The organism is Pseudomonas sp. 05L36 (genome assembly GCF_056398125.1).
Window position 1 is genome coordinate 115,344 of sequence record NZ_JBFTOU010000008.1, and the last position, 55,866, is coordinate 171,209.

Consider the following 55,866-nt stretch of genomic DNA (forward strand, 5'->3'; position numbering starts at 1 on the left):
CGCTCAAGGACCGATGCCGGAGGAATAGGCATGACACCCGGAGGAATCGCCATGGCTGGCACAGGGAACGACGCCCAGAATGCGCCACCTCACCCGTCAGCGCTTTTGCGAGGTTCACCATGTACACCGCCATCGGATACGCCGCCCAGTCGGCCACCACTCCCCTCGCCCCTGTGAAATTCGAACGCCGCAGCCCACGGGCCGACGACGTTGCCATCGAGATTCTCTACTGCGGCGTCTGCCATTCAGACATCCATCAGGCCCGCAACGAGTGGGGCATTGCCGTTTACCCGCTGATGCCTGGTCACGAAATCGTCGGCAAAGTGACCGCCGTTGGCGCGAACGTGACCCGACACAAGGTCGGCGATCTGGTCGGTGTCGGCTGCATGGTCGATTCATGCCGCCATTGCGAAGCTTGCCAGGCCAACCTGGAGCAATACTGCCTCGAAGGCCCGACCATGACCTACGCCACCCCGGACCGGGTCGATGGCAGCAACACCATGGGCGGTTACTCCGACAGCATCGTGGTCAGCGAGCACTTTGTGGTGCGTATCCCGGAAAAACTGGCCCTGGCCAGCGCCGCGCCAATCCTGTGTGCCGGCATCACCACCTACTCGCCGCTCAAGCACTACGGCGTGAAGGCCGGCGACAAGGTCGGGATTCTCGGCATGGGTGGCCTGGGCCACATGGGCATCAAGTTCGCCAAGGCCATGGGCGCCGAAGTGACGCTGTTCACCCGTTCGGCAAGCAAGGCCGAAGAGGCTCGCCGTCAGGGTGCGGACCATGTGATCGTGTCCACCGATGACGCGCAGATGCAGGCCGCCGCCGGTCACTTCGACTTCCTGCTCGACACCATTCCGGTGCAGCACGACCTCAACCCCTACCTCGATACGCTACGTTTCGACGGCGTGCATATTCTGGTGGGTCTGATCGAACCGGTGGAGCCGCCGGTGCATGCGGCCAAACTGGTATTGGGACGTCGCGTGCTGGCGGGTTCGCTGATCGGCGGCATCGCCGAAACCCAGGAAGTGCTGGATTTCTGCGCCGAGCACAACATCACCTGCGACATCGAAATGCTCGACATCCGCCAGATCAACGAGGCTTACGCCCGCATGATCGCCGGTGACGTCAAGTACCGCTTCGTCATCGACATGGCGACCCTCAAGGTTTAAACCTTAAGACCCAGCTCCGCCGACAGCCGGGCCGTGACCCCTTTGATCAGGGGAATCAGCTCGGCCATTTTTTCCAGCGGCATGTACGGCACAGTACTGGCGATGCTGATGCCGGCGACGATGCGTTTGCTGGCATCACGAATCGGCGCGGCTACGCAGCGGATCGATGGTTCGTTGTCTTCCAGATCGAAGGCATAACCGCCGGCCACATACTCGACCATGCGCTGCTCGAACTGCTCCCAGGATTGCTCCGGGTGCTGCGGCCAGAACTGGTTTTTCCCACCCACCGGCAGGCTGACTTCGTACAGGCGCTGCCACTCTTGCGGTGAGTCATCGAGCATCAGCGCCTTGCCGATCCCGGTGCGCGCCAACGGCATGCGATGGCCGACCCGCGAACGCATTTCCGGGCCATTGCGCCCTGGATTCTTGTGCAGGTACAGCACTTCGTCGCCTTCACGAATCGCCAGGTGAATGGTGTCGCCGGTCAACGCCGACAACTCGTCCAGATACGGCCCGGCCAGGGTCACCAACGGCAACTCTTCACGGGCCTGAAAGCCCAACTCGATCAGTTTCGGCCCCAGCAGATAACCGACTTGCGGCACCACCCGCAGATAACGCTCGTCCACCAGGCAACTGGCCAGGCGATGGGTGGTGCTGCGCGTGGTGCCGATCAGCCGGGCGATTTCCTTGAGATCGCGGGCGCCACTGGCCACGGCCTGAACCACACCCAACCCGCGAAGCAGGGTCTGGGTGCCGGTCGGTGCGGCGTCCTTGGCGATTTTTGGGGCGTCTTCCTGCATATCCAGCCTTTACCGTTGAGCGAGTGAACGGGCGGCATTATGGTCGCCCGCGTGCCACGACTACAACTTGATACGCTCGACCTTGCCCACCAGCAGGATGTAGGACAGAGCACCGATCAACGCCAGCACCGAGATGTAGGTGATCGCCGGGGCAAAAGAATCTCCCGTCGCGAGGAAACCGATCACGATAGGCGTGGCAATCGCCGACAGGTTGCCGATGAAGTTGAACACCCCGCCGGTCAGCCCGAGCAAGCGTGCCGGAGCCAAGGTCGACACCAACGACCAGGTGATCGAAGCCAGGCCATTACCGAAGAATGCCAGCGCGAGGAAGGCAATCACCAACGGCGTCGACTCGACAAAGTTGGCGCCGATGATCGAAGTGGAAATCAGCAGGCCGCTGATGATCGGCAATTTGCGGGCGAAACCAACCGTGTAACCGCGACGGATCAAAAAGTCCGAGAAGAAACCGGAACACAGCACACCGATAAACGCGGCGAGAAACGGCAGCGATGCCAACAGGCCGGACTTGATGAAGTCCATGCCGCGATATTTCACCAGGTAGGTCGGGAACCAGGTGAGGAAAAACCACAGCGTCGAGTTGAGGCAGAACTGCCCGAGGTAGATGCCCCAGAGCTTGCGTTTGGTCAGGACGATGCCCAGGTCGGTCCAGCTGAATTTGGCTTTGACCTTGGCTTGTTCGGCCTGGATATCCACCAGCCCGCCGCCCTCGCGGATCAGATCAATCTCTGCGTCATTGGCGCCTTTGAAATCCCGCGGCTCGCGATACATCGCGTACCAGATCACCGCCCACACAATGCCCACCGCGCCGGTGGCGACGAACACCATGTGCCAACCGAATTCGTGCTGCAGCCAGGCCAGCACCGGTGTCAGGAAGGCCAGGCCGACGAATTGCCCGGAAGTGTAGAAACCGATGGCCGTGGCGCGCTCGCGCTCGGGGAACCAGGTGGTGACCACGCGGCTGTTGATCGGGTACGCCGGTGCTTCCAGCGCACCGACCGCCATGCGCAACACGAACAGCGCGATGAAGCTGGCGGCGAAGCCGAGCATCACCGTGGCCACCGACCACAGCAGCAAGGCGACGCTGTACAGAATCCGTGGCGGCACGCGATCCACCAGCCAGCCACCGGGAATCTGCATGGCGGCGTAGGTCCAGCCGAACGCGGAGAAGATCAGGCCGACGTGGATCGGGTCGATGCCCAGGTCACTGGTCAATGCCGGGGCGGCAATCGACAGGTTGCTACGGTCCAGGTAGTTGATCACCACGGTGATGAACAACAGCACCATGATGAAAAAACGCTTGCGGCTGGGCGTCACCAACGACGCCTGCCCGGTGAGGGTTTGCGGTTGCATGGGGGGTGCCTCTTCTTATGGTTATTGAGGTCGAAATCAGGGTTAACGCAGATCTCACTGCTAATGGAGATCAAACTGTGGGAGCCAGCCTGCTGGCGATAGCGGTGGGTCAGTCACCATAAATGCTGGAGGTGCGGACCAAATCGCCAGCAGGCTGGCTCCCACAGGGATTTGCGGTGGGTCAGGGAGAACTCACCACTCGGCAAAACTGCCATCGGCATGGCGCCAGATCGGGTTGCGCCAGCGGTGGCCGATGGCCGCGCGTTCGATCACGTATTCCTCGTTGATCTCGATACCCAGGCCCGGGCCGTTCGGGATCTTCACGAAGCCCTGGTCGTAGTCGAACACCCGTGGGTCTTTGACGTAGTCGAGCAGGTCGTTGCTCTCGTTGTAATGGATGCCCAGGCTCTGTTCCTGGATGAACGCGTTGTAGCAGGCCGCGTCCAGTTGCAGGCACGCCGCCAGCGCAATCGGGCCCAGCGGGCAATGCAGCGCCAGCGCCACGTCGTAGGCTTCGGCCATGTTGGCGATCTTGCGGGTTTCGGTGATGCCACCGGCGTGGGACGCATCCGGCTGGATGATGTCGACGTAGCCTTCGCTGAGCACACGCTTGAAATCCCAGCGCGAGAACAGCCGTTCACCCAAAGCGATCGGCGTGCTGGTCAGCGGCGCCAGCTCTTTCAGCGCTTCGTAGTTTTCGCTGAGCACCGGCTCTTCGATGAACATCAGCTTGTACGGGTCAAGCTCCTTCATCAGCACCTTGGCCATGGGCTTGTGCACCCGGCCATGGAAGTCCACGCCGATGCCGACGTTCGGGCCGACGGCATCGCGCACGGCAGCGACGTTGGCCAGGGCCTGGTCGACCTTGTCGAACGTATCGAGGAATTGCAGTTCTTCGGTGCCGTTCATTTTCACCGCGGTAAAACCACGCTCGACCGCTTCCTTCGCCGCACGCGCGGTATCCGCCGGACGGTCGCCGCCGATCCACGAATACACACGAATCTTGTCCCGCACCTGACCACCCAGCAGGTCGCTGACCGACACGCCCAGCGCCTTGCCCTTGATGTCCCACAAGGCCTGGTCGATACCGGCCAGGGCGCTCATGTGGATTGCGCCGCCGCGGTAGAAACCGCCGCGATAGAGCACGGTCCAGATGTCTTCGATGTTGCGCGGGTCTTTGCCGATCAGGTAGTCGGACAATTCTTCAACGGCAGCGGCGACGGTGTGGGCGCGGCCTTCGACCACGGGCTCACCCCAACCGGTGACGCCCTCGTCGGTTTCGACCTTGAGGAAGCACCAGCGCGGCGGAACGATGAAGGTGGTCAGTTTGGTGATTTTCATCTTTTGGCTCTCTTATTAGATGCAGCGCGCTCGGCGCTCAAAGAAGTCTTAGCGAAGGGCTTTCCAGGCAGCGACGTACGCCTTGGCATTGGCCGCCACTTGTTCCGCCGTCATGCCCGGTTTGAACAGACCGGAGCCGAGGCCGAAACCTTTGACGCCAGCGTCGATAAACACCTGCATGTTGTCCGGCGTGATGCCGCCGACCGGCGCCAGAATCGTTCCCGCCGGCAGCACTGCCAGCCAGGCTTTGACGACCGCCGGCCCCATCTGCTCGGCCGGGAACATCTTCAGCACATCCGCTCCTTCAGCCAGTGCCGCGAAGGCTTCGGTCGGCGTGGCGACACCCGGCGACAGGTAAAGCCCCGCCGCTTTCGCCGCGCGCAAGACCTTCGGATCGCTATGGGGCATGACGATCACCTGGCCGCCCGCGGCTTTCACTTGCTCCACCTGCTCCGGCGTCAACACCGTGCCGGCACCGATCAGGCAATCGGCGGGCAAGGTACTGCGCAGGATGCGGATACTTTCGTACGGCTCAGGGGAATTGAGCGGCACTTCGATGACGCGAAATCCGGCGGCGTACAGGACTTCGCCGATGGCCGCCGCTTCCTGCGGGCGCAGGCCACGCAGGATCGCGATCAGGCCGTTTTGCGCCAGGGCTTGTTTGAGCATGTCAGGACTCCAGTCAGGTTTAACGGGATGCGGTGCACGTGACCAGGCCGGCAGCCAGCGCCAGTTGCCACAATCCGCGTTCGGTGGCCTGTTCGGCCAGGGTCACCCGGGCAAAACCGCAGGCGTCGAGCGCGCGGCTGTAGCGGGCACAGAGTTGGGTGTTGCCGATGAGGATGATCGAAGGCAGGTGCACGCTGTTGCGCCGGCGCCGCTGGACGTTGGCCAGGGCTGCCAACTCGTGGCCGATCAACAGGCCGGACAGGTAGTCCGCCTGGGCGGTGGCGCTCAATTCGCCGGTCAGCCCGAGACTGCGGGCGCTGAACATCGTCGACAGCGGACCGGTTTCACCGCCCGCCGACAACGCGACCTGCACGCCGCGATCAAACGCATCGCCATCGAAGGACCCGCCACGCTGCTGGGTGCGTCCGAGAATGCTGTGCTCGCTGAGCACGGCGAAGACTTCGCCGGTCATGAACGTATCGAAATGCACGATGCAGCCGTCGGCCACTTCCACCCATTTCGAATGGCTGCCCGGCAGGCCGATCAGCAGATCAGCACCCGCCTCGCTCGTCAGGTTTTGCAGCACGCCGAGCACCTGGGTTTCTTCGCCGCGCATCACGTTCGGCAGAGGCGAACGCTCGATGACGCCTGGCACGATGTGCACATCGATGCCGCGCAGGCTGCGCACGGTTTGCAGGGAAGTACCGAGCGTGGCGACGTTCGCCGGCGTGTCGCGGTAGGCCGCTTCGCACCAGCCCTGGGCGCTGCCGACCATGCCGCAGGCAATCACCGGCAAATCCGGCTGGGCATCGAGCCAGTCACCGCAAGCCTCATCGAATGCCAGTTCAAAACCATCGGCGCATTCCCGGCCGCCAATGATTCGCGGCGCTTTCGGCAGCTGCATGATCCCCGACGACAGCGAACGCTGTTCGAGGACCAAGCCACCTTCAGCCAGTTTGTAAGCACGTAATGAGGTTGTCCCCCAGTCGAGCGCGATCAATTGCGCCTGCATCGCTTCACCTGTTTTGGTTTTTGGCAGTGAGTGAGCGGGACTATAAACCCTGGCGTTGCAAAATCTCAATATATAAATATCAATCCCATATTGTGAGACGGCACAAAAAAAGATCGCAGCCTTCGGCAGCTCCTACAGGGAAACGCGAATTCCTGCGTAGGAGCTGCCGAAGGCTGCGATCTTTTAAGAAGTTTCAGTTACCGGATGCGAAATCCCGCAACACCGCTCCATCCATCCGATACCGAACCCACTCCTCCTGCGGCTGCGCGCCCAGGGATTTGTAGAATTCGATGGCCGGGGTATTCCACTCCAGCACGCTCCACTCGAAACGACCGCAGTCGTTGGCGCAGGCGATTTTTGCCAGATGTCGCAGCAGGGTCTTGCCCGCACCACCGCCGCGCTGTTGCGGGGTGATGTAGAGGTCTTCGAGGTACAGGCAATTGCTGCCCAGCCAGGTGGAATAGCTGAAGAAGAACACCGCGAAACCGATGGGTGCACCGTCGCGCAGGCAGATCAGGCCATGGGCGGTGGCGCCTTCGCTGAACAGGCTGCGCTCGATATCGGCAACGCTGGCGATGACTTCATGGCGGGCACGTTCGTAGTCGGCCAGTTCAGTGATGAACGCGAGGATTTGCGGTGCGTCACTGGGGGTCGCCGGGCGGATTTCGATCGTCATGGACGTGCCTTGTCAAAAGTGGAAAACGCCATACTAAGTCGGCGCGGTACTTGTGGCGAGGGAGCAAGCTCCCTCGCCACAAAAGCTGAATCACCACAACAGTGCAGATGCTTTACTCCGGCCAACACTAACCTTGGAATCGATAACCTCGGACCTAACATTCGGGCACTGCGTGGTTAGATAGATGCGCTGCTCATTTAGCCGGTCAAGGAACCGCGTCATGTCTACCGCAACCCCCCCTGTCTCAAGCAAGTTGTTCGGCCTGTTTTGCCTCGCCAGTTACCTGTTGTCGTTGTCCTACGGTTCGACGTTTTTGCTGTCGTTGCTGATCGGCTCTCGCGGCGGTAACGAACACGACGCCGGCAGTGTGATTTCGGCGGCGATGCTCAGCACCTTTGCGGCGGTGATTGTTTCCGGTCATTTGTCCGACTTGCTCGGTGCCGCCCGATCGGTGGCGCTGTTCGGTGTATTGCTGATAGCGGCCAGCCTGGGCTTCGCCCTGACCCCGGGCTTCGGTCATCTGCTGTTGTTTTTCGGGCTGCTGCTGGGCCTGGGCTGGGGCGTGTTCTACACCCTCGGGCCGATCATCGTGGCGAGTCTGGTGACACCCGCGCAGCGCGCCAGATACTTCGCCCTGCTGTCGGGCAGCATGATGACCGGGATCGGTAGCGGCCCATTGCTCGGTCGCGCGGCGAGTGCACTCGGTTATCCGGTGACGGCGGCGTTTTACCTGGCGGCGCTGGCCAGCCTGATCGGCGTATTGCTGTTCTGGCGCCTGGATCGACAACTGAAACCGGCGCCCGCGCAATCTGGCAGCGTGTCGCGGATTTCCTGGCGCGCAGCGGCTCAGGTGCTGTCGTCCAGGGCCGTGTTCCCGATCATCATGGTCGGTCTCGGCGGCTGCGTGTTCGGTGGTCTGTCGAGCTTTCAAACCAGTTATGCCGCGGCGCGCTCGCTCGACTATTCGTTGTTCTTCCTCGGCTTCATGAGCGCGGCGATCAGCGGCCGCATGCTGGTTGCCGGTTTCGTGGTCAAGCGCGATCCATTCCGTGCATCGTGCGTGCTTTCGGGGTTGATGCTGGCATCGATCGTGATGTTCGGTTTTGTCGTCGACAGCAGCTTCAGCTACGTGCTCGCGGCGGCGATGCTCGGGATCGGTTACGGCCTGACCTACTCGGTGATCAACGGTCTGGCCGCCAATGAAGCGCCGAACGGCACCACTGCGCAATCCTTGCTGCTGTTCAGCCTGTCGTACTTCATCGGCGTGTTCGGCTTTCCCTTGCTGGCAGGGAAAATCATCGTCGAGCAAGGCATGGCCACGCTATTGCTCACGGTGCTGGCGGTGGCTGCGCTCAACTGGATGATCACCGTGGGCCGCTTGATCTGGCGTAGAGCCACAGCGGTCGGGGCATTGGAGCAGGCCTGAGCCGTTCGTCGCTAACAATGCACCCATCCGGATCGAAGGCGGACTAATCAGGTAAGGACTCTACCCGTTGGAGACAACACCATGATCCTGTCCAGGTTGAATGCCCTCGCCCTCGCCGCCCTGCTGTCTTCTGCCGCGTTCGCCGGGACCATCGGCTCGAGCACCGGCCCGACCAACCCGGTTGAAAAGCCCAGGGCACCGGCGATCCAGAGTGCTCCAGGCATGAACACCGATGGCACGACGATCGACCACAACCTCCCGCCTGCCACCGGCACCGACCCGCGAACCCAGGGCAATGACATGGATCGTCAGGGCGGGACTAATCTGCCGGACAAAAAAAAGCCCGGCAGTGGTGGCCTCGGTTCAAGCACCACCGAGGACGAGGAAAGCAATATGAGCCAGTAATGAAGCCAGGAGAAATCCCATGCCTCGTGGAAGTAAAACCAAATACACGGCCGAGCAAAAACGCAAGGCGCAACACATCGAAGACAGTTACGAAAGCAAAGGCCTTTCAAAGAACGAAGCCGAAGCCCGCGCTTGGGCGACAGTGAATAAACAGTCCGGCGGCGGCGAACGGGCCGGTGGGTCGGGGCGCAAGAAACCGGCCAGTGCAAAGTCGGCAGATCGCAAGGAGTCGGCGCGTCGAGCGGTGGCCACTCGTGAGGGGCACTCACGCGATAGCGCTGTATCCAGAGAGGCCCAGACGGTCGATAGTTTGAGGAAGGAAGCACGAGCGAAGGACATTCCCGGGCGGTCCTCGATGCGCAAGCAAGAGCTGATCGAAGCGTTGCGCAAGGCGGGTTAAGACCAACTGTTTTGTGTCGAAGCGGATGCCCTCATCGCGGGCAAGCCCGCTCCCACAGGGGACCGCGTTCGTCTGAACAACCCGGTCAACTGTGGGAGCGAACTTGCTCCCACAGGTGTAATGGGCGTCAGCGTTGTTTCAGGCGGTCAATGACGACAGCCAACAGCAGAATCGAACCCCGAATCACATACTGATAAAACGTATCGATGTTCTTCAGGTTCATCGCATTCTCGATGATCGCCAGAATCAGCACCCCGGCGATCACGTGCCGGATCATGCCGATCCCGCCACTCAACGACACCCCGCCCAGCACGCAGGCCGAGATCACCGTCAGCTCGAAACCCTGACCGATCATCGGTTGTCCGGAGGTCATGCGCGATGCCAGGATTACCCCGGCCAACGCACCGATCACGCCATGCACGGCAAAGATGATGATCTTGGTCCGGTCGACATTCACACCGGCCAGCAACGCCGCTTCCTGGTTGCCGCCAATGGCCATGGTGTTGCGCCCGTAGGTGGTGTAGTTCAGCAGCCAGCCGAAGAACAGGAAGCAGATGATGGTGATCAGGATTGGCACCGGCACGCCGAACAACTGGCCGTTACCGAACACAAAGAACGATTCCTGGGACACCCCCACCGCTTTACCGTTGGCGAAGATGTAGGCCAGGCCGCGTACGATTTGCATGGTCGCCAGCGTGGTGATCAGCGCGTTGACTCGCAGCTTGGCAATCACGATGCCGTTGATCAGCCCGACGACCAGGCCCATCACCAGCGCCGCACAGACTCCGAGAAACACGCTGTCGGTGTCGCGCATCACCACCGCCGCGACTACTCCGGCGCAGGCAATCACAGAGCCCACCGACAAGTCGAAATGCCCGGACGCCAGGCAATACAACATGGTGCACGCCGCGATCCCGGTGGTGGAAATCGCCAGGCCCAGGCCACGCATGTTCAGCGGCGAAAGGAAGTTGTCGATCATCAGGGTACAGAGCACGAAGATTCCGACGGCGGCCAGCAGCATTACCCAGTCATCGAGAAAACGCCGCATATCCAGGGGTTTGCGCGTGGTCGGCAGGGTGTTGTCTTGGGTTGTCATCATAGTCACCTCTCAGTTCGCCACGCCGTCGTCGCGTTGGCGCGGCAAAGCCAGTTGCAGCAGGTTGGATTCGTTGGCCTGTTCGCGGCTCAGCTCGCCACGCAGGGCGCCTTCGCACAGCACCAGGATGCGGTCGGAAATGCCCATGACTTCCATCAAGTCGCTGGACACCACAATCACCGCGATCCCCTCGGCCGCCAGGTTATGGATGATCTGGTAGATCTCGGCCTTGGCACCGATGTCGATGCCGCGGGTGGGTTCGTCGAGCAGCAGCACTTTCATCGGCATCGACAGCCAGCGGCCGAGAATGGCCTTCTGCTGATTACCGCCGGAAAGAAACCTGATCTGCTGCCCGGCGTGGGGCGTTTTCACCTTGAGCGCCTTGATCTGCTGGTCGGCGTTGTCCTTCTCCCACAGCCCGCGCAACAGGCAACCGAAGGTGGAGTTGGCGCCGCGGGCGCTGATGTTGATGTTCTCGGCGACGCTGGCCAGCGGCAGGATGCCTTCCTTCTTGCGGTCCTCGGGGCACAACAGGACCCCGGCGGCAATCGCGTCCCGGGGTGAACGCAGCTTCAGTTCATGGCCACGAAGTTTCAGCTGTCCGGCGCTGTGGCGCGCCAGGCCGCTGAGCAAGCGCAACAGCTCGGTGCGACCGGCACCGACCAGCCCGAACAGCCCGAGGATTTCGCCCTTGTGCACCTCGAAACTCACCGGCTCACGCAACCCCGGCCCAAGCAAACCGTCGACCTTGAGCGCCACGGCGCCGCGCTGACGGGGGCGGTAATCGTAGATGTCCTGAATGTCACGACCGACCATGCAGGTGACCAGTTGATCGTGGGTCAACTGGCCCATGTCCTCGAACGTGCGCACGTATCGCCCGTCCTTGAACACCGTCACAGCATCACAAATGCGAAACACCTCTTCCATGCGATGGGACACGTAGAGCACCACTTTGCCCTCGTCCCGCAGCCGGCCGATGATCGCCATCAAACGCTCGATCTCCCGCGCCGAAAGGCTGCTGGTGGGTTCGTCGAAGGCAATCACATGGGCGCCACGGGACAAGGCCTTGGCGATTTCCACCAATTGCCGCTGGCCGAGGGACAGGCGCCCGACTTTCTCTTGCGGGTCGATTTCATCGGCCAGGCCTTTGAGACAGGCCAGTGCCTGCTGGCGCAGGGCACCGCGGTTGATCAAGCCGAAACTGGCCGGCAGATGCCCGAGAAACAGGTTCTCCGCCACGGTCATTTCCGGCACCAGATGCAGCTCCTGATGGATCACCGCGACGCCACTGCCGATGCTGTCGGCGGTGGACTTGAAGTCCATCGCCCGCTCGCCGATCTGCAAGGCACCGCTGCTGGGCGTATAGGCCCCGCCGAGGATTTTCAGCAGCGTCGACTTGCCGGCACCGTTCTCGCCCATCAAGGCATGAACCTGCCCCGGATGGGCGACGAAGCTGATGTTGTCCAGCGCCTTCACACCGGGAAAGGTCTTGCCGATCCCGTTGAAGCGCAAGCTGCCGCTGTGTTGTTGTGTATTTGTTTGCGCGTGCATAACCCACCTCTTCAAACCGGTCAGGCAGCCCCGTCGCCGAGACCGCCGCTGAAATCAAACGGTCGTCAGTTCCACAGGCCGATCTTTTCCAGTTCCTGCTTGAAGTTGTCGCGGGTGATCAGCGTCACGTCGTCCATGGCGGTGAATTTCGCCGGTTCAGTGCCGGTGGTGACCCACTCGTACATCATGCTCGCGGTGTTGTAGCCCTCGATGTGCGGGCTTGGCAGCATCGAGCCGTAGAAGCCGCTGTCGGGTTTCTTCAGCTCGCCGATGGCGTCGGTACCGTTGATACCGATGCCGATCACGTTGGCCGCAGCGAAACCGGCGCTCTCGGTGGCGCGCACGCCGCCGAGGACGGTGTTGTCGTTCATGCCACCAATGATCAGGTTCTTCGCCGCACCCGGCAGTTTCACCAGGGCGGAGTTGGTGGCGTCCATGCTGCCTGGTACGTCGAGGGTCTTGAGGGCCGCGAACAGGATGTGGTCTTTCGGCATGCCGGCGTCTTCGAGTGCCTTGACCGAGCCGTCGGTGCGCTTCTTGCCAGTGTCGAGTTCGTTGTAGGTGTTGATCACCGCATAGGTGTCTTTCCAGTCCCAGCCGCGCTTCTTCGCCTCGGTGGCCATGGCATTGCCCTGCTTCTGGCCGACTTCGAACGCGGCCATGCCGAGGTACGGCACATCCTCCATGAACTTGCCGCTGGCATCGACGAAACGGTCATCGACGGCAATCACCTTCAGCCCGTTGAGTTTGGCCTTGGCCATGATCGCAGGTCCCAGGGACACGTCCGGCGGGCAGATCACGAAGCCTTTGGCGCCGTTGGCCGCGAGGCTGTCGATGGCAGAAAGGGTTTTCTCACCGTCCGGCACGGCGATCTTGATCAGGGTGAAGCCCTTCTCTTTCCCGGCCTTTTCGGCAAAGGCCCATTCGGTCTGGAACCAGGGTTCTTCCGCTTGCTTGACCAGAAAACCGATTTTCACTTGCTCGGCCGCCAGCAGCGTGCTGCTCAGGCTGACCGCCGAGACCGCCAACGCGGCACAGCAAAGGGAACGGATAGCATGACGACGATTCATAAGCTGACTCCTTGTTATTGTTCTTGAGCGTTCTTTGAAAGCGTTCTTTGTAAACAAAGGACGGTAAAACCGTACTGCCAATAGTCATATCGTATGATGATTGTATTTCAGACGTAGTAATGCGCCTGAAAGCCCGATGACTCAGTCGTGGTACATCACCGAGCGCCCGCCATCGATAGTGATGCACGAGGCATTGATGAACGGCGCTTCATCGCTGGCCAGGAACACGGCGGTCATTGCCACTTCGATCGGCTGACCGATCCGACGCGGCGGGTGCAGGTCAAACGCGCGCTGGCGTTCGGCGTGGGGGTCGGCGAAACCGTTCCAGTAATCGATGTTGATCTGGGTTTCGATATAGCCCGGCGCGATGGCATTGACGCGGATGCCCTTGGCCGCATATTCGATGCCCAGCGCGCGGGTCAGGCCGAGCAGGCCATGCTTGGCCACCGGGTACGGGAAGCAGCCCGGAATGATGTGGGAGGAATGGGTGGAGGCAATGTTGATGATGCTGCCGATGCCCTGCTCGATCATCTGTGGCAGCACCGCCTTGCAACCGTACCAGGCGCCATCGAGGTCGATGGCAAAGCAGCGATGCCAGTCTTCTTCGGTCATTTCCAGCGGGTCACGGAATACGTTGACCCCGGCGCAGTTGACCAGCACGTCGATCCGGCCATGCAGGTCAATCGCCAGCCGGGCCATGGCGTGCAGATCCTGTTGACGCGACACGTCGGCCTTGGTCGCCACCACATCGGCGCCTTTGTCTCGCCAATGTGCTGCGACTTTCTCGACTTTCTCGGCCTGAATGTCACTGATGATCAGCCTGGCCTGCTGGGACGCGAAGGTCGCCACAATCGCTTCGCCGATACCCTGGGCGGCACCGGTCAGCAACACGACCTTGTTTTTCAGGCGTTCGCCCTTGGGCGGTTCGGGCACCGGTGGCAATGACAGTGGTTCAGCCATGGATCAAGACTCCTGTTCGAAGACACGACGAAAACCGGGCATCTGTCGATGTCCGGTCAAAAGGCGCTGGGTAGGAAACAGGTGAATGCGAAAACGTTTCAGCTCGGAAACGCTCTGAGGCACAGGCTCCGCAAGGGAGCACGGGGGAACTTCGCTGCATCACTTCACCTGTTTTGTTTTTTTGAGTGTGAGTGCATGTAACCGGTGAGGCCGACTATAAACCCGGCCCGCGACAAATCTCAATATATATATTTGCATCCCATACTATGGGATTTACCCAGCAAAACGCGTGCATTGCTTTCCAGGCACATCCACCGGAATCGACAACACGGCCCCATCCAACGGATGGCCCAGTGGACTAGCTGCGCTGGTGATGTACAGGGTTTTCAGGTCTGCACCACCAAACACGCAACTGGTGGGACGACTGATCGGCAATTCGATGATCCGATCGACTTTGCCGCCAGGGCTCAACCTGAGCAGGCAGCTGCCGTCCCAACGGGCATTCCAGATAAAACCTTCGGCATCCATCGCCGAACCGTCCGGGCCGCCACGTTCGTGCGGACCAAACCAGAGCTGCGGCGCATCGAGGGCTCCGTCGGTACGGATGAAATGTCGATACAAGGTGCCGTCGAGGCTGTCGCCGAAATACACGGTGGTGGCGTCATCGCTCCACAACAGCGTGTTGGGAATGCCCAGGTTACGCAGCAGCGGCGCGACCCGCCCGGCGCGATCGATGCGCAACAGTCCACCGGAACGGCGGACGATGGGCAGGTCTTCACCGTGTTCTCCGATGTTGTTTTGCATGGTGCCGAGCCAGAGCTGGCCCTGGGCGTCGCAGCGGGCTTCGTTGGGGCGGTTGCCCGGTTGCGGATCGGCCACGCAGAACAATGTCAGGCGCGGTTCCAGGCCAGGAGAGTCGAGATCGAGCCGATAAACCCCACTGCTCAATGTCACCAGCGCATCGCCGCTTTCGCAGGGAATGAAGGACGACACATGCTCCGGCATCTGCCAGATCTGCACATTGGAGCCGATCAACCGCAACGCCTGTTTACCCGCGATATCCACCCAATACAGCGTCTGGGTCGGCGCATCCCAGAACGGGCCTTCACCCAGTTTCGCCCGATGCCCGGTAACCGCCGTCAACGTCATGAAACCTCCTGCAGGGTTCTTGTTTTCATGTGGGGATTTTCGTTGTCAGCTGGCCTTTTTATCGGCCATGACTTGCGGGTAGTAGCGTTTGATCGCCAGGTCCGCGTTATCGATCAGGGTCATGCAGGCCCAGACACCCCGGGCGGTATCACGGGCCGCGATAGCCTCGGCCAGGTCCCGGTGAATCGGCAAGGTGCGGCGCAGTTCATCCGGGTCGGCGGCGGACACTTCAAAGGCCACCGCCAGCAACGCGCCGAGGGCGGGAACCATTTGCTCGATGAATTGATTGTGGCTGGCAGCGAGGATGCACTCGTGGAAGAGCTGGTCGGCACGGTTGTAATCGATGCCGCTGTCCACAGCCTGTTCCAGCGCGTTGCAGGCCAGCAGGATCGCGTTCACCTGTTCGCCGGTTGCACGCTCGCAGGCCCAGCGCACGGCCATCGGTTCGATGGTACGGCGCAGGTCGAGCAGATCGTCGACGAAGTTTTCCGGCAAGCCGCTGCGCGACAACCAGCCGACGACTTGTGGATCGAAGAGGTTCCAGCGCCGCACCGGCAACACCCGCGTGCCGACCTTCGGGCCGACTTCGAGCATGCCTTTGGCAACCAGGGTCTTGATCGCTTCACGGATGACCGTGCGGCTTACACCAAGTTGTTCGCCGAGGTCGGCTTCGACCTTGAGTGACTCACCCGGCTTGACCTGCCCCGTGGCGAGCCAGCATCCCAGCCAATCAACGGTCGAAGCATGAAAGCTGCTGGACATGGACACCTCAAAGCCGTATGTGATGGAAGCTCACGCTAATCATCATACGATTGGATGTCAAATAAAAAAGATCGCAGCCTGCGGCAGCTCCTACAGGGAAATGTGGACTCCTGTAGGAGCTGCCGCAGGCTGCGATCTTTTCAAGGCTCAAGACCGATGGGGAAGAACTCGCCGCCACTCCAGACACCGAGCCAGCGCTGGCCGTCGATCTCGCGGCTCACCGCCAGCTCCACCAATTGATAGAACACGTTGCGATGGATCAAGGCTTCAATATTGCTGCGCACATGCACATAAGGGGCCGGTTCCTGCGTTACCGGATCGATGACCACGCGCATCGGATGCTCGGCACCGGCCTCGGTGGTTTCATCGACGTTGGTGGTAAAGCGCAACACCTGCGCCTCGCCCTCGCCTTCCACGTCCACCGCAATCGCCACGAACGGCGCATCGTCGACCTTGATGCCGACCTTTTCGACCGGCGTGATCAGGAAATAATCATCGCCGTCGCGGCGAATGACGGTGGAGAACAGCTTGACCATCGGCTTGCGCCCGATCGGCGTGCCCAGGTAATACCAGGTGCCGTCGCGGGCGATGCGCATGTCGATGTCGCCGCAGAAATCGGGATTCCACAGGTGCACCGGCGGCAAGCCTTTGGTCTTGGGGATTTGCCCCAGCAGGTCGTTGGCTTTTTGCGGGCCACTCATGGTGTTCTCCTTGAAATTACTGGTCGCTGAGCCCCAGCAGGCTGCGCGCATATTGTTCCAGCGGCGGGCCCATCAGGTCTTCGGGTTTTTTATCGTGGAACGTCAGTAAACCGCCACGACTCTTGATGGTCGCAGTATCAATCAAATACTGGGTGCTGGTCTCGATCAACATGATCTGAATCATACCGCTGTCGATGCCGAGACGATCCAGGGCTTCCTGATCCAGCCACTCGTCCGAGTTGCCGATACGGTCGTCAGACTTGGCAAATCGGGTGTAGAGCAGATAGTGCGCACCGGCGGCACGGGCTTCGCCCATGGCATGGTCGAGGCCTTGGGGCGTACGGGCACGGCGGACCATCGGGAAGTATTCGACGAAGCCATCGAACGCGACTTCGGCAATCACGTTGGGCCGTGGGTAAACGGAGCTGCCCGCAGGCATGAAAGCGCCTTGGGCGATGTAGACGAACGAGTCCGGCTGAATGCGCAGATTGTTTACGCGACGACTGTCGCTGTGATCGAGTAACCCCGCATCGCTCATATGGTAACGAGTCCCTTCGGCCATATCGCTGACGTTCATGCAGCCACCAAGTGCCAAAACGGCCAGCAGCAAAACCAGGCTACGCATCCTATCCTCCCAGAGGCCGGTGTCGGAAAACCGGCGAATGGCCGTAGGATGCAGCTTTTGCGCCAGCTCATGAGCATTGTTGACTTATCTATAGCCATCGCGAGCAAGCTCGCTCCTACAAGGATTTACGCAAAACCTTGTGGGAGCGTGGCTTGCCCGCGATGAGGCCGGTTCAACCGCCGATAATCTTCATGACAGTCGCGCCACCAGAGAACGCCACTTCCTGCTTGTCGCCCAAGGCCTTCACCAGAAGCCTCTGCAAGGCCGGCAGCGCCTGGTGGCGCGGCTTGTCCAGCAGGTCGCCGATGTAATGGCGATTACTCGACGACAGGCAGCCATGCAGCCACCCGGTGGACGACAAGCGCAGTCGCGAGCAGGTACGGCAGAACGGCACACTTTCGTTGGCGATCACGCCGAAATAGCCTTGCCCCGGAATTTCATAGCGCACCGCTGTCGCATCGACGGGCGCATCCGCCTGCAGATACTCGTAGCGCTCGCCGATCAGGCTCAGCAATTGCTGGAGGCTGACGAACTGTTGCAGAAAAGCATTGGAATCGTTGGCCAGGTGGCCCATGCGCATCAGCTCGATGAAGCGCAGTTCATAACCGCGCTCCAGGCAGTAGTCGAGCAGCGGCATCACCTGATCAAGGTTCTGCCCGCGCAGCGGTACCATGTTGACCTTGATCTTCATGCCGGCCGCACTGGCCTCGTTCATGCCGTCGAGCACGGTGGCCAGGTCGCCGCCCCGGGCAATGGTGCGGAACGCACTGGCGTCGAGAGTATCGAGGGAAACGTTGAGGCGCCGAATGCCGGCGTTCACCAGCAGTGGCAGTTTCTTCGCCAGCAACTGGCCATTGGTAGTCAGGCTGATATCTTCCAGGCCCATCTGCCCGACCGCCGTCATGAACGCTTCGAGTTTCGGGCTGACCAGCGGCTCGCCGCCGGTAATGCGCAGACGCTCGATCCCCGCCGCTTCAATCAGATAAGCCACACCGCGCGCCATGGCTTCGGCCGACAACTCATCCTGCGCAGCCACCAGCCGCTTGCCGTTGGGCACACAGTAGGTACAGGCGTAATTGCAGGCTGAGGTCAGACTGATTCGCAAGTTGCGAAAACGCCTGCCTTGACGGTCAACGATCATGGTCACTCCGGCGGAAGAATATCGGGCCGCTAAAACTTGACCCAGAAATCAAGTTTTAGCAAGTCCTCTACCTGAGTATATTCCTGCGGCACTGCGCCAAGTAGCGAAATCATGGCGCAATAAGGCAACTGAATGGCTCAGCTGCCGGGCGTGTCGGTGTCGCGCTTGCGCTTGTTACCCATGCGCACGCCGATGTCCATCAGGAACTGGAAGAAACCTTCCTGATCTTCCAGCACATTGCTCCAGAACGGCGAGTGATACAGCGCGACAGCACCGTGCACCAACGCCCAGGCCGCGCAGTAATGGAAGTAAGGCGGTACATCTTCCAGCTTGCCTTCGCTGATCCGGCCTTTGATCAGCAGGGTCAGGCGTTCGAAGTTCGAGGCACGGATCTTGTGCAGTTCCTCGATCATCTCCGGCACCTGGTTGCCCTTGACCACTTTCTCTTCGAGGCGGTCGAACAGGCGATAGCGTTGTGGATCGCGCATGCGGAATTCGAAGTACGCCCGGGACAGGGCTTCCTTGTCCTTGTCGACATCGGCCGAATGCAGCAGTGTGTTCAAATCGCGCTCGTAGTCGAGCATCAGGCGCAGATAGATTTCCGCCTTGGACTTGAAGTGCTTGTAGATCGTGCCTTTGCCGATACCGACGGCATCAGCAATCATCTCGACGGTGACACTGTCTTCACCTTGTTCGAGGAACAGCTTGAGCGCGGTATCGAGAATTTCCTGCTCGCGGCGACGAAATTCACGGACCTTACGAGGTTCTTTATGCATAAGAAAAGGTCTGTCGGGGTCAAAATTCGAAGCCGCGTATTATGCCTAACTTGCGCCAAAATGCACGGATCATCCGACCATATCTGCGCTTTCTGGTCATTCTGCGCACGTTTACAGGGTGATGAGAACTCTTCCGAAGCGCACGTATTCCAAATTTGTTTAAAAACCCGGGCCGCCAAACTGGACGAGGCGCAATCCTGATCAATACTTGAACTGTCGGCGGGGCATCTCCCCCAAGTGTCACGCCGATATTGGTACCAACGGACCGCGTGCCATTGTTTTACTCCTAATGGTCTTAACCCGGATTCACCCCCCAGAACCCGGGTTTTTTTTGCCTGCGATTTAACCTTGTGGGAGCGAGCCTGTTCGCGAAAGCGGCTTCGAACCCTAAACTGATTTCACATGCGCCAACGGAAACAACCGCTTGAAGTTCTCAGTGGTCTGCTCGGCAAACCGCTCGTAGGGCTCACCACGCAACATTGCCAGAAATTCCGCAACTTCACGCACGTACTGCGGCAGGTTTGGCTTGCCGCGATGGGGAATCGGCGCCAGGTACGGCGAGTCGGTTTCCACCAGCAATCGGTCGGCCGGCACCTTGCTGGCCACATCACGCAACGCATCGGCATTGCGGAAAGTGACAATCCCGGACAGGGAAATGTAATAGCCCATGTCCAGTGCAGCCTTCGCCATTTCCCAGTCTTCGGTAAAGCAATGCAATACGCCTGCCTGGGGCAAGGCCGCTTCACGCAACAAGTCCAGGGTATCGGTGCGGGCCCCACGGGTGTGGATGATCACCGGCTTGCCGGTCTGCTGCGCCGCTTGCAGGTGCAGGCGAAAGGATTCCTGCTGCAACTGCGCCGCTTCCGGCTCGTAGTGGTAATCCAGGCCGGTTTCGCCGATGGCGACCACCCGCGGGTGATTGAGCTCCTGCAACAGCCAGTCCAGCGCCGGCGCGGCCCCCGGCTGCACATCCAGAGGGTGCACGCCCACCGAGCAGTCGACGTCGTCATAACGTTCGGCCAGGGCTTTGACGTCGGCCGCGTTGTCCGCGCTGACACCGATACACAGAAAGTGCCCGACCCCGCACTGTCGGGCAGCCTCCAGGGCGGCATCCAGGGAGCCGCCGTGGGCGGCTAGGTCGAGGCGATCAAGGTGACAATGGGAATCTACGAGCATAAAAGGGCTGCAACTTGTATCGAATGGGTGGGACGGGCGGATGTTCTGATACTCGGAGTCTAGGCGCGGACAGTCATCTTTGGCCAGGCAACGACGCCCATTGCACCAGCAATGCCTCCAGTAGCAAGGCCGGATTGAGGTTGGCCTTGCTCAAGACTTTCTGTCGCTGGGCGAGAATCCAGTCCTGAATATCGAGGACTTTGCCCTGGGCGCTTTTCTGCGCCAGGTATTGCACGACCTTGCGCATGTCGGCAAGGCCCAGGCCAGCTTCGTCCTGGGTCAACTGATAGCGCAGGATCAGGCTCGACCAATCGCAGAACCAATCGAACAGGCGCAACATCGGAATGTTTTTCCACTCTTCGGCCAGTTGCGTCGGCGACTGCTGTTGCTTGAGGAGTTTTTTCACCCCTTCCACCACTTGCATGCGTTGCTCACGCACGCCCTGGGCCTGAAGATTGACCGCCGCCAGTGGCGAACCGGCGGCCAGTGTGAGCAGTTCGACGCGCTCTTCTTCGGAACACTCCGGCAACGCCTGGGCCAGCCACTTCAAGCTCATGGTCTCGCCCGGCAGCGGACAGGCCTGCTGCACGCAGCGACTCTTGATGGTTGGCAATAAACGGCTCGGCTGATGGCTGACCAGCAACAACACTGTATCGCCGGACGGTTCTTCAAGGCTTTTGAGCAAGGCGTTGGCAGCGTTGATGTTCATCGACTCGGCTGGTTCGATCAGCACCACTTTGCGCCCGCCCAACTGCGCAGTCTGCACCACGAAACCGACCAGGTCGCGAACCTGATCGACCTTGATCGCCTTGTCGGCTTCTTCCGGTTCCAGGATGTAGTTATCCGGGTGGCTGCCAGCCTTGAGCAGCAGACAGGATTTGCATTCACCGCAGGCTTGCAGCGCGTTCGGGCGCTGGCACAGCAAGCTGGCCATCAGGCGCTCGGCCAGTGCCCGCTTGCCGATCCCGGCCGGGCCATGCAGCAGGTAGGCATGCGCATGCTGGGCGCGACCAGCCAGGTGCTGCCAAAGGTTTTCCTGCCACGGATAGGCCTCAGCCACGGTTCAACTCCAGCAGGCGCGGTAGCAAGGCATCCAGCGATTGCTGAACCTGTGCCAACGGTTGGGCCGCATCGACCAGCACATAACGCGTCGGATCCGCCTCGGCGCGCTTGAGGAAGGCACTGCGTACGGCATCGAAAAAGGTCCGGCCTTCGAGCTCGAAGCGATCCAGGCGACCGCGGGCACTGGCGCGGGCCAGACCGACCTCGACAGGCAGATCGAAAATCAGCGTCAGGTCCGGACGCAGTTCACCCTGAACGAAGGTTTCCAGGGTCGCGATGCGCTCCAGCGACAAGCCACGGCCGCCGCCCTGGTAGGCGTATGTCGAATCGGTAAAACGATCACACAAGACCACGGCACCGCGGGCAAGCGCCGGGCGAATCACCTCGGCCAGGTGCTGGGCACGCGCCGCGAACACCAGCAGCAACTCGGCGTCCGGGCTCATGACTTCGTCGACCGGGGCCAGCAGTACTTCACGGATGCGCTCGGCCAACGGCGTGCCACCCGGCTCGCGGGTCAGCACCACCTCGATGCCGGCGGCGCGCAAGCGCTCGGCCAGGTATTCGCGGTTGGTGCTCTTGCCGGCGCCTTCCGGGCCTTCCAGAGTAATAAACAAGCCAGTCACAGGCAGTCCTTAGTCAGAGTCATTGCGGGCTTTTCGGTGCGTTGGCATCGGGTTCCGGCATTTCAGGGGCTGGCGCAGGATCTTGCGCCGGCACTTGCGGTAGCGCCTCGGGAGCCGTGTTCGGTGAAGCGGCCGGGATCGGAGCCAACTCTTGCGAAGACTTGGCCTCCTGCGTACCGGTTTGCTCAGCCTCGGTTGGCGGCGTCTCGGGCGTGGAGGCGGGCGCCGGGCTGGAGCGGTAATCGGCACGACGCTTGAGCTGGAATTCCTTCACAGCATTGTTGTGAGCGTCCAGGTCGTCGGAGAACACGTGAGTGCCATCACCGCGCGCCACGAAGTATAGGCTGTTGCCCTCCACCGGATTGAGTGCCGCATGGATGGCTTCGCGACCGACCATCGAAATCGGCGTCGGCGGCAGGCCCGCATTCATGTAGGTGTTATAGGGCGTCGATTCCTTGAGGTGAGCCCGGGTCAGCTTGCCGCTGTAGCGGTCGCCAAGGCCGTAGATTACCGTCGGATCGGTCTGCAGCAGCATGCCCATCGCCATGCGTCGTACGAACACGCCGGCAATTTGCCCGCGCTCCTGCGGTACGCCGGTTTCCTTCTCCACCAGCGAGGCCATGATCAGCGCCTGGTAGGGTTCGGTGTACGGCGCATCCGCGGCGCGCTGCTCCCATTCCTTGGCGAGCACTTCGTCGAGGCGCTCGTAAGCGGTTTTCAGCAGCTCGATATCGGACATGCCGCGCACGTAACGATAGGTGTCAGGGAAGAAGCGCCCTTCCGGGAAAATCCCGCTGTGGCCGAGCTTGTCCATGACCTGGCTGTCGCTCAAACCGTCGAGGCTATGGTCGAGCTTCTCTTCTTTGGCCAGCGCTGCGCGGACCTGACGGAAATTCCAGCCTTCGACCAGGGTCAGGCTGTACTGAACCATTTCCCCGCGTTTCCACAGGTCGATCAGGCCTTCGACGGTCATGCCCGGCTTCATGCGGTATTCACCGCTGTGCAGGGGTTGCCTGGCGAGGTTGAAGCGCCAATATACCCGCAGCCAGAATGCGTCCTTGATGACGCCATTGGCTTCGAGTCGGTAGAAGGTGCGGGTCGGCGTGGTGCCCTTGGGCACATCCAGCAATTGCTCCTGGGCAATGTTCAGCGGCTGTACCAGCGCCGAATGAATTTTCCAGGCTGAAGCACCCAACAGCAGCCCTGCCAGAACCAGTCCGGTTTCCAGCAGCAGCAAGAATTTACGTCTCACGTATCAAGCATCCAGTAGCGCACGGGCAATGATTTGGAGTTTACGGGTGAGCGGCCCAACCGGCCAGTGAAGAGCAGCACAGGCGCGCACCGGCCAAACGCCATACACGCTGTTGCAGACAAAGACTTCGTCAGCCCATTGCAGTTGTTCGAGGGGAATGTCGGTGATTTGCGTGGGGATTCCCAGCGACCTGGCCTGGGACAATATTTCGCCACGCATCACGCCGGCCACGCCGCAGCGCTTGAGGTCAGCGGTGATGAGTGCGCCATCACGCACCAGGAACAAATTGCTGAACACGCCTTCAATCACGCGCCCGGCCTGATCGAGCATCAAGCCTTCGGCATGCTCGGTGTCCTGCCATTCGGCACGGGCGAGGACTTGTTCAAGACGGTTCAGGTGCTTGAGGCCGGCCAGTAATGGCTGTCTGGACAATCGCGTGGAGCAAGGAAACAGACGAACACCCTGCTCGCCATGCACGGCAGGGTAAGCAACGGGTGGATTGCCTTGCAGAATGCGTCGGGCCTGAGCCGAAGGATCCGGGGCGTAACCGCGCAGACCATCGCCACGAGTGAGGATGAGCTTGAGCACCCCGTCACCCAGTGCCGCGGCGTAGGCCAGCAGTTCGCTGCGGATCAACGCCTGATCGGCGGCAAGCGCCAGACGCGAACAGCCGTCCGCCAGACGCGACAGATGCCGGTCCAGCAATACGGGCTGCCCGTTGCGCACGGCGATGGTCTCGAACAGACCATCGCCATAAGCCAGGCCGCGATCCTTCAGCGACAAAGCGTCAGCCGGCTGACCGTCGACCCAGCTGTCCATCAGCCTGCGAACCGGCGGAACACCAGCGAGCCGTTGGTGCCGCCAAAACCGAAGGAATTGGAAACGACCACATCGATATCCATGTTGCGCGCCGTGTGCGGCACGAAATCAAGGTCGCAGTCTTCGTCCGGCTCATCGAGATTGATGGTCGGCGGCGCTACCTGGCTGTTGATTGCCAGCACGCTGAAGATCGCCTCGACCGCGCCCGCCGCACCCAACAGGTGACCGGTCATGGACTTGGTCGAACTGACGGCCAGCTTGTAGGCGTGCTCGCCGAACACCGACTTGATCGCATTGACTTCGGCCAGGTCGCCTGCGGGAGTCGAAGTGCCGTGGGCATTGATGTACTGCACTTGATCGCCATTGATTTTGGCATCGCGCAGCGCATTGGTGATGCAGCGCGCAGCACCGGCGCCATCGGCTGGCGGCGAAGTCATGTGGTAGGCATCGCCACTGGTGCCGAAACCGATCAGCTCGGCGTAGATGGTCGCGCCACGCGCCTTGGCGTGCTCGAGCTCTTCCAGCACCAGCGCACCGGCACCGTTGGACAGCACGAAGCCATCGCGGCCCTTGTCCCATGGACGGCTGGCGCGGGTTGGCTCGTCGTTGCGGGTCGACAGCGCGCGGGAGGCACCGAAGCCGCCCATGCCCAGGCCGCAGGCGGCCATCTCGGCACCGCCGGCAATCATCACGTCGGCTTCGTCGTACATGATGTTGCGGGCCGCCATGCCAATGCAGTGAGTACCGGTGGTACAGGCCGTGGCGATGGCGTAGTTAGGTCCCTGTGCCCCCAGATGGATCGACAGGAAACCGGAAATCATATTGATGATCGAGCCTGGCACGAAGAACGGAGAAATCCGTCGTGGGCCGGTCTCGTGCAGCGTGCGGGCGGTTTCTTCGATATTGGTCAGTCCGCCAATACCCGAGCCCATGGCCACGCCGATGCGTTCACGGTTGGCGTCGGTGACTTCCAGGCCGGAATTGCGTACCGCCTGAAAACCTGCGGCCAGACCGTATTGAATGAACAGGTCGAGCTTGCGGGCTTCCTTGACCGACAGGTATTCCTCGACATTGAAGCCCTTTACCGAGCCGCCAAAACGGGTGGAATAGGCAGAAAGGTCGGCGTGTTCGATCAGACCAATGCCACTGCGGCCAGCCAGAATGCCCTGCCAGCTGCTTGGCACATCCGTGCCCAGTGGCGACAACATACCCATACCGGTGACTACGACGCGTCTACGCGACACAGCACTCTCCTTTTTCAAATGACGACTTTGCATCAGGCCTAAAGAAAAAACCGCACGCCGTGATGGCAGTGCGGTTTTTCCATGACAGCGAGCAACGATTACAAACTATTACGCCTGGTGGCTAGTAACGTAGTCGATTGCAGCTTGTACAGTAGTGATCTTCTCGGCTTCTTCGTCAGGGATTTCGGTCTCGAATTCCTCTTCCAGAGCCATCACCAGCTCAACGGTGTCAAGGGAGTCGGCACCCAGGTCTTCTACGAAGGAAGCAGTGTTGACCACTTCTTCTTCTTTAACGCCCAGTTGCTCAGCAACGATTTTCTTGACGCGCTCTTCGATGGTGCTCATACCTTGTTTTCACTCCTAATGGACAAATTCAGGCGGCTGGCCAGTGGGTAAGTGTATAGAAAGACTTTTCAGCTTTTCAACTGAAAGCTTCACTCCTCAAACCCGGTGACCCTATGCCTATAAAATAGATTGCAGCTTTATAACGGATTTTAGACAGCTCGTATGACATTTTTTTGAAGCAATCCGTCACATTTGAATTACATGTACATCCCGCCGTTCACCGGGATTGTAGCTCCGGTAACGTAAGCCGCACCGTCCGACGCAAGAAAAGCGACCACGGACGCGATCTCTTGAGCCTGCCCCAGACGACCCAGCGGAATCTGCGTCTGCAAGGCTTCACGCTGCGCCTCGGGCAGTTCACGGGTCATATCGGTATCGATGAACCCAGGGGCCACCGAGTTTACCGTAATCGAACGCGAACCGACTTCACGCGCCAGAGCACGGCTGAAACCTTCCAGACCAGCCTTGGCGGCAGCGTAGTTTACTTGGCCTGCGTTGCCCATGGCACCCACAACCGAACCAATACTGATAATTCGGCCCCAACGGGCTTTGGTCATGCCGCGCAAAACGCCCTTGGACAGGCGGAACAGACTGTTCAGATTGGTATCGACAACGTCGTGCCACTCGTCGTCTTTCATGCGCATCATCAGGTTATCGCGGGTGATGCCGGCATTGTTGACCAGGATCGCCGGCGCACCGAACTGCTCCTGAATGCTCGCCAGAACAGCCGCCACGGACTCGTCGCTGGTGACGTTGAGTTCCAGGCCAGTGCCTTGAATACCGTTTTCCTTCAGGGTCGCGGCAATGCGCTCGGCACCCGACGCGGAGGTCGCGGTACCCACAACGATGGCGCCCTGACGACCCAGTTCCAGGGCGATGGCCTGGCCGATGCCACGGCTCGCACCGGTGACCAGTGCAACTTTACCTTGCAGACTCATGCAAGCTTCTCCTGATTCAGGCCAACGCTGCACGGGCGGCAGCGAAAGCATCTGGGGTATTGAGGTTGGATGTCGACACGCCTTCGGCGCAACGCTTGTTCAGACCCGCCAGCACTTTGCCCGGGCCGCACTCGACCAGGTTGGTCGCGCCCTTGGCTGCCAGCGCCTGTATGGATTCGACCCAGCGTACCGGCTTGTACAGCTGTTCGAGCAGATCACGCTTGAGGGTTTCCAGATCGGCCGGCACCTGGGCACTGACGTTCTGTACCACAGGAATCTGCGGTGCCTGCCAGTCGATCTCGGCGATCGATTCGGCGAAACGCTCGGCAGCCGGGCGCATCAGCTCGCAATGGGACGGCACGCTGACCGGCAACGGCATGGCGCGCTTGGCGCCACGCGCCTTGCAGCCTTCGATGGCGCGCTCGACGGCAGCCTTGGCACCGGCAATGACCACCTGGCCCGGTGAGTTGAAATTCACCGCACTGACCACTTCGCCTTGCGCCGCTTCGGCACAGGCTGCCAGTACGTCGGCATCGTCCAGGCCCAGGATGGCAGCCATACCGCCTTGTCCGGCCGGCACGGCTTCCTGCATCAGCTGGCCACGACGTTCGACGAGCTTCACTGCATCGCCCAGGCTCAGGCTGCCTGCCGCGACCAGCGCGCTGTATTCACCCAGGCTGTGCCCGGCAACGTATGCCGGGCGCGCACCACCTTCCGCCAGCCATAGACGCCACAGGGCGATCGAGGCAGTCAGAATGGCCGGCTGGGTTTTATCGGTTTGATTGAGTTGCTCTTCCGGCCCTTGCTGGGTCAGTGCCCACAGGTCGTAACCCAGTGCATCGGAAGCTTCTTTGAATGTTTCGAGAACAACCGGATGTTGCGCGCCCAGCTCGGCCAGCATGCCGAGGGACTGCGAACCCTGTCCCGGAAAGACGAATGCGAGGGAAGCAGACATGTAACAAGCCCCTAATGATCTTGTCGTCGGAGAATTGGCGTCCCGCTTGGGGGCGCAAGAAACTGACAGTTGGATGGCCCATCGAACCAACCGGTCACATTTAAGCATTGTCCGACGAAAACGCCTAAAGCAATAAATCCTCCAGACGACCGTGAATGCGCTCGGGCAGGTTTTCCTGAATTTCGATCAGTGCGCGCTGAATGGCGCTCTGAAAACCCTGCACTCCGGCAGAACCGTGGCTCTTCACCACGATCCCCTGCAATCCGAGAAAGCTCGCGCCGTTATGCCGGGCAGGTGCCAGATCGGCCTGCAGACGCCTCATCAAGGGCAGCGCCAGCGCGCCGACCACGCGAGAGGCTACGTTCTTTCTGAACAACGCCTCGATGCGCCCGGCAATCATGGTCGCCAGGCCTTCGCTGGATTTGAGCAGGATGTTGCCGACAAAACCGTCACACACCACCACATCCGCTTCGCCGCGGTACAAACCGTCGCCTTCGACGAAACCGATGTAATTGATGCCGCGAGCGGCCTGTAACAAAGTGGCGGCCAGCTTGACCTGCTGGTTGCCCTTGATGTCTTCGGTGCCGATATTCAGCAACGCCACCCGTGGACGGGTGATGCCCAGAGTCTCCGCGGCAACCGAGCCCATGACTGCAAACTGCAACAGATGCTCGGCACTGCAATCGACATTGGCGCCCAGATCGAGCAACTGGCAATAACCTTTCTGCGTCGGAATCGCCGCCACCATGGCCGGACGATCAATACCCGGCAAGGTCTTGAGCACGAACCGCGACAACGCCATCAACGCCCCGGTATTGCCGGCACTGACACAGGCCTGGACCTTGCCGTCGCGCAACAACTCCAGGGCTACACGCATCGACGAGTCAGGTTTGCCACGCAAGGCCTGGGTGGGTTTTTCGTCCATGGTAATGACTTCGCTCGCCGGGGCAATCGACAGGCGCGCGCGATCCACAGCCGAATGGCCAGCGATCAATTCTTCAAGTAGGGAGGGTTGACCGACGAGGGTCAGGTGCAGCGAGGGTGTAGCAGACAGGCAAGCAAGGCTGGCCTGAACAATGCTGCGGGGACCGAAGTCCCCGCCCATTGCGTCAATCGCGATGACTTGAGCGGACAAGTGATTACTCGTCAGCGCCCTTGTCGATCACTTTACGACCACGGTATACGCCTTCTGGCGATACGTGGTGACGCAGGTGAACTTCACCGGTGGTTTTTTCTACAGACAGGGTGCTAGCCTCGAGAGCGTCGTGCGAACGGCGCATGTCACGGGCAGAGCGGGATTTTTTGTTCTGCTGAACAGCCATAATTGATTAACTCCTAAACGTTTGGGTCACGCTTTAACTGCGCCAATACACTGAACGGGTTGGACCGCGTTACCTCGTCCTCGCTCGGTTCGGGCTCATCTGCTCCCGCCGGCTGCTGGCATTCTTCCGGATGATGAGCAGGCACAATGGGCAAGGCGAGCAGAAGCTCCTCCTCGATCAGTGACTGCAGATCCAAAGGATCTTCGCCCAGTTCCAGCACGTCATAACCTTTCGGCAACGACTGGGTATTCGCACCCTCCTTCACCACGGCGTAACTGCATTCGCTGTGGATCGGCAGGGTGACCAGCTCAAGACAACGCTGGCAAACCATTTTGACTTCAGTGTCGATAAAGCTGTGGATAACCACAGATTTACGTTCATCTCGTTCAAAAACGAATTTAGCCTGCACCGTACCGACATTGTCGGAAAGCGGGTCGCAGAGTCTCTCCAAATCGGCCAGCAGCATTTCACCTTGAAGGGTGGTGCCACGATCAGCCAATTTGCGCGGGTCAACGTGAGGTGGAATCGGGTCATTCAACATAGGCGCAGCATTATAGGGATGCACCCGCCCATGTCAAAGGAAATTCAGCCCTGTCCGTCACTTGGAAGCCTCGCTAGAATTCGCACCTGCCTTATGGAGATGCGCATGCTGCCTTTATTACTCGCTTCTGGCTCGGTCTATCGCCGGGAATTGCTGGCCCGCCTGCAGCTGCCTTTCACGTGCAGCTCGCCGGATATCGACGAAAGCCATCGCCCAGGTGAGTCCGCCATCGAGCTGGTCAAACGCCTCGCCGAAGAGAAAGCGCGCGCCCTGGCCGACAGCCATACCGCTCATCTGATAATCGGTTCCGACCAGGTCGCCGTGCTGGGAGAGCGAATTATCGGCAAGCCCCACACTTTCGAAAAAGCCCGCGAACAACTGCTGGCCGCCAGCGGCACACGCGTGACGTTCCTGACCGGCCTGGCCCTGCTCAACAGCCAGACCGGGCACTGCCAGGTCGATTGCGTGCCGTTCACCGTACACATGCGCACACTCGACGCACCCCGCATCGAACGCTACCTGCACGCCGAGCAGCCCTACGACTGCGCAGGCAGCTTCAAGGCCGAAGGGTTGGGGGTGAGCCTGTTTCAAAGCACGCAAGGCCCTGACGCCACCAGCCTCGTCGGCCTGCCACTGATTCGCTTGACCGACATGCTCCTGACCGAAGGCGTGCAAATCCCCTGAAGATCAAAAGATCGCGGCCTTCGGCAGCTCCTACGCGGGCCGGTTTCACCCATGAATCGCGGGCACACCCAAATCCTGTAGGAGCTGCCGCAGGCTGCGATCTTTTGATTCTAAAAAAAACCGGCTGATGCCGGTTTTTTTATCACAAGAGACTCAGCGCAGCGACGGACCGCTAAAACCCATCCACATCGCCAAATGCTCAGCCACGCTGGCACCGAGTTTTTTCGAGAAGCGATCGAACGGCGACTCCTGAACGGTAAAGTCCACCAGTTCTTTCTCGCCGATCACATCCCGCGCAACCGAACTGGCATTGCCCAGCCCGTCGATCAACCCCAGCGGCAACGCCTGCTCGCCGGACCAGACCAGACCGGAAAACAGCTCCGGATGCTCCTTGTCCTTCAGGCGATCGCCACGCCCTTGCTTGACGCTATTGATGAACTGCTGGTGGGTCGTATCGAGCACGCCCTGCCAGAAGGCGGTTTCTTCCGGCTTCTGTGGCTGGAACGGATCGAGGAATGACTTGTGCTCGCCAGAGGTGTAGGTGCGACGCTCGACGCCCAACTTCTCCATGGTGCCGACAAAGCCATAACCGGCTGCCGTCACACCGATGGAGCCGACCAGGCTCGCCTTGTCGGCGTAGATCTGATCCGCCGCGCTGGCGATGTAGTAGGCACCGGAAGCCCCCAGGTCGGAAATGACCGCATACAACTTGGTGTCCGGGTGCAGGCCGCGCAGGCGACGGATCTCGTCATAGACATAACCCGACTGCACCGGACTGCCGCCCGGGCTGTTGATGCGCAGGATGACGCCCTTGACCTTGTCGTCCTCGAAAGCCGCGCGCAGGCTGCCAACGATATTGTCTGCGCTGGCCGGCTCCTTGTCGGCAATCATGCCTGTCACATCGATCAGCGCCGTGTAATTGGCACTGCGGGTAGCGGCCTTTTCCATATCCATCAGCGGCGAAAACAGGGCAATTGCGCCGAACAGATACACAAAAGTCAGCAGCTTGAAGAATATCCCCCAGCGACGGGACCGGCGCTGCTCCTGCACGCCGGCCAGCAGTGTCTTCTCCAGCAACTTCCAGCTTTTGTCGTCACCGCTCTCTGCGCTCGCCTTGGCGGGCGCCTTCCATTCGTCGGTCATGCCATCCACCCCAAAAACAACCGGTTAAGCCCGCTGACTCAGCCAGGCATGCAATTCTGAAAAACGGTCGATGGCCAGTCGCGGCTCATACAACTTCAACGCATCGATCGATTGGGCGCCATAACTGACGGCCACCGAGCCCATGCCGGCGTTGCGTGCCATCTGCAGATCAAAGGACGAATCACCGACCATCAACGCCTGTTCCGGGCGAACCTCGCAATGGGCCAGGATTTGCTCGAGCATCAGCGGATGGGGCTTGCTGGCGGTCTCGTCGGCAGCGCGGGTGATATCAAAGTAATTCTCCCAGCCATGGGACTTCAACACCCGATCCAGCCCGCGACGGGCCTTGCCGGTCGCCACAGCCAGATGATAGCCCTCGGCACGAAACGCCTCGAGCGACTCGACCACACCCTCGAACAGCGGCGAAGGCACAGCCTCCGACGCAATGTAATGCTCAGCATAGTGCTCACGGAACGCGATCAGCTCGGCATCAGCGATTTCGGGGTACAGCGTGCGGATCGCTTCCGGCAAGCCCAGGCCGATGATGCCCTTGACGGCAAAATCATCGCGCAGCTCAAATCCGGAGCGCTGCGAGGCAACGTGCATTGCCTCGACAATCCGGCCAATGGAATCGGCCAGCGTGCCGTCCCAGTCGAAGATCAGCAGTTTGTAATCAGATGGGCGCACTCAATCGCTCCACGGTTTTGGCCCACATCTCGTCGACCGGCGCTTGCAGCTTCAGCTCACCACCATCGGGAAGTGGCACGGTCAGCATGTAGGCGTGCAGGAACAGACGCTTGCCGCCCAGATCGCGGATTTCCTTGCTGAAACCTTCGTCGCCATACTTGGTGTCGCCAGCGATGCAATGCCCGGCGTGCAGGGTGTGGACACGGATCTGGTGAGTCCGGCCGGTAATCGGTTTGGCCTCGATCATGGTGGCAAAGTCGCCGAAGCGGCGCAGGACCTTGAACACGGTCACGGACTCCTTCCCCTCCTCCTCGTCGACCTCGACCATGCGCTCGCCGGAACGCAGATTGCTCTTGCCCAGCGACGCACGGACTTGCTTGATCGAGCTCGCCCAGTTACCGCGGACCAGCGCCATGTAGCGCTTGTCGACGCCATCACCGCGCAACGCGGTGTGCAAATGGCGCAACATGCTGCGTTTCTTGGCGATCATCAACAGGCCGGAGGTATCACGGTCGAGACGGTGAACCAGCTCGAGCTCTTTGCAATCGGGGCGCAACTGACGAAAGGCTTCGATCACCCCGAAAGTCAGGCCGCTACCGCCATGAACCGCAATGCCCGCAGGCTTGTTGATCACGATCAGGGCCTTGTCTTCGAAGACAATCGAGGCTTCGAGTCGCTGCAGCAACCCCTGCGCCAGTGGCACCGGGTCGTCGCGCTCGGGCACACGAACCGGCGGCACGCGCACGATATCGCCCGCCTGCAACTTGTACTCGGGCTTGATCCGACCTTTGTTCACACGCACTTCGCCCTTGCGCAAAATGCGGTAAATCAAGGTCTTGGGCACGCCTTTGAGTCGGGCGAGAAGGAAATTATCAATACGTTGGCCGGCATATTCCGGCGAGACCTCAAGCAGTTGTACGCCTGGAGTCGGGGGGGTAGTCGTCGTCATGCCGCGGATGATAACAATTTTTTATGGAATTGAAGCACTTAATCATTACTGCTATAGTCGCGAACGTCGCCAAAAGCGGCCTGGACAGCGGACCAACGGTCAAAAACCGGCCCTGACCAACGCAATTCACCAGGACGCGAGGCCGTCCTACGGGGCTTTCGCTACGTAACGGTGGAGTTTGCAGGTGTAACGAGCGCAGGTGACATGAGGCCTGAATCACGCCACAAAGCAGAGTTTTCCACTCGTTTTGCGCGCCATATTCACGGCCAGTTCACAAAGTGCAGTCAGCTGCGAATGACCCCGAGCGAAGGCATCGGAAACAACGCCTAAATTAGCCATGATGCGTGACCTCCCCCTTTCGGAGCTCACGGTAAATGCCAACCCGCTGCGGATTCTGCGCGCGGCAGCACCCGAATTATCAGGGATACGTGTAGGGTGGAGATGCACAACCGCCGGACTGTGTAGCAACAGGCTTTCTCAAGACGCTTCATCTCGTCCACAGCCGCTGGTTGATTCCTCCTCCTGACTGAGTGCTTAAGTAGCCACAGCAAGCAGGACGCGTACGTCGCGATGAAGGCCCACATTGGCCGGACTTCGCTGGACACGGGAAATGGCCAACCACTCCCGACGCACCTGACACCGACCGTGAGAAGTCGTGTGTGCCGAACGCCGTTTCCGGCAGCCCGGAAACCGACGGTACTACATGAAAAGAATGCTGATTAACGCAACTCAACCCGAAGAGTTGCGTGTTGCACTGGTAGATGGCCAGCGCCTCTACGACCTGGACATCGAATCCGGTGCACGCGAGCAGAAGAAGGCCAACATCTATAAAGGCCGGATTACTCGCATCGAACCAAGCCTCGAGGCTGCCTTTGTCGATTTCGGCTCTGAGCGCCACGGCTTCCTGCCCCTCAAAGAAATCTCCCGCGAATACTTCAAGAAAGCCCCGGAAGGTCGCGTCAACATCAAGGACGTCCTGAGCGAAGGCCAGGAAGTCATCGTTCAGGTCGAAAAAGAAGAGCGTGGCAACAAGGGCGCCGCCCTGACCACCTTCATCAGCCTGGCCGGTCGTTACCTGGTGCTGATGCCGAACAACCCGCGTGCCGGCGGTATCTCCCGTCGCATCGAAGGCGAAGAGCGCAATGAACTGCGTGAAGCCCTGAACGGCCTGGTTGCACCGGCCGACATGGGCCTGATCGTGCGCACTGCCGGCCTGGGCCGCAGCAGCGAAGAAATGCAGTGGGACCTCGACTACCTGCTGCAACTCTGGACTGCCATCAAGGAAGCCTCGCTGGATCGTTCCGCGCCGTTCCTGATCTACCAGGAAAGCAACGTGATCATCCGCGCGATCCGCGACTACCTGCGCCAGGACATCGGCGAAGTGCTGATCGACAGCGTTGAAGCCCAGGACGAAGCCCTGACCTTCATCCGCCAGGTGATGCCGCAGTACGCCAGCAAGATCAAACTGTACGAAGACAGCGTTCCGCTGTTCAACCGTTTCCAGATCGAAAGCCAGATCGAAACCGCTTTCCAGCGCGTCGTCGAACTGCCTTCCGGCGGTTCCATCGTCATCGACCCGACCGAAGCCCTGGTGTCCATCGACATCAACTCGGCGCGCGCCACCAAAGGCAGCGACATCGAAGAAACCGCCCTGCAGACCAACCTTGAAGCGGCCGAAGAAATCGCCCGTCAGTTGCGCCTGCGCGACATCGGCGGCCTGATCGTCATCGACTTCATCGACATGACCCCTGCCAAGAACCAGCGCGCCGTGGAAGAGAAAGTCCGCGAATGCCTGGAAGCCGACCGCGCTCGCGTGCAAGTCGGTCGCATCTCGCGCTTCGGCCTGCTGGAAATGTCCCGTCAGCGCCTGCGTCCGTCCCTGGGCGAAAGCAGCGGCATCGTCTGCCCGCGTTGCAACGGCACCGGCATCATCCGTGACGTTGAATCGCTGTCCCTGGCGATCCTGCGCCTGATCGAAGAAGAAGCCCTGAAAGACCGTACCGCCGAAGTTCGTGCACAAGTGCCGATCCCGGTGGCTGCGTTCCTGCTCAACGAAAAACGCAACTCGATCACCAAGATCGAACTGCGCACCCGCGCCCGCATCATCATTCTGCCGAACGATCACCTCGAGACGCCGCACTTCGAAGTGCAGCGCCTGCGTGATGACAGCCCGGAAGCGGCCACCAACCAGTCCAGCTACGAAATCGCCGCTGCCGCTGCCGAAGTGGAAGAAGTCCAGCCAGCCGCTGCAACCCGCACCCTGGTTCGCCAGGAAGCGGCGGTCAAGACAGCCCCGGCCCGCGCCAATGCTCCGGTTCCGACCGAAGTTGCCGCTCTGGCCCCTGCTCCGGCTGCCGTGCCAGAGCCAAGCCTGTTCAAAGGCCTGGTTAAGTCGCTGGTGAGCCTGTTTGCCACCAAGGAAGAGCCTGTCGCGCCGGTTGTGGTTGAAAAGCCTGCTGCCGAGCGTCCGGCCCGCAACGAAGAGCGTCGCAACGGTCGCCAGCAAAGCCGCAACCGTAATGTTCGCCGCGATGAAGAGCGCAAGCCTCGCGAAGAACGTGCACCGCGTGAAGAACGCGCCCCACGTGAACCGCGTGAAGAGCGCCAACCACGCGAAGTGCGCGAACCTCGCGAGACCCGCGAAGAAACTCCGGCAGTCGCCCGCGAAGAACGCGCACCACGCGCTCCTCGCGAAGAACGTGCCCCGCGCGCTCCGCGTGAAGATCGCAAGCCACGGGGTGAGCGCGAAGAACGCGTTCGTGAACTGCGCGAGCCTCTGGATGCCGCTCCGGCTACTCCGGCTGCTCCAGCCGCCGCTGCTACCGCTGAAGAGCGTCCAGCCCGCCAGCCACGTGAAGAACGCGCGCCACGCCCTCCGCGTGAAGAGCGTCAGCCACGTGCCGAACAAGCTGCCGCAGCCGAAGCTGAAGCTGAAGAAGAACTGACCACCAACGAAGAGCAACTGCAGGAAGAAGGTCAGGAAGGCGCCGAAGGCGATCGTCCACGCCGCCGCTCCCGTGGCCAGCGTCGTCGCAGCAACCGTCGCGAGCGTCAGCGTGACGCCAACGGCAATGTGATCGAAGGTTCGGAAGAGTCCGAGTCCGGCGAAAACGCTGAAGCACCAAGCGTTGCCGATCTGGCCGCCGGCCTGGCTGTCACCGCAGCCGTTGCCAGCAGCGTGATCAGCGCTCCAGCTGAAGCGCAAGCCAATGTGCAAGCCGAACGCGCCACTGCCGCTACCCTGGAAGCAGCTCCGGTTGAAGCGCCAGTCGTTGAAGCGACCACACCGGTCGAAGTCACCGCCTCGCCGGAAATCGAAGTAGCGCCAGCGCCAGAAGCTCAGCCAGCTGTTGAAGCGGCTGCCGAGCCAGCGCCAGTGGTAGAAACTCCTGCCGTGGCTGCAGAAGCGGTTGTTGAAACCGTGACTGAAACCGTGCGTGAAGTTCGCGAAGAGCAAACCGCATTCAACTGGGTTGCCGAGCCAGCCGTCGCTGAAGCCGCTGAAACCCAAGTGGCTGAAGCCATGGTTTCCGAGCCGGTGGTTGCTGCTGCAGAACCGGCTCCAGCGCCGGTGGTTGAAGCGCCAGTCGTTGAAGCACCGGTCGTTGCCGAAGCACCTGCACCGGTAGTCGAAGCCGCTCCTGTCAGCGCCCTGACGCCAAGTGGCCGTGCGCCTAACGACCCACGTGAAGTGCGTCGTCGCAAGCGTGAAGCCGAGCGTCTGCAGAAGGAAGCTGAACTGGCTGCCGCTGCTGCTCCGGCTGAAGCGGTTGTTGCTGCCGAGCCTGCACCGGTTGCTGCTGAAGTGGTTGAGGCAGCGCCTGCCCCGGTCGCTGAAGTGGCTGCCGAGCCGGTTGAGTCGGTGATCCACGAAGCGCCGCGCTCCGTTCAGAAAACGGTAGAGCAACACGAGCAAGCCGAGGAAAAAGAACACGAGCCTAAACCTCTCGTCTGATTCCATCGGCCACTGAAAAGCCCCGCCTGGTGATCCAGGCGGGGCTTTTTTATATCAGGACTTCACGACAATCCATTGTAGGAGCGAGCCTGCTCGCGATAGCGGTGGATCAGATTGCATCTCTGCTGGATGCCAGATCGCTATCGCGAGCAAGCTCGCTCCTACAGGGGATCCAGGTAGATCTGAAGATCTATGCGGGGCTAAAGATCAATGCCTGCGGCACATCCACATCCCACACCACACCAGGATCATCCACTGTCACTTCAACTACCCGCCCTTGGGCAAACAGCGATTTGGCGCCACGATCCCCCGATAGCGCCATCAACCCCGCCGCGAAGTCCCGTCCGAACCCGACCGGATGCCCGCACTCACCGCTCTGCACAGGCACGCTGATACTGTCATCGCCAATACCCGCCACCACTTGCCCGATACTGGATGGCAGGATGAACGGCATATCCCCCAGCACCATCAGCCAGCCATCGAGTTGCTTGCAGGCAGCGACTCCCGCCGCAATGCTGTCGCCCATTCCCGTCGATTCGATCAGTACAATCTCGCAACCATAGGCCTGAGCCATGCGAATAACCTGCGGGCGGTCAGCGGTCGTCACCAGCACGCGCTTGTCCAGCGTCGCCGGAAGGTTGACCAACGTATGCTCGATGACGGACCGCACCACACCGTCACGCCCGGTGCAATCGGCCAGCAATTTATCCTTTTCGGCGCCCGCCACCTGACGAAAGCGGCTGCCCTGCCCCGCCGCCAGCACGACGACGCCAATGGACTCGCTCATACCCTCTCCTGCAAGACTTTCTTCTGCTTCAGTTCGACGCCGTTTTTGACCGCCACGATTTCCGCCATGAGCGACAAGGCAATTTCCGCTGGATTATGACTGCCAATGTGCAAACCGATCGGACCATGCAAGCGGTCAATCGCCGGTTGCGACAAACCCAGTTGAGCCAGGTTTTCCCGGCGCTTCTGGCTGTTGACCCGCGACCCCAGCGCCCCGACGTAAAAAGCCCTGGAATCCAGGGCCGTGAGCAGCGCCATGTCGTCCAGACGCGGATCATGGGTCAAGGCCACGATGGCCGTGCGTTCATCGGTCGCGATATTCAACACCGCCTCATCCGGCATGCCCGAAACGAATCGTCCGTGCTGCTCCTCCCAGCCGTAGACGAACTCGCTACGCGGATCGCAAATCAGCACCTCGAAATCCAGCAGGCGGGCCATTTCAGCGACATAGCGCGATAGCTGCCCCGCGCCGATCAGCAGCAAGCGCCAGCGCGGGCCATAGATCGCACGCAAGGTCTGTCCATCGAACGTCAACACGTCAGCTTTATTGGCCGGCTGCAAAAGCACTTCGCCGGTGGCCAGGTTCAGTTCACGGGCAACGATTTCATGGGCCTCGCAACGGGCGAGCAATTGCTCGACCCAAGCCCCATCGTCGATACGCTCCTCGGTCAAGCGCAAGGTGCCACCGCAGGGTAAGCCGAAACGTGCGGCTTCCTCGCGGGTCACGCCGTAGGTGATCAATTGCACCGGCGGCCCGTCAAGCGCAAGGCGTCCGTCGTGCAGCCGGGCGATCAAGTCATCTTCGACACACCCGCCCGAGACCGAACCAATCACCATGCCGTCTTCACGCAAGGCCAGCATGGCGCCGGGTGCCCGGGGCGCAGTGCCCCAGGTTTCGACCACGCTGTACAACACCACCCGCTGACCGGCGCGATGCCATTGCAACACACTGCGCAGGACGTTCAGATCGGCGCTGTCCATCAGGCGCCAGCCTTCTGCCAGCCCGACAGCTGATAACGAACCGGCAGGTTGCGGATGCGTTTGCCGGTGGCCGCAAAGATCGCATTGCACAGTGCCGGTGCAATCGGTGGCACGCCCGGCTCACCCACACCGCCCAATGGCACGTTGCCCGGCGGCGTCACCAGATGCACGGCCACCTCTTTTGGTGCCAGGGACATGCGCGCCACTTCGTACATGTGGAAGTTATCCTGCTGGACCTTGCCGTCCTTGAAGCTGATTTCCCCCAGCACCGCATTCCCCAGGCCCATGACGCAGGCACCTTCGAACTGCGCGCGAATGCGCTCGGGATTGATCTGTGGTCCGCAATCGACGGCGATGTCGGCCTTGTGCACCACCAACGTGCCGTCGTCTTTGACCTCCACTTCGATCACCGCCGCCACATACGTCACGAAGCTGTAATGCACCGCCAGTCCCAGACCGCGGCCCTTGGGCAACTCGCGCCCCCAACCGGCGGCCTTGGCGGCGGTCTCCAGTACCGTGCGCAGGCGCGCGGTGTCGATCGGATAACGCTCGGGGGATTCGCCGTAGTTCCACTCGTCACTCAAGGTTCGCGGATCGATCTGACGGTCCGGACCGAGCAATCTGATCTGGTACTTCAGCGGATCCTCCCCGGCCTTGTGCGCCAGCTCATCGATAAAACTCTGGATCGCGAAACCATGGGGAATGTTCGACACCGAGCGATACCAGCCGACGCGGGTGTGCACCGTTGCTTCGGGGTTCTCCAGGCGAATGTTGGGGATCGCATACGCCATGTTGGTGAATCCCATGCCCAGTTCGAACGCTGCCTCATGGTTCATGCCCGGTGCAAACAACGCGGTGATGCTCGGGGCCACCGTGCGGTGCAACCAGCCGGATGGCAGGCCATCCTTGTTCAGGCTGGCCTTGAGGTATTCGGCCGATACGGTGTGGAAGTAAGAACAATGAATGTCGTCTTCGCGGGTCCATTGCACCCGCACCGCTTTACCGGGGAATTCCTTGGCGAGGATGGCGGCTTCGATGATGAAGTCAGGCTTGGACTTGCGCCCGAACCCGCCCCCGAGCAAGGTCACGTTGAACGTGACATTGTCGAACGGCAGGCCCAGGCGTTCACCGATCCGTTCCCGGGTGACCTGCGGCGCCTGGCTTGGCCCCCAGGCTTCGCAGGCACCGTCCGTGAACCGCGCAATGGCGACCATCGGTTCCATCGGCGACTGTGACAAATGCGGCAAGTAGTAGGAGGCTTCCAGGGTGCTGTCGGCGCTGGCCATGGCCTTGTCGATGTTGCCGGTATTGCGCACCACCTTGCCGGGCTTGAGCGAGGCTGCTTCAAGTTCCTTGCGATAGGCGATCGAGTCGTAGCTGGCATTGGGGCCGTCGTCCCACTCGATTATCAGCGCCTCGCGGCCCTTGATCGCCGCCCAGGTATTGCTCGCCACCACGGCGATACCGCCCAAGGGCTGGAACTCCGAAGGCAACGGACGGCTTTCGATCTGCACCACCTTGACCACGCCGGGGACTTTCATCGCCGCGCTGCCATCGAAGCTTTTGACCTTGCCGCCATACACCGTGGGCCGCGCAATGGTCGCATACAGCATGCCGTCGAAATGCACGTCGGCGCCGTACACCGCCCGGCCATTGACGATGTCCTCCCCATCGATGGCCTTGGTGCCTTCCTTGCCGATGTAACGGAACTCAGCCGGCTGCTTGAGCTTCAGGCTGTCGCGGGCCGGAACCGGCAAGGCGCCTGCGGCGGAGGCCAGGGCGCCATATCCGAGCTCGCGACCAGAAGGCTCATGGACGACCTTGTGCAGTTGCGCATGGCATTCACCGACCGGCACTTTCCATTGTGCGGCGGCGGCCTGTTCGAGCATGGTCCGTGCGGCGGCACCGCAGCGACGCATCGGCTCGTACCAGTGACGCATGCTGCGCGAGCCGTCGGTGTCCTGGTTGCCGAAGCGCACTTCATCGCCGGGGGCCTGCTGCACCTTGACCATCGCCCAGTCGGCTTCCAGTTCATCGGCCACCACCATGGTCAAGCTGGTGCGCACGCCCTGGCCCATCTCCGAGCGGTTGCAGATCACGGTCACCGTGCCATCGGCGGCGATGCTGACATACACCTTAGGGTCATCGACCCAGCCATGGGGCATGCCGTCGGCGCCGAATTTTTTCTCTTTCTCTTCGGCAAACGCGTCCTGCCAGCCCCAACTCGCGGCGACGACCAATGCACCGGCTGCGCTGACACCTTTGATAAAACCACGCCGACTGAGATTGCTCAGGGCGAAATCATTCGGTAACCGGCTCATGCCTTGGCCTCCTTCAGGTGAGTGGAGGCCTGGCGGATCGCGGTCTTGATGCGGTTGTAGGTGCCGCAGCGACAGATGTTGCCGACCATGGCTTCTTCGATCTGCTCATCGCTGGGGTTCGGATTGGTCTTGAGCAGCGCCGTCGCCGACATGATTTGCCCACCCTGGCAGAAGCCGCATTGGGCGACTGCCGTGTCGAGCCAGGCTTGCTGCACGACTTTGCCGATCGGATCGGCGTGCAGGTTGTCGATGGTGCTGACATTCTGTCCGGTGACTGAACCGATGGGCGTGATGCAACTGCGGGCCGGAGCCCCTTCGATATGAATGGTGCAGGCCCCGCACAGGCCCATGCCGCAGCCGAACTTGGTGCCGTTGTAACCGGCCACGTCGCGGATCGCCCAGAGCAGCGGCATGTCCTCGGTGACGTCGAGTTGATGGTCTTGACCATTGAGCTTCAGGGTAATCATGGGCACGCCCGCATGGATCTTGAGTTGTGGGGTCGAGCAATCTGCCGCGGGATCTCGGTGGGTCGCACGCAGATCGACTCAGGCTAATGGGCTCTCTTGTGCAGACGCAGACGTCTGCACCGGGCCTTTGGTGGAGCAAGAGTGTGCATCGTTAGCTGACTAAGTTAACCGAGCATTAACAAAAAAGCCCTGCACGATAAACATCGTGCAGGGCTTTTTGATCCGTCGTGAAAGCTTAGCTCAATACCGGTTTGGCTCCATTTCCAGATCGACATGGAAACGCTCGAAAATGTCTTTCTGGATGCGCTGCGCCAGGTTCAGCAATTGCAGGCCCGTTGCGCCGCCATAGTTGACCAGCACCAGCGCCTGCAATTTATGCACGCCAGCGTCAGCCTCACGGAAACCCTTCCACCCTGCCCGCTCGATCAACCAACCGGCGGCCAGCTTCATCTGCCCGTCGGGTTGCGCATAGGCCACCAGGTCCGGGTACTCACCCTTGAGTCGTGCAGCCAGCGCCGCCGACACCAGAGGGTTCTTGAAGAAGCTGCCGGCATTGCCGAGTACGGCCGGGTCCGGGAGTTTTTCGTTGCGGATGCTGCAAATGGCCTGACTGACATCGCTGGCGGTCGGATGCTCGATGCCTTGTTCGGTCAGGCGCTGACGCACCGGGCCGTACTCCAGATGCAGATGCGCTGCGCGGTCGAGGGCGAAACGCACACGCAATATCAACCAACGCCCTGGCTCCTGCTTGAACAGGCTGTCGCGGTAAGCGAAGTTGCACTCCGCCAGGCTGAAATCGCGCAGTTCGCCGCTCTGGCGATCGAGGGCGGTCAGGCCGGCGAACACGTCCTTGATCTCGACCCCATAGGCGCCGATGTTCTGCATCGGTGCCGCGCCGACGGTGCCGGGAATCAGGCTGAGGTTTTCCAGGCCGGACAACCCCAGGGACAGTGTGTGTTGCACAAAGGGATGCCAAGGCTCGCCCGCCTCGGCCTCAATCACCACTTTGCTGCCGTCATCGCTCAGCACGCGAATTCCGCGAGTGGCCATGCGCAGCACCAGCGAATCGATATCCGCCGTCAGCAGCAGGTTGCTGCCACCGCCAATCACCAGCACCGCAACCTCGTGTTCCAGACCATAGGCCAGGGCTTCGCGCACATCGGTGTCGCTATGGGCCTCGGCAAACAGCCGAGCCTCAACGTCCACGCCAAAGCTGTTGAACGGCTTGAGCGAAACCTGCGATTGAACCTGCAAACTCATAACCGTCCCTTCAATTCGATCACCAGTAAATCACTGGCGTGCTCGATCAGGTCAAGCACCTGCTCGAAGCCTTGCTCGCCGTCGTAGTACGGGTCCGGCACTTCTTCGACTGGCGACTGGTAACGGCGCAGGAACAGGTCGAGTTCGGCCTTGCCCTTGGCCGGCTGCAAGGCCTTGAGGTTTCGCAGGTTGCTGTTGTCCATCGCCAGGATCAGGTCGTAGGTGACGAAATCGGCGCGGCTGACTTGCCGGGCACGCTGGGTGGACAAGTCATAACCACGCAGCTTAGCCGCGGCCTGACTGCGCTTGTCCGGCGCCTTGCCGACATGCCAGTCACCGGTGCCGGCGGAAGCGACTTCGACCCGATCAGCCAGACCCGCTTCACGCAATTTGTGCCGCAGCACGCCTTCGGCCGTGGGTGAACGGCAGATGTTGCCCAGGCAGACAAACAGAACCCGCATCACGCCTCCAGTAGGCGACGAACGCGCTCGAGGTCTTCAACGGTATCGACACCGGCTGGCGGTGCGATCAGTGCGTCGGCCACATGGATCCGCACGCCGTGCCACAGGGCTCGCAGCTGTTCGAGCGACTCGGTGTTTTCCAGCCAGCACGGGCCCCAGCTGACGAAATCCTGCAGGAAACCGGCGCGGTAGGCGTAGATGCCGATATGGCGGCGGTACGGCACACCTTCGGGCAACTGCTCACGGTTTACGGCGAACGCATCCCGCGCCCACGGCAAGGTGGAACGACTGAACGTCAGCGCCAGGCCATTGAGGTCGCTGACGACCTTGACCACATTGGTATTGAACAGGGATTCCACGTCTTCGATCGGCTCGGCCAAGGTGGCCATGCGCGCTTCGGTATGAGCAGCCAGGTTGACGGCGACCTGGTCGATCACGCTCGGCGGGATCAGCGGTTCGTCGCCCTGGACGTTGACCACGATGGCGTCGGGCGCCAGGCCCAGCTTCGCCGCGACTTCGGCCAAGCGGTCGGTGCCGGAGTTGTGGTCTTCACGGGTCAGTACCACTTCTGCGCCGAAGCCCTTGCAGGCCTCGATAATGCGCGCATCGTCAGTGGCGACGACCACACGCTCGGCGCTGCTTTTGCTCGCCTGTTCCCAGACGTGCTGGATCATCGGCTTGCCAGCGATCAGCAGCAGCGGCTTGCCCGGCAGGCGGGTGGAGGCGAAACGTGACGGAATTACGACGGTAAAGGCTGTGGTCATTTGTCCAGGCGCTCATCGGTGGTCAGGGTGCGGGCTTCGGATTCGAGCATCACCGGGATACCGTCGCGAATCGGGTAGGCCAGGCCTGCGCCCTTGCTGATCAGCTCGGTCTTGTCGGCGCTGAGCTTGAGCGGGCCTTTGCAGACCGGGCAAGCGAGGATATCGAGCAATTTGGTGTCCATGAGCATTCCCTGGAAAAATGGAGTTAAGGCAACAAACGAGCCGGTAACAGGCGCATCAGCTGTGTGTCGAACCAGGCCACGAAGGCCGGCGACGGCACGGCATCGACCGCCAGGTACCACCAGTCGGCGGCGGCAAAGGCACGGCATTTCACCGCGTCTTTTTCCGTCATCACCAACGGCAATGACGGCGTGAAATTCAAAGCCTCCACGCTGTATTCGGCGTGGTCGGCAAACGCATGTGGAACCGGCTTCCAGTGTAGCGTTTCGAGGGTCTTGAAGAAACGTTGCGGATTGCCGATGCCGGCCACCGCGTGCAGGGCCTGGCCGCTGGGGAAGTGGTCGAGGGGGCGCCGTTCGCCGCTGCGCAGATTGACCAGCGCGGTGGATTGCAATTGAAAGGCAAATCCATCATCGCGGTCAGTCGCGGCACCGTTGTAGAGCACCGCGTCGACGCTTTGCAGGCGCTCGACCGGTTCACGCAATGGCCCGGCAGGCAGGCAACGACGGTTGCCCAGGCCGCGAGCGGCGTCGATCAACACCAGTTCCAGGTCGCGGGCCATGCGGTAGTGCTGCATGCCGTCGTCAGACAGGATCAGGTCCAGCGGCTCACTGGCCAGCAACGCTTTGACAGCGTTGCTGCGGTTGGGGTCGATCATCAGCGGTACACCCGTGCGCTGGACGATCAGCAACGGCTCGTCACCCGCGATGTCGGCGCTTTGTTCGGCTTCAACTCGCCATGGCAATTGCGGCGGTTTAGCGCCGTAGCCGCGGCTGACCACGCCGACCCGCAGGCCGCTGCGCTGGCAGTGCTCGATCATCCATAGAATCAGCGGCGTCTTGCCGGTGCCACCCACGGTGATGTTGCCGACCACGATCAGCGGCACCGGCGGCTGATAGATCTCGCCCTCACCCGCCAAAAAGCGCTTGCGCTTGTTCATGACCACGCGCCGGTACAGCCACTCCAGTGGCTGCAACAGCTTCAGGGCCGGATGACCCGCGTACCACGCGGCCAGCAATCGATCGGACATGGCCATCAGGACGCGGGGGGCGCCGCTTCGATGGTGGTCATGCGCAAGTGACTGAAACCGAGTTTGCCGGCCGCATCCATGGCAGTCACCACGGACTGATGCTGAGTCTTGCCGTCAGCGCTGATGGACAGCGGTCGGTTAGTGTCGCCGTTGGCTGCTTTTTGCAGCGCGTCCATCAACGAGGCCAGGTCACTTTTTGGCAGAATCTGGTTGTTCACCGAGTACACACCGTCGGCGCTGATGGCGATCTCCAAAGGCTTGCTCTGATCGTCGGCGGGTGTGCCGCTGACGGCTTCCGGCAGATCGACGCGCAACTGGGTTTCACGGGTAAAGGTGGTGGTCACCACGAAAAACAGCAGCAGGACAAACACCACGTCAATCAGCGACACGAGGTTGATGTCCACGTTCTCCCGTTGCTTGCGGCGGAATTTCACGCTTTGCCCTCAGCCAGATCAACGTCACGGTCGCCCTGCACCACTTCAACCAGCTTGATGGCTTCCTGCTCCATGCCCACGACGAGCTCATCAATGCGCCGTTGCAGAAACCGGTGGAAGAACACCGAGGGGATACCGACAATCAGGCCCGAAGCCGTGGTAATCAAGGCTTTGGAAATACCGCCGGCCAGCACTGCGGCGTTGGTCGTCATACCCGTGCCCATGAACGAACTGAAGATATCGATCATGCCCAACACGGTACCCAGCAGACCCAGCAACGGCGCCATGGCGGCGATGGTGCCCAGCGCGTTGATGTAGTGCTCCAGCTCGTGGATCACCCGGGCAGCGGCCTCTTCGATGCACTCCTTCATGATCTCGCGACCATGTCTGGAGTTGGCCAGGCCGGCCGCCAGGATCTCGCCCAACGGGGAGTTGGCGCGCAGTTCCTTGAGTTTTTCCTTATTGAGCTGTTTGTCCTTGATCCAGACCCAGACCTGCCCGAGCAAATGCTCCGGGGTCACGCGGCTGGCGCGCAGGGTCCAGAGACGCTCGGCGACGATCGCCATGGCCGCGATGGAACTCAGAATGATCGGCAGCATCATCCAGCCGCCGGATTTGACCAATTCCCACACAGTGACAGTCCCCTCGAAAAAGTGCGCCACTCTAACATAGGGGGGGCAAGCACCGAAGACCGTGGTGACGCAACCGGTCGGGCTTTGATAATGCCCGGTCATTGGTCCGAGGGCGGCGGATCGCGCCAGAAACGCCGTTCCTGGCGCATTGACCACGGCGGCTCGGAGCGCCCCAGTTGCAGACGAATGGCACCCTGTTCGACGCTGTCGTAGATCGCCATTCCACGTTTTTGATAACGCGCGATGACCGTGGGATGCGGATGGCCAAACGAATTGCCCTGCCCGCGGGAGATCAGCGCACCTTTAGGTTGCAGGACATCCAGCAGGGCCCTGGACGACGAACTGCGACTGCCATGGTGTGGCGCCTGCAGCCAGTCGATAGGCAGGGCCAATGGACTGTCCAGCAGGGCTCTCTCGGCGGCGGCATCAATGTCGCCACTCAACAGCAACCGTTCGCCATTGGCCTCGATCAGCAAGACACAGGAGTTCTGGTTGCTGTCGCCGGCCAATGGCCAGTGCCAAAGCTGGAAATAGACGCCGTCCCAGGCCCATTGCCGACCGCTCTCACAACGCTCGGCCTGCAACTCCACCGGCAAGTCTGACGGTTCACCACTGACCACCTGTTTCACCGGCAAGCCCTTGGCAACTGCCCGGGCACCGCCGGCATGATCGGCATGGGCGTGGCTGATCAGCATCAGGTCGAGGCCCGTCACCCCCAGTTTGCGCAACGCCGGCAGCACCACCCGCTCCCCTTGGTCGAGTTCACCGAAACGCGGTCCGGCGTCATACAGCATCGTGTGATGCCGAGTGCGCACCAGGATCGCCAGGCCCTGACCGACATCCAGTTGCCAGACTTCGGCCATGCGTTCCTGCAACATCGGCCTGGGCGAAAAAACCAGCATCAACAGCATGGGCCACCCTAACGGGCGCATCGGTACGCCTCGCGGCAGCAATAGCAAGAAGGCGCCAATGGCACCGATTACCCAGGCCCATAGCGGGACTGTTGCGGGCACCCACGCGGGAACCTGACCGGAGACGAGCCCCAATCCCCTGAACCACCCGTCGATCAGGCCACCCGCCAGCCACAGTAATTTCTCACCCACGTAAGGCACCGGCAGCAACAGCGTCCCGAGCAACGCCGGTGGCAGCACCACCAGACTGATCCAGGGTACCGCGAACAAATTGGCCAGCGGCCCACTGAGACTGATTGGCAACCCCAAAGCCAGTAACAACGGACAAAGGCCGATTGCAATCAGCCACTGGGCACGGGTCCAGGTCTGCCACCAGCGCCACGGTCCCAATCGGCCGCCGAAGGTCAATATCAAGACTGCCACGGCCGCGAAAGACAGCCAGAAACCAGGCTGAAGACTCGCCAGCGGCGCCAGCAGCAATATGCCGTTGAGTGCCAGCAACAGCGGCCACCATGCACCGAGATGTCGGAACCGTAGACGCCACAACAACACCAGACCAATCATCACGCAGGCCCGTCGCACCGGCACCCCGAAACCGGCCAGCATCCCGTAACCGAGCGCAGCGGCGAATGCCAGGCCACACGCCCAGGGCAACCATGGCAGACGGTTCGGCCATAGCCCAAAGCGGGCCAGGCCGGCGATCAGCAGATACACGACTCCCGCCAGCAATCCGATGTGCTGCCCGGAAATCACCAACAGATGCACCGTGCCGGTGTCCTGCAATACCTGCCAGTCTTCCCGACTCAGCCCGGCACCGTCCCCGAGCACCAACGCCGTCAACGCGCCGCTTCGCCCTTGGGCATCAACCGCCAGCAAACGCTGACGGATGGCATCGCGCCAGGCCCATCGGGCTGGCGCAAGGCGTTCGCCCTCCTTCACCGTCCCGGTCGCCCCGATGCGTTGTGCCAGCAACCAGGCCTGGTAGTCGAATGCCTGCGGGTTGAGGAGCCCGACCGGGCGCTTCAGCTTGACTGCCAGGCGCCAGCGTTCGCCACTGTTCACCGGCGCCCCGCCATACCAGGCCAGCCGCATTTGCCGCGGCAGCCGGGTACGTCGGGACTGGATGTCGGTCAATTCGAAACGCACGACACCGTCATCTTGCCGGGGCAAGCCTGTGACCCGCCCTTCGACCCAGCGGGTTTCGCCGTCCAGGGCCGGCGGCAACCGGTCATCCAGCGCCCACTGCGCATTCGCGCAGGCCCAGCTCAAACCGAACAGGTAAAACGCCACCGGCCAGGTCCTGAACGGCAGCAACATCAAACCCGCCACCGGCATCGCCAGCCACAACCAGACCGGCGGCAATGCCGGTAAAAAACGCAAGGTCAGCAGACCCAACGCCAGCGCCATCATCCCTGTGCGCATAAACCCGTCCTTGAGAGTACCCTCCAAGGCTTAGCCCGCCCGTCGCATGGGCATCGTCAATAATTGTCACAAAGTCTGAATGGGCAGTTCATAGAATCCAGACATACTTGCCACCCTGACCGACCGAGAAGCCTTATGCCCCGGCGCTTATTCAAACGTTACATGCCAGACCCGATGAGCATCAGGGAACACAAGTCCTTACGCTTTCTCGGCACGCTGTTGCATGACCCGAACCTCTGGCACCTCAACCGCCACTCCGTTGCCCGCGCCATGGCCGTGGGCCTGTTCGCCGCGTTCCTGCCGATCCCGCTGCAGATGCTGCTGGCGGCCATCCTCGCCATCATCGTGCGCGGCAACATGCCGATTGCCGTGAGCCTGGTCTGGCTGACCAACCCGATCACCATGCCCGCCGTGTTCTTTTGCACCTACCAGACCGGCGCCTGGCTGATGGACGTCCCCGCCCGGCAGTTGCCGGACTCGCTGACCTGGGAATGGATCAGCGGCGAAATCTCGACCTTGTGGCAACCGTTTCTGCTGGGTTCGGTGGTAACCGGGCTGGTACTCGGGGCACTGGCCTACTTCCTGGTAATGATGTATTGGCGCTGGTGGGTGGCCCGGCAATGGAAGCGGCGCAAGAAGAGCCGGATGTGAGAATGCAAAACGGCCTCCACTTGGGAGGCCGTTTTTTTTGCGGTGTCTGGGCTGACGCCATCGTCGGAACGCCGCCCGGAGCAAGCTCGCTCCCACAGGGGATCTACTTTGCGACATGGATCGAGTGTGGGAGCGAGCTTGCTCGCGATGCAGACGACTCGGTCGTCTTCAAGTACGCATCCCACGCCCGCTGACCAGCAACCGTGCACTACCGAGATACAGCACCACGGTCGCCACCAGCATGAAGGCGATCGCCACGCTGATCCGGATATCCGACACGCCGAGAATGCCGTAACGGAATGCGTTGACCATGTGCAGCACCGGGTTGGCCAGGGACACGGTCTGCCAGAACGGCGGCAGCAAGGTGATCGAGTAGAAGACCCCGCCCAGGTAGGTCAGTGGCGTCAGCACGAAGGTCGGAATGATCGAAATGTCATCGAAGTTGCGCGCAAACACGGCGTTGATGAAGCCCAGCAGCGAGAAGATCGTCGCGGTCAGCACCACCACCAGAATGGTCACGCCCAGGTGATGCACCTGCAAATGGGTGAAGAACAGTGACAGCAGGGTCACGATGATCCCCACCATCAAGCCACGCAGCACGCCGCCCAGGGTGTAGCCGATCAGAATGGTGTGCGGCGACAGCGGCGAGACCATCAGTTCTTCGATGGAACGCTGGAACTTGCTGCCGAAGAAACTCGATACCACGTTGCCGTAGGAGTTGGTGATCACCGACATCATGATCAGCCCCGGCACGATGTACTCCATGTAAGTGAAGCCACCCATGTCGCCGATTTGCCGACCGATCAGATTACCGAAGATCACGAAGTACAGGACCATGGTGATGGCCGGCGGCAGCAAGGTCTGCGGCCAGATCCGGGTGAAACGCCGGACTTCACGGTAAACGATGGTGTTGAGGGCAACGAGGTTGGGGCGCAGCTCGGAACTCATACCGCCACCTTCGACAGATTTTTCTCCACCAGGGACACGAACAACTCCTCGAGGCGATTGGTTTTGTTACGCAGGCTCAGCACTTCGATGTTCTGTTGCGCCAACTGGGTGAACAGCGCGGTGATGCCCATGGACTTGTCCACCTGGACTTCCAGGGTATGGCTGTCGATCAGTCGGGACGGATAGCCGAGCAACTGAGGGGCTACTTGCAAGGTGTTCTTCATATCCAGCAGGAACGTTTCCACATGCAATTGGCTCAGCAACTGCTTCATGCTGGTGTTCTCGACGATGGTGCCGTGGTCGATGATGCCGATGTTGCGGCACAACTGCTCAGCCTCTTCCAGGTAGTGGGTGGTGAGGATGATGGTGATGCCTTTCTGGTTCAGCTCGGTGAGGAAGCTCCACATCGAGCGACGCAGTTCGATGTCCACCCCGGCGGTCGGTTCGTCGAGGATCAGCAGGCGCGGTTCATGAACCAGCGCGCGGGCGATCATCAGGCGCCGCTTCATGCCGCCGGACAGTGAACGCGACGGCACGTCCTTCTTGTCCCAAAGGCCGAGCTGGGTCAGGTACTGTTCGGCGCGTTCCTTGGCGATTTTCGCCGGGATGCCGTAGTAGCCGGCCTGGGTCACGACGATGTCGAAGGTCTTTTCGAACTGGTTGAAGTTGAATTCCTGAGGCACCACGCCGATGCAGCGCTTGAGCTGCGCAGGATTCCTGTCCAGGTCGTGACCGAAGATATTCACCGTGCCGCTGGTCTTGTTCACCAGGGTCGAGAGAATCCCGATGGTCGTGGATTTGCCGGCGCCGTTCGGGCCGAGCAAAGCGAAAAAGTCACCTTCGGCGACATCCAGATCGATACCACTCAGGGCCTGGAAACCGTTGCCGTAGGTTTTGGTTAGCTGCCGGATGGACAGAGCGGAACTCATATCTGATTTACGCACCAAGAAGGGAAAAAAGGTCAGGTAAGGGCGGGCGGCGCGCATCGCAACCACGTCGCATCAGCGCAATGGTGCTTGTCGCCGCCACACAAGTACAGTCAAGTGTGTCGATAGTGAGTATTAAGTCAACGCGGTCATAACGGCTTTACGATACGCCGGACGCTGTTTCAACCGTGCGTACCAGGCCTGCAGATGCGGCTGTGGCGCACGCTCGATCGGCATCTCGAACCAGGCATAAATGAAACTGCCCAGGGGAATATCGCCCATGCCGATTTCGTCTCCGGACAGGTAGGGCTTGTTCGTCAACGCCTGATCGGCCATCGCCAGCAGCGTGTCGCATTCCTTGATCGCCGCCTTGATGGCGGGCCAGTCCTGCTGGTCTGCCGGGGTACGCAGCACGCCCCAGAACACGGTGCGGAACGGACCGGCAAAGCTCGAAGTGGTCCAGTCCATCCACTTATCGGCAGTGGCGCGGGCCTTAAGATTGTTCGGGTACCAGGCCGTGCCGTCGGCATGCAAGGCCATCAGGTAACGCACGATGGCGTTGGATTCCCACAGCACGAAGCCATCGTCTTCGATCACCGGCACCCGACCGTTGGGGTTCATCGCGCGGTACTCGGGCGTATCGACGACACCAAAGGCGCCACCGGCATCGATGGCCTCGTAGGCCAGTCCCAGTTCTTCGGCGGCCCACAATGGCTTTCTGACATTCGACGAGTTTTTCCGACCCCAGATCTTCAGCATGACCGCCTCTTTTTCGGTAAGTGGGCAGGCAGCATACGCCGGATCAGGCGCGACTCAAATCGCTCTGCATGTCGCCCAACAGCGGTTGCTGTTGCTCGCCGAACAGGTGCGGATAGCATTTTTCCAGGTGTTCGAAAAAGAACGTTTCAGGTACGTCGGCGAACTGGCCGTGATCGACGAGGTACTCCATCAGCTTCGCGCCATCGCGGTTGAAGGGATGAAAAACGCTGTCGTTGATCCCGTCGAATTCCAGCGGCGCCACATTGAACAGGTCGCAGAGTTTGCGGTTGAACGCTGGCGTCGCCTTGACCCAGCGATCCTGCAAATAGAACTCGGTGTAGCCGTGCATGGCGAACATATCGCTCTTGAGCAACTCAAGCAGCCGTGGCGTCGACAAATGATTGCGCACATCCGCCAGGCCGATCCGCGCGGGAATCGCGCAATGCCGCGCCGCACCTGCCAGCAGCGTGGCCTTGGGTACGCAGTAACTCTCTCCGGCCGCCAGCGCATAACTGCCGCGCAGGGTTTGCGGATCGCGACTGAACGTGTACGGGTTATAGCGCACCGCTTCGCGCACGGCGTAATAGAGACTGATCGCCTGCGCAAGCGGATCGCGACTGGCGCCACGGTGTTGTTCGGCGAACTCCACCACGGACGGGTGGTCACTATCGATGAAGCGGCCGGGACTCAGATACTCGTGCATGAGAATAATCTCCTGGGGAAGCCCCGAGTCTAGCGAGCGCTTGAGCACAGAGATAACGACGTTTCGGCCAAACATGGGCGCTTTGCCGCTCGCTCGATGAACGCTTTCCCACGATTCCAATCACATCGCTGTGACCTGCCTGTTTTGCGGATGCCGTCTAAGCTCTGTGGGCTGGTTCGCCCTGGTTTCACGGAGGAATGAATATGCTGTTGTTGTGGATACTGGTTCTGCTGGTCGGGATTGCTTATTTGGCCCACCGCCGCATCGCCCCGCTGCCCGCCCTGGTCATCGTGGCCGTCTATATCGTGGCAATGGGCGCTTTCAGCCGTGCGCCGGGCTGGTTGTTGCTGGTTTACTGGGTGTTGATCGCCGCCGTCGCCGCGCCCTTGCTGCTGCCCGACCTGCGCCGCAAATTGCTCAGCGCGCCGATGTTCAACTGGTTCCAGAAAACCCTGCCGCCCATGTCGCAAACCGAACGCGACGCCATCGACGCCGGCACGGTCTGGTGGGACGGCGAACTGTTCAGTGGCCGTCCGGACTGGAGCAAACTGCTGTCCTATCCCAAAGCGCAATTGAATGAAGAGGAACAGGCTTTCATCGACGGGCCGACCGAAACACTCTGCACCATGGTCAATGAATGGCAGCTCGGTCAAACCATGGACCTGCCGCCGGAAGTCTGGACCTTCATCAAGGACAACGGCTTTTTCGCCCTGATCATCCCCAAGGAGTTTGGCGGCAAGGGCTTCTCTGCCTATGCCCACTCGCAAGTGGCGATGAAACTGGCGAGCCACAGTGGCGACCTCGTAACCACCGTGATGGTCCCCAACTCCCTCGGCCCGGCCGAACTGTTGCTGCATTACGGTACCGACGAACAACGCAATCATTACCTGCCACGCCTGGCACGCGGCGACGATATCCCGTGCTTTGCCCTTACCGGCCCGCTGGCCGGCTCCGACGCCGGCGGCATGCCGGACTCCGGAGTGATCTGCAAAGGTGAATGGCAGGGTCAGGAAGTCCTCGGCCTGCGCCTGAACTGGGAAAAGCGCTACATCACCCTCGGCCCGGTGGCCACCCTCCTCGGCCTGGCCTTCAAGGCTTACGACCCGGATCACCTGCTGGGCGACAAGGAAGACCTGGGCATCAGCCTGGCGCTGATTCCGACCGACACCGCCGGCGTCGAGATCGGCCGCCGGCATCTGCCCTTGGGCGCCGCATTCATGAACGGCCCGAATTCAGGCAAGGACGTGTTCATCCCGCTGGAGTTCCTCATCGGTGGCCAGGAGATGCTCGGCAAAGGCTGGATGATGCTGATGAACTGCCTGTCGGTCGGGCGTTCGATTTCCCTGCCGGCGGTGGGCACCGGCATGGCCAAGTTCACCAGTCTGGTGACGGGCCAATACGCTCAGGTTCGCGAGCAGTTCAATGTGCCGATTGCCGCGTTCGAAGGCATTCAGGAAGCCATGGCGCGCATTGGCGGCAACACCTGGATGATGGACGCCGCCCGCATGCTGACTGCCAATGCGGTCGACCTGGGCGAGAAACCGTCGGTGCTGTCGGCGATTCTCAAGTACCACCTGACCGAGCGCGGCCGCGACTGCCTCAGCGATGCGATGGACGTGCACGGCGGCAAGGCAATCATCATGGGGCCAAACAACTACCTCGGTCGCAAATGGAACTGCGTGCCGATTTTCATCACCGTCGAAGGCGCGAATATTCTCTCGCGCAACCTGATGATCTTCGGCCAGGGCGCAATTCGCTGCCATCCCTTCGTGCTCAAGGAAATGGCCCTCGCCGGCCGTGAAGACAAGGATCAGGCGCTCAGAGAATTCGATGACCTGCTGCTCAAGCACATCGGTTTTGCCGTGAGCAACGCCGCCAGCACACTGGTGCTCAATCTCGGTTTCGGCCACCTCGAACACACCCCGGGCGACAAGCTCAGCCAGGGTTATTTCCGCGCACTCAATCGTCAGGCCGCTGCTTTCGCCCTGCTCGCCGACCTCAGCATGATGCTGCTGGGAGGGGAACTGAAACGCCGCGAACGCCTGTCCGCACGGCTGGGTGACGTGCTGAGCAACCTTTACCTGGCCTCTGCCGCGCTCAAGCGCTACCACGATCTCGACTCACCGCAGTACATGGCGCCGTTGCTGGCCTGGGCCATGGAAGAAAGCCTGGGCCAGGCGGAACGGGCCATGGATGAGCTGTTGAATAACTTCCCGAACAAAGTCGTCGGCTGCCTGTTGCGGGTGATCGTGTTCCCGTTCGGTCGCCGGCACAAAGGGCCATCGGACAAACTCGGTGCCGAAGTCGCTGCATTGATTGGCCGCGCCAAGGGCGACCCGGCCCTGGAGGAATTGCTTCTGGGTTGCTATCGCCCACAAGCGAGCGACGATCCGGTCGGTGCATTGCAACACGCCTGCAATCTGTTGAGCGCCGCACAGCCATTGCAGAAAAAGCTGCATGTGGCACTCAAGAGTGGTCAGGTCAAACCGCTGGCCGGCGAGTCGGTGATCGATGCCGCCCTCGAGGCCGGCGTGTTGCAGCCGGTGGAAGCCCAAACCCTGCGTGAAGCCGAAGCAGCCCGGCGCAAGGTGATCGATGTCGATGACTTTGACCAAAAGGCTTTGGCACTGGCCAAGGGAAAAGTCCGCTGATCCCTTCAAGCATGTAAAAACGGGCGCTGGCGCTTTATACTCCCGCGCCCGTTTTGCTCTTGAGGACTTATCTCGTGTCCAACATCGTTGCCGATCATCTCGTTTTACTCGACCACCTGCGCAGCATCCTGGTCGCCGTAGGTGAGGCCGAGCAGGTTCCCGAAGAAAGCCATGCCTTGTTCCTTGAGCGCTTCGACGAATTGCTGGCGTCACTGCCGATCGATCCGATCGAAAGCCAATACCTGGGCCAGGACATCCTGACTCAAGTCATTTCCCGTTATCCGCAAATCGCCCACCTGATTCCACGGGATCTGCTGTGGTATTTCGCCGGTGATTGCCTGCACTACTTGTCCGATGAAGAAATCGACCTGTATCAGGCACTGGAAGAGCGCCGCTTCGAAGCCGAACAGAACGACGAACCTTTCGACTGGAACCAGGAAAAACAGCTGCTGGCGTTGTCGAACCAGGACAGCAAGCACTGATCTTCTATCAGTGATGCCAACGGCCCGCATGCTTGAGCATGCGGGCCTTTTTGTTTATTGCCTTCAGCACACCCCGTCAACTTCAGGCAAGCGCACTGCGCTGCGACTCTGCCCACCCGCCTATCTCCAGCCTTTGCACCAATGCTTTTCTTTAAATTCATGGCACTTTGGTTTGATTGAACTACCTTCAAACAATAAGAAGTCATGACGGCTTGATTTTCCACGTCAGCTTCAGTGATCAGACAGCGGATTGGCAAAAGGAGTTACCTCACCATGATCCTGGCAGGCGCATTTCGGCT

General features: G+C 60.8%; 56 protein-coding genes. 9 read left to right on the plus strand and 47 right to left on the minus strand.

The window, feature by feature from the left end:
- The first annotated feature begins 119 nt into the window (after nt 1-119).
- Nucleotides 120-1,172, plus strand: coding sequence for an NAD(P)-dependent alcohol dehydrogenase (locus AC1DKH_RS11395; RefSeq protein WP_477753726.1), 1,053 nt, complete (start codon nt 120-122; stop codon nt 1,170-1,172).
- Here the strand turns inward: AC1DKH_RS11395 and AC1DKH_RS11400 are convergent.
- The 6 genes from AC1DKH_RS11400 to AC1DKH_RS11425 form a co-directional block, all read right to left on the minus strand.
- Complete coding sequence (locus AC1DKH_RS11400; RefSeq protein ID WP_108215376.1) at nt 1,169-1,972, minus strand: IclR family transcriptional regulator; 804 nt, start codon at nt 1,970-1,972, stop codon at nt 1,169-1,171. The two genes, AC1DKH_RS11395 and AC1DKH_RS11400, sit on opposite strands and share 4 nt — an antisense overlap.
- 60 nt (nt 1,973-2,032) lie before the next feature.
- Complete coding sequence (locus AC1DKH_RS11405) at nt 2,033-3,343, minus strand: MFS transporter (protein WP_477798201.1); 1,311 nt, start codon at nt 3,341-3,343, stop codon at nt 2,033-2,035.
- A gap of 192 nt (nt 3,344-3,535) precedes the next feature.
- Nucleotides 3,536-4,684, minus strand: coding sequence for a galactonate dehydratase (gene dgoD, locus AC1DKH_RS11410; protein WP_007977010.1), 1,149 nt, complete (start codon nt 4,682-4,684; stop codon nt 3,536-3,538).
- Between the two features lie 48 nt (nt 4,685-4,732).
- A complete protein-coding gene (locus AC1DKH_RS11415) occupies nt 4,733-5,353 on the minus strand; it encodes a 2-dehydro-3-deoxy-6-phosphogalactonate aldolase (protein ID WP_477753727.1) in 621 nt (206 codons plus the stop codon).
- Between the two features lie 19 nt (nt 5,354-5,372).
- Nucleotides 5,373-6,365 carry a 2-dehydro-3-deoxygalactonokinase gene (locus AC1DKH_RS11420; protein ID WP_477798202.1) on the minus strand — a complete coding sequence of 331 codons (993 nt, stop codon included), beginning with the start codon at nt 6,363-6,365 and terminating at the stop codon, nt 5,373-5,375.
- A gap of 193 nt (nt 6,366-6,558) precedes the next feature.
- Entirely contained in the window at nt 6,559-7,041 is a 483-nt protein-coding gene (locus AC1DKH_RS11425; RefSeq protein WP_477759903.1) for an N-acetyltransferase family protein, read from the minus strand.
- Nucleotides 7,042-7,261: 220 nt separating this feature from the next.
- Here AC1DKH_RS11425 and AC1DKH_RS11430 point away from each other — a divergent pair, with 220 nt between their 5' ends.
- The 3 genes from AC1DKH_RS11430 (at nt 7,262) to AC1DKH_RS11440 (ending at nt 9,272) form a co-directional block, all read left to right on the plus strand.
- The gene (locus tag AC1DKH_RS11430) at nt 7,262-8,467 is read left to right on the plus strand and encodes an MFS transporter (RefSeq protein WP_477798203.1); all 1,206 of its coding nucleotides are present in this window, start codon (nt 7,262-7,264) and stop codon (nt 8,465-8,467) included.
- Between the two features lie 81 nt (nt 8,468-8,548).
- The gene (locus AC1DKH_RS11435; protein WP_477798204.1) at nt 8,549-8,872 is read left to right on the plus strand and encodes a hypothetical protein; all 324 of its coding nucleotides are present in this window, start codon (nt 8,549-8,551) and stop codon (nt 8,870-8,872) included.
- A 19-nt stretch (nt 8,873-8,891) separates the two neighbouring features.
- Entirely contained in the window at nt 8,892-9,272 is a 381-nt protein-coding gene (locus AC1DKH_RS11440) for a Rho termination factor N-terminal domain-containing protein (protein ID WP_477798205.1), read from the plus strand.
- Nucleotides 9,273-9,399: 127 nt separating this feature from the next.
- Here AC1DKH_RS11440 and araH read toward each other — a convergent pair whose 3' ends face one another.
- From araH to AC1DKH_RS11550, 22 genes are all read right to left on the minus strand, one after another.
- The gene (gene araH / locus AC1DKH_RS11445) at nt 9,400-10,368 is read right to left on the minus strand and encodes an L-arabinose ABC transporter permease AraH (protein ID WP_477798206.1); all 969 of its coding nucleotides are present in this window, start codon (nt 10,366-10,368) and stop codon (nt 9,400-9,402) included.
- Nucleotides 10,369-10,380: 12 nt separating this feature from the next.
- Nucleotides 10,381-11,919, minus strand: coding sequence for an L-arabinose ABC transporter ATP-binding protein AraG (gene araG, locus AC1DKH_RS11450; RefSeq protein ID WP_477798207.1), 1,539 nt, complete (start codon nt 11,917-11,919; stop codon nt 10,381-10,383).
- Nucleotides 11,920-11,984: 65 nt separating this feature from the next.
- Complete coding sequence (locus AC1DKH_RS11455) at nt 11,985-12,989, minus strand: substrate-binding domain-containing protein (protein WP_223459570.1); 1,005 nt, start codon at nt 12,987-12,989, stop codon at nt 11,985-11,987.
- Nucleotides 12,990-13,130: 141 nt separating this feature from the next.
- Entirely contained in the window at nt 13,131-13,949 is an 819-nt protein-coding gene (locus AC1DKH_RS11460; protein ID WP_477798208.1) for an SDR family oxidoreductase, read from the minus strand.
- A gap of 273 nt (nt 13,950-14,222) precedes the next feature.
- Entirely contained in the window at nt 14,223-15,098 is an 876-nt protein-coding gene (locus AC1DKH_RS11465; protein WP_477798209.1) for an SMP-30/gluconolactonase/LRE family protein, read from the minus strand.
- A gap of 45 nt (nt 15,099-15,143) precedes the next feature.
- Nucleotides 15,144-15,860, minus strand: coding sequence for a FadR/GntR family transcriptional regulator (locus AC1DKH_RS11470; protein ID WP_477753737.1), 717 nt, complete (start codon nt 15,858-15,860; stop codon nt 15,144-15,146).
- A 140-nt stretch (nt 15,861-16,000) separates the two neighbouring features.
- Complete coding sequence (locus tag AC1DKH_RS11475) at nt 16,001-16,561, minus strand: DUF1285 domain-containing protein (protein ID WP_477798210.1); 561 nt, start codon at nt 16,559-16,561, stop codon at nt 16,001-16,003.
- A gap of 16 nt (nt 16,562-16,577) precedes the next feature.
- Nucleotides 16,578-17,186: a DUF4823 domain-containing protein gene (locus AC1DKH_RS11480; RefSeq protein WP_477753739.1), complete on the minus strand. Its 609-nt coding sequence runs from the start codon at nt 17,184-17,186 to the stop codon at nt 16,578-16,580.
- Between the two features lie 172 nt (nt 17,187-17,358).
- Nucleotides 17,359-18,327, minus strand: coding sequence for a GTP 3',8-cyclase MoaA (locus AC1DKH_RS11485; RefSeq protein ID WP_477798211.1), 969 nt, complete (start codon nt 18,325-18,327; stop codon nt 17,359-17,361).
- Nucleotides 18,328-18,464: 137 nt separating this feature from the next.
- On the minus strand, nt 18,465-19,103 hold the full coding sequence (locus AC1DKH_RS11490) for a TetR/AcrR family transcriptional regulator (protein WP_108215361.1): 639 nt from the start codon (nt 19,101-19,103) through the stop codon (nt 18,465-18,467).
- Between the two features lie 387 nt (nt 19,104-19,490).
- Nucleotides 19,491-20,279, minus strand: a complete 789-nt coding sequence (locus tag AC1DKH_RS11495; protein ID WP_477798212.1) for a TatD family hydrolase — start codon at nt 20,277-20,279, stop codon at nt 19,491-19,493.
- A gap of 73 nt (nt 20,280-20,352) precedes the next feature.
- The gene (locus tag AC1DKH_RS11500; RefSeq protein ID WP_477759906.1) at nt 20,353-21,339 is read right to left on the minus strand and encodes a DNA polymerase III subunit delta'; all 987 of its coding nucleotides are present in this window, start codon (nt 21,337-21,339) and stop codon (nt 20,353-20,355) included.
- The gene (tmk, locus tag AC1DKH_RS11505; RefSeq protein ID WP_477798213.1) at nt 21,332-21,964 is read right to left on the minus strand and encodes a dTMP kinase; all 633 of its coding nucleotides are present in this window, start codon (nt 21,962-21,964) and stop codon (nt 21,332-21,334) included. The genes AC1DKH_RS11500 and tmk overlap by 8 nt, the downstream gene beginning before the upstream one ends.
- A 19-nt stretch (nt 21,965-21,983) precedes the next feature.
- A complete protein-coding gene (mltG, locus tag AC1DKH_RS11510; protein ID WP_477765387.1) occupies nt 21,984-23,216 on the minus strand; it encodes an endolytic transglycosylase MltG in 1,233 nt (410 codons plus the stop codon).
- 3 nt (nt 23,217-23,219) lie between these two features.
- Nucleotides 23,220-24,035, minus strand: a complete 816-nt coding sequence (gene pabC, locus AC1DKH_RS11515; RefSeq protein WP_477754366.1) for an aminodeoxychorismate lyase — start codon at nt 24,033-24,035, stop codon at nt 23,220-23,222.
- Nucleotides 24,035-25,279 carry a beta-ketoacyl-ACP synthase II gene (gene fabF, locus AC1DKH_RS11520; protein ID WP_477759907.1) on the minus strand — a complete coding sequence of 415 codons (1,245 nt, stop codon included), beginning with the start codon at nt 25,277-25,279 and terminating at the stop codon, nt 24,035-24,037. Before fabF ends, pabC begins: the two co-directional genes overlap by 1 nt.
- A gap of 108 nt (nt 25,280-25,387) precedes the next feature.
- Entirely contained in the window at nt 25,388-25,624 is a 237-nt protein-coding gene (acpP, locus tag AC1DKH_RS11525) for an acyl carrier protein (RefSeq protein WP_003175607.1), read from the minus strand.
- A 197-nt stretch (nt 25,625-25,821) separates the two neighbouring features.
- Nucleotides 25,822-26,562: a 3-oxoacyl-ACP reductase FabG gene (gene fabG / locus AC1DKH_RS11530; protein WP_007997043.1), complete on the minus strand. Its 741-nt coding sequence runs from the start codon at nt 26,560-26,562 to the stop codon at nt 25,822-25,824.
- 16 nt (nt 26,563-26,578) lie between these two features.
- The gene (gene fabD / locus AC1DKH_RS11535; RefSeq protein ID WP_477754364.1) at nt 26,579-27,517 is read right to left on the minus strand and encodes an ACP S-malonyltransferase; all 939 of its coding nucleotides are present in this window, start codon (nt 27,515-27,517) and stop codon (nt 26,579-26,581) included.
- Between the two features lie 124 nt (nt 27,518-27,641).
- Nucleotides 27,642-28,652: a phosphate acyltransferase PlsX gene (plsX, locus tag AC1DKH_RS11540; protein ID WP_477754363.1), complete on the minus strand. Its 1,011-nt coding sequence runs from the start codon at nt 28,650-28,652 to the stop codon at nt 27,642-27,644.
- A 4-nt stretch (nt 28,653-28,656) separates the two neighbouring features.
- A complete protein-coding gene (gene rpmF / locus AC1DKH_RS11545) occupies nt 28,657-28,839 on the minus strand; it encodes a 50S ribosomal protein L32 (protein WP_003179396.1) in 183 nt (60 codons plus the stop codon).
- A 13-nt stretch (nt 28,840-28,852) separates the two neighbouring features.
- A complete protein-coding gene (locus tag AC1DKH_RS11550) occupies nt 28,853-29,380 on the minus strand; it encodes a YceD family protein (protein ID WP_007942001.1) in 528 nt (175 codons plus the stop codon).
- Between the two features lie 105 nt (nt 29,381-29,485).
- On the opposite strand from AC1DKH_RS11550, the gene AC1DKH_RS11555 reads away from it, so the two are divergent.
- Nucleotides 29,486-30,064, plus strand: coding sequence for a Maf family protein (locus AC1DKH_RS11555; RefSeq protein ID WP_477754362.1), 579 nt, complete (start codon nt 29,486-29,488; stop codon nt 30,062-30,064).
- A 153-nt stretch (nt 30,065-30,217) separates the two neighbouring features.
- On the opposite strand, the gene AC1DKH_RS11560 is transcribed toward AC1DKH_RS11555, so the two are convergent.
- The 3 genes from AC1DKH_RS11560 to rluC are packed head-to-tail and all read right to left on the minus strand — an operon-like array spanning nt 30,218 to nt 32,843.
- On the minus strand, nt 30,218-31,207 hold the full coding sequence (locus AC1DKH_RS11560) for a S49 family peptidase (protein ID WP_477798214.1): 990 nt from the start codon (nt 31,205-31,207) through the stop codon (nt 30,218-30,220).
- A gap of 24 nt (nt 31,208-31,231) precedes the next feature.
- The gene (locus AC1DKH_RS11565) at nt 31,232-31,894 is read right to left on the minus strand and encodes an HAD-IA family hydrolase (protein ID WP_477754360.1); all 663 of its coding nucleotides are present in this window, start codon (nt 31,892-31,894) and stop codon (nt 31,232-31,234) included.
- Nucleotides 31,881-32,843 carry a 23S rRNA pseudouridine(955/2504/2580) synthase RluC gene (gene rluC / locus AC1DKH_RS11570; protein ID WP_477798215.1) on the minus strand — a complete coding sequence of 321 codons (963 nt, stop codon included), beginning with the start codon at nt 32,841-32,843 and terminating at the stop codon, nt 31,881-31,883. The genes AC1DKH_RS11565 and rluC overlap by 14 nt, the downstream gene beginning before the upstream one ends.
- A 703-nt stretch (nt 32,844-33,546) precedes the next feature.
- On the opposite strand from rluC, the gene rne reads away from it, so the two are divergent.
- Nucleotides 33,547-36,798 carry a ribonuclease E gene (gene rne / locus AC1DKH_RS11575; RefSeq protein WP_477798216.1) on the plus strand — a complete coding sequence of 1,084 codons (3,252 nt, stop codon included), beginning with the start codon at nt 33,547-33,549 and terminating at the stop codon, nt 36,796-36,798.
- A 190-nt stretch (nt 36,799-36,988) separates the two neighbouring features.
- Here the strand turns inward: rne and AC1DKH_RS11580 are convergent, their stop codons facing one another.
- From AC1DKH_RS11580 to AC1DKH_RS11635, 12 genes are all read right to left on the minus strand, one after another.
- The gene (locus tag AC1DKH_RS11580) at nt 36,989-37,585 is read right to left on the minus strand and encodes a nucleotidyltransferase family protein (protein WP_477798217.1); all 597 of its coding nucleotides are present in this window, start codon (nt 37,583-37,585) and stop codon (nt 36,989-36,991) included.
- Nucleotides 37,582-38,565, minus strand: coding sequence for an XdhC family protein (locus tag AC1DKH_RS11585; protein ID WP_477754356.1), 984 nt, complete (start codon nt 38,563-38,565; stop codon nt 37,582-37,584). Before AC1DKH_RS11585 ends, AC1DKH_RS11580 begins: the two co-directional genes overlap by 4 nt.
- Nucleotides 38,565-40,886 carry a xanthine dehydrogenase family protein molybdopterin-binding subunit gene (locus AC1DKH_RS11590; RefSeq protein ID WP_477765394.1) on the minus strand — a complete coding sequence of 774 codons (2,322 nt, stop codon included), beginning with the start codon at nt 40,884-40,886 and terminating at the stop codon, nt 38,565-38,567. Before AC1DKH_RS11590 ends, AC1DKH_RS11585 begins: the two co-directional genes overlap by 1 nt.
- Entirely contained in the window at nt 40,883-41,353 is a 471-nt protein-coding gene (locus tag AC1DKH_RS11595) for a (2Fe-2S)-binding protein (protein ID WP_477754354.1), read from the minus strand. Before AC1DKH_RS11595 ends, AC1DKH_RS11590 begins: the two co-directional genes overlap by 4 nt.
- A gap of 240 nt (nt 41,354-41,593) precedes the next feature.
- Nucleotides 41,594-42,613, minus strand: a complete 1,020-nt coding sequence (gene murB, locus AC1DKH_RS11600) for a UDP-N-acetylmuramate dehydrogenase (RefSeq protein WP_477798218.1) — start codon at nt 42,611-42,613, stop codon at nt 41,594-41,596.
- The gene (locus tag AC1DKH_RS11605; protein WP_477798219.1) at nt 42,610-43,074 is read right to left on the minus strand and encodes a low molecular weight protein-tyrosine-phosphatase; all 465 of its coding nucleotides are present in this window, start codon (nt 43,072-43,074) and stop codon (nt 42,610-42,612) included. The genes murB and AC1DKH_RS11605 overlap by 4 nt, the downstream gene beginning before the upstream one ends.
- On the minus strand, nt 43,074-43,838 hold the full coding sequence (gene kdsB / locus AC1DKH_RS11610; RefSeq protein ID WP_477798220.1) for a 3-deoxy-manno-octulosonate cytidylyltransferase: 765 nt from the start codon (nt 43,836-43,838) through the stop codon (nt 43,074-43,076). Before kdsB ends, AC1DKH_RS11605 begins: the two co-directional genes overlap by 1 nt.
- Nucleotides 43,835-44,020, minus strand: coding sequence for a Trm112 family protein (locus tag AC1DKH_RS11615; RefSeq protein WP_003179363.1), 186 nt, complete (start codon nt 44,018-44,020; stop codon nt 43,835-43,837). The genes kdsB and AC1DKH_RS11615 overlap by 4 nt, the downstream gene beginning before the upstream one ends.
- Nucleotides 44,021-44,043: 23 nt before the next feature.
- A complete protein-coding gene (gene lpxK, locus AC1DKH_RS11620; RefSeq protein WP_477798221.1) occupies nt 44,044-45,054 on the minus strand; it encodes a tetraacyldisaccharide 4'-kinase in 1,011 nt (336 codons plus the stop codon).
- Nucleotides 45,054-45,482 (minus strand): ExbD/TolR family protein, encoded by a 429-nt coding sequence (locus tag AC1DKH_RS11625; RefSeq protein WP_477754721.1) that lies wholly within the window; start codon nt 45,480-45,482, stop codon nt 45,054-45,056. Before AC1DKH_RS11625 ends, lpxK begins: the two co-directional genes overlap by 1 nt.
- A complete protein-coding gene (locus AC1DKH_RS11630) occupies nt 45,479-46,114 on the minus strand; it encodes a MotA/TolQ/ExbB proton channel family protein (RefSeq protein WP_477754722.1) in 636 nt (211 codons plus the stop codon). Before AC1DKH_RS11630 ends, AC1DKH_RS11625 begins: the two co-directional genes overlap by 4 nt.
- Before the next feature lie 98 nt (nt 46,115-46,212).
- Entirely contained in the window at nt 46,213-48,447 is a 2,235-nt protein-coding gene (locus AC1DKH_RS11635) for a DNA internalization-related competence protein ComEC/Rec2 (RefSeq protein ID WP_477798222.1), read from the minus strand.
- A 135-nt stretch (nt 48,448-48,582) separates the two neighbouring features.
- Between AC1DKH_RS11635 and AC1DKH_RS11640 the strand changes: the two genes are divergently transcribed.
- Nucleotides 48,583-49,098, plus strand: coding sequence for a DUF2062 domain-containing protein (locus AC1DKH_RS11640; RefSeq protein ID WP_477798223.1), 516 nt, complete (start codon nt 48,583-48,585; stop codon nt 49,096-49,098).
- Nucleotides 49,099-49,266: 168 nt separating this feature from the next.
- On the opposite strand, the gene AC1DKH_RS11645 is transcribed toward AC1DKH_RS11640, so the two are convergent.
- The 4 genes from AC1DKH_RS11645 to AC1DKH_RS11660 form a co-directional block, all read right to left on the minus strand.
- Nucleotides 49,267-50,046 (minus strand): ABC transporter permease, encoded by a 780-nt coding sequence (locus AC1DKH_RS11645; protein ID WP_008054107.1) that lies wholly within the window; start codon nt 50,044-50,046, stop codon nt 49,267-49,269.
- On the minus strand, nt 50,043-50,975 hold the full coding sequence (locus AC1DKH_RS11650; protein WP_477798224.1) for an ABC transporter ATP-binding protein: 933 nt from the start codon (nt 50,973-50,975) through the stop codon (nt 50,043-50,045). The genes AC1DKH_RS11645 and AC1DKH_RS11650 overlap by 4 nt, the downstream gene beginning before the upstream one ends.
- A 132-nt stretch (nt 50,976-51,107) precedes the next feature.
- Nucleotides 51,108-51,731, minus strand: a complete 624-nt coding sequence (locus AC1DKH_RS11655; RefSeq protein ID WP_477787796.1) for a glutathione S-transferase family protein — start codon at nt 51,729-51,731, stop codon at nt 51,108-51,110.
- Between the two features lie 43 nt (nt 51,732-51,774).
- Entirely contained in the window at nt 51,775-52,434 is a 660-nt protein-coding gene (locus AC1DKH_RS11660; protein ID WP_477764781.1) for a transglutaminase-like domain-containing protein, read from the minus strand.
- A 203-nt stretch (nt 52,435-52,637) separates the two neighbouring features.
- Between AC1DKH_RS11660 and AC1DKH_RS11665 the strand changes: the two genes are divergently transcribed.
- Nucleotides 52,638-55,085: an acyl-CoA dehydrogenase gene (locus AC1DKH_RS11665; protein WP_477798225.1), complete on the plus strand. Its 2,448-nt coding sequence runs from the start codon at nt 52,638-52,640 to the stop codon at nt 55,083-55,085.
- A 74-nt stretch (nt 55,086-55,159) separates the two neighbouring features.
- Nucleotides 55,160-55,567: a PA2817 family protein gene (locus AC1DKH_RS11670; protein ID WP_007991629.1), complete on the plus strand. Its 408-nt coding sequence runs from the start codon at nt 55,160-55,162 to the stop codon at nt 55,565-55,567.
- Nucleotides 55,568-55,866 lie beyond the last annotated feature (299 nt).

What these genes read in the sequence shown, in the direction of transcription:
- AC1DKH_RS11395 (WP_477753726.1), top strand. Translation starts at nt 120, where the DNA reads ATGTACACCGCCATCGGATACGCCGCCCAGTCGGCCACCACTCCCCTC.
- AC1DKH_RS11400 (WP_108215376.1), bottom strand. Translation starts at nt 1,972, where the DNA reads ATGCAGGAAGACGCCCCAAAAATCGCCAAGGACGCCGCACCGACCGGC.
- AC1DKH_RS11405 (WP_477798201.1), bottom strand. Translation starts at nt 3,343, where the DNA reads ATGCAACCGCAAACCCTCACCGGGCAGGCGTCGTTGGTGACGCCCAGC.
- dgoD (WP_007977010.1), bottom strand. Translation starts at nt 4,684, where the DNA reads ATGAAAATCACCAAACTGACCACCTTCATCGTTCCGCCGCGCTGGTGC.
- AC1DKH_RS11415 (WP_477753727.1), bottom strand. Translation starts at nt 5,353, where the DNA reads ATGCTCAAACAAGCCCTGGCGCAAAACGGCCTGATCGCGATCCTGCGT.
- AC1DKH_RS11420 (WP_477798202.1), bottom strand. Translation starts at nt 6,365, where the DNA reads ATGCAGGCGCAATTGATCGCGCTCGACTGGGGGACAACCTCATTACGT.
- AC1DKH_RS11425 (WP_477759903.1), bottom strand. Translation starts at nt 7,041, where the DNA reads ATGACGATCGAAATCCGCCCGGCGACCCCCAGTGACGCACCGCAAATC.
- AC1DKH_RS11430 (WP_477798203.1), top strand. Translation starts at nt 7,262, where the DNA reads ATGTCTACCGCAACCCCCCCTGTCTCAAGCAAGTTGTTCGGCCTGTTT.
- AC1DKH_RS11435 (WP_477798204.1), top strand. Translation starts at nt 8,549, where the DNA reads ATGATCCTGTCCAGGTTGAATGCCCTCGCCCTCGCCGCCCTGCTGTCT.
- AC1DKH_RS11440 (WP_477798205.1), top strand. Translation starts at nt 8,892, where the DNA reads ATGCCTCGTGGAAGTAAAACCAAATACACGGCCGAGCAAAAACGCAAG.
- araH (WP_477798206.1), bottom strand. Translation starts at nt 10,368, where the DNA reads ATGACAACCCAAGACAACACCCTGCCGACCACGCGCAAACCCCTGGAT.
- araG (WP_477798207.1), bottom strand. Translation starts at nt 11,919, where the DNA reads ATGCACGCGCAAACAAATACACAACAACACAGCGGCAGCTTGCGCTTC.
- AC1DKH_RS11455 (WP_223459570.1), bottom strand. Translation starts at nt 12,989, where the DNA reads ATGAATCGTCGTCATGCTATCCGTTCCCTTTGCTGTGCCGCGTTGGCG.
- AC1DKH_RS11460 (WP_477798208.1), bottom strand. Translation starts at nt 13,949, where the DNA reads ATGGCTGAACCACTGTCATTGCCACCGGTGCCCGAACCGCCCAAGGGC.
- AC1DKH_RS11465 (WP_477798209.1), bottom strand. Translation starts at nt 15,098, where the DNA reads ATGACGTTGACGGCGGTTACCGGGCATCGGGCGAAACTGGGTGAAGGC.
- AC1DKH_RS11470 (WP_477753737.1), bottom strand. Translation starts at nt 15,860, where the DNA reads ATGTCCAGCAGCTTTCATGCTTCGACCGTTGATTGGCTGGGATGCTGG.
- AC1DKH_RS11475 (WP_477798210.1), bottom strand. Translation starts at nt 16,561, where the DNA reads ATGAGTGGCCCGCAAAAAGCCAACGACCTGCTGGGGCAAATCCCCAAG.
- AC1DKH_RS11480 (WP_477753739.1), bottom strand. Translation starts at nt 17,186, where the DNA reads ATGCGTAGCCTGGTTTTGCTGCTGGCCGTTTTGGCACTTGGTGGCTGC.
- AC1DKH_RS11485 (WP_477798211.1), bottom strand. Translation starts at nt 18,327, where the DNA reads ATGATCGTTGACCGTCAAGGCAGGCGTTTTCGCAACTTGCGAATCAGT.
- AC1DKH_RS11490 (WP_108215361.1), bottom strand. Translation starts at nt 19,103, where the DNA reads ATGCATAAAGAACCTCGTAAGGTCCGTGAATTTCGTCGCCGCGAGCAG.
- AC1DKH_RS11495 (WP_477798212.1), bottom strand. Translation starts at nt 20,279, where the DNA reads ATGCTCGTAGATTCCCATTGTCACCTTGATCGCCTCGACCTAGCCGCC.
- pabC (WP_477754366.1), bottom strand. Translation starts at nt 24,035, where the DNA reads ATGGACAGCTGGGTCGACGGTCAGCCGGCTGACGCTTTGTCGCTGAAG.
- acpP (WP_003175607.1), bottom strand. Translation starts at nt 25,624, where the DNA reads ATGAGCACCATCGAAGAGCGCGTCAAGAAAATCGTTGCTGAGCAACTG.
- fabG (WP_007997043.1), bottom strand. Translation starts at nt 26,562, where the DNA reads ATGAGTCTGCAAGGTAAAGTTGCACTGGTCACCGGTGCGAGCCGTGGC.
- fabD (WP_477754364.1), bottom strand. Translation starts at nt 27,517, where the DNA reads ATGTCTGCTTCCCTCGCATTCGTCTTTCCGGGACAGGGTTCGCAGTCC.
- rpmF (WP_003179396.1), bottom strand. Translation starts at nt 28,839, where the DNA reads ATGGCTGTTCAGCAGAACAAAAAATCCCGCTCTGCCCGTGACATGCGC.
- AC1DKH_RS11550 (WP_007942001.1), bottom strand. Translation starts at nt 29,380, where the DNA reads ATGTTGAATGACCCGATTCCACCTCACGTTGACCCGCGCAAATTGGCT.
- AC1DKH_RS11555 (WP_477754362.1), top strand. Translation starts at nt 29,486, where the DNA reads ATGCTGCCTTTATTACTCGCTTCTGGCTCGGTCTATCGCCGGGAATTG.
- AC1DKH_RS11560 (WP_477798214.1), bottom strand. Translation starts at nt 31,207, where the DNA reads ATGACCGACGAATGGAAGGCGCCCGCCAAGGCGAGCGCAGAGAGCGGT.
- rluC (WP_477798215.1), bottom strand. Translation starts at nt 32,843, where the DNA reads ATGACGACGACTACCCCCCCGACTCCAGGCGTACAACTGCTTGAGGTC.
- rne (WP_477798216.1), top strand. Translation starts at nt 33,547, where the DNA reads ATGAAAAGAATGCTGATTAACGCAACTCAACCCGAAGAGTTGCGTGTT.
- AC1DKH_RS11580 (WP_477798217.1), bottom strand. Translation starts at nt 37,585, where the DNA reads ATGAGCGAGTCCATTGGCGTCGTCGTGCTGGCGGCGGGGCAGGGCAGC.
- AC1DKH_RS11585 (WP_477754356.1), bottom strand. Translation starts at nt 38,565, where the DNA reads ATGGACAGCGCCGATCTGAACGTCCTGCGCAGTGTGTTGCAATGGCAT.
- AC1DKH_RS11590 (WP_477765394.1), bottom strand. Translation starts at nt 40,886, where the DNA reads ATGAGCCGGTTACCGAATGATTTCGCCCTGAGCAATCTCAGTCGGCGT.
- AC1DKH_RS11595 (WP_477754354.1), bottom strand. Translation starts at nt 41,353, where the DNA reads ATGATTACCCTGAAGCTCAATGGTCAAGACCATCAACTCGACGTCACC.
- murB (WP_477798218.1), bottom strand. Translation starts at nt 42,613, where the DNA reads ATGAGTTTGCAGGTTCAATCGCAGGTTTCGCTCAAGCCGTTCAACAGC.
- AC1DKH_RS11605 (WP_477798219.1), bottom strand. Translation starts at nt 43,074, where the DNA reads ATGCGGGTTCTGTTTGTCTGCCTGGGCAACATCTGCCGTTCACCCACG.
- kdsB (WP_477798220.1), bottom strand. Translation starts at nt 43,838, where the DNA reads ATGACCACAGCCTTTACCGTCGTAATTCCGTCACGTTTCGCCTCCACC.
- AC1DKH_RS11615 (WP_003179363.1), bottom strand. Translation starts at nt 44,020, where the DNA reads ATGGACACCAAATTGCTCGATATCCTCGCTTGCCCGGTCTGCAAAGGC.
- lpxK (WP_477798221.1), bottom strand. Translation starts at nt 45,054, where the DNA reads ATGGCCATGTCCGATCGATTGCTGGCCGCGTGGTACGCGGGTCATCCG.
- AC1DKH_RS11635 (WP_477798222.1), bottom strand. Translation starts at nt 48,447, where the DNA reads ATGCGCACAGGGATGATGGCGCTGGCGTTGGGTCTGCTGACCTTGCGT.
- AC1DKH_RS11640 (WP_477798223.1), top strand. Translation starts at nt 48,583, where the DNA reads ATGCCCCGGCGCTTATTCAAACGTTACATGCCAGACCCGATGAGCATC.
- AC1DKH_RS11645 (WP_008054107.1), bottom strand. Translation starts at nt 50,046, where the DNA reads ATGAGTTCCGAGCTGCGCCCCAACCTCGTTGCCCTCAACACCATCGTT.
- AC1DKH_RS11650 (WP_477798224.1), bottom strand. Translation starts at nt 50,975, where the DNA reads ATGAGTTCCGCTCTGTCCATCCGGCAGCTAACCAAAACCTACGGCAAC.
- AC1DKH_RS11655 (WP_477787796.1), bottom strand. Translation starts at nt 51,731, where the DNA reads ATGCTGAAGATCTGGGGTCGGAAAAACTCGTCGAATGTCAGAAAGCCA.
- AC1DKH_RS11660 (WP_477764781.1), bottom strand. Translation starts at nt 52,434, where the DNA reads ATGCACGAGTATCTGAGTCCCGGCCGCTTCATCGATAGTGACCACCCG.
- AC1DKH_RS11665 (WP_477798225.1), top strand. Translation starts at nt 52,638, where the DNA reads ATGCTGTTGTTGTGGATACTGGTTCTGCTGGTCGGGATTGCTTATTTG.